Origin of the sequence: Nonomuraea antimicrobica, from assembly GCF_039536965.1 — a bacterium.
Lineage (GTDB): Bacteria > Actinomycetota > Actinomycetes > Streptosporangiales > Streptosporangiaceae > Nonomuraea > Nonomuraea antimicrobica.
Genome location: NZ_BAAAZP010000236.1, coordinates 1 through 56,080 on the forward strand (window position 1 = coordinate 1; position 56,080 = coordinate 56,080).

Genomic DNA, 56,080 nt, shown 5'->3' on the forward strand with positions numbered 1-56,080 from the left:
GGCCCTGGCCGGTGGCCGTGCCGGACGTGGACGCGCTCGGCGAGCTCGACCCCGGCTGGGCGGCGGCCTTCGAACGCGCCGCCCACTCGCTGCGCGGCGTGCACCTGCTCTCCATCGACCCCGATCCCTTCCTGCGGGCCGCGGAACTGCTCTACCAAGGCGCCTTCGTCGCCGAGCGGCACCGCGCGGTCGGCGAGTTCGTCACCAAGGGCGGTCCGGATCTGGACCCCACCGTCGCGGGCATCATCACGGCCGCCGGCGCGCTCCCCGCACACCGCCTGTTCGCCGACCAGGAAACCCTCGCGGACCTGCGCGCCCAGGCCATGGCGAACCTCGGGGACGCGGACGCCGTCCTGCTCCCCACGACCCCCGGCCACCCGACTCTCGCCGAGGTGGCCGCCGAGCCCCTGGCCGCCAACTCCAGGCTCGGGCGCTTCACCAACTCCACCAATCTGTTCGGCCTGTCCGCCCTGGCCGTACCGGCGGGCACGGTCGGCAGGCTTCCCTTCGGCGTGATGCTGCTGGGCCGTCCGTACGCCGACGACCACCTGGCGGCGATCGCCGAGACCCTCCGTCCGCCGCTGCGCCTGGCCGTCGCGGGCGCCCACCTCAGCGGCCAGCCGCTCAATCACCAGCTCACCGAACGCGGTGCCGACCTCGTCGTCACCACGACCACCGCCGCGGCCTACCGCCTGTACGCCCTGCCGACCGCCCCGCCCAAGCCGGGCCTGGTCCGCGTGGCGGAGGACGGTGCGCCGATCGAGGTCGAGGTGTGGGAGCTGCCACCCGACGGCCTGGGGAGCCTGCTCGCCGAGGTGCCCCGGCCGCTCGCGCTCGGCCAGGTCGAGCTGGCCGACGGCAGCATGGTGACCGGCTTCGTGTGCACGCCGGAGGGCCTGGCGGGCGCGGCCGACATCACGGCACACGGCGGCTGGCGAGCCTACCTGGCAGCGGACTGAGAGCACGCCTTCGGCGGCCTGCGGTTGACGCTCACCGGGTGACGTCCGTGAGCGGGACACCGTTCGCTCCGGCGAGGCGGGCGAGCACCGCGTCGTTGCCGGTGGCCTTCGCTTCGGCGAGTTCCTCTCGGGTGACGCCCACCGCGGTAATGAACTCGACCTCGCCGCCAGGGGCGTCGATCACGCCCAGATGCGGGTCGGTGACGAACAGCAGCGCGCCGAGCCTGCTCGTCTCCGGCCCGAGCTGACCGGCAACACCCATCCGGTGCCCGTCGGCGAACGGGTGGCCCTCGCCGAACACGTACGTGCCGAGGTTCTGCAGCGTCGCCAGCGCCCAGCCAGGCGGCAGCTCGTCGCCTTCGCCGCGCGGGACGCGCATCGTCAGCTCGAAACCGAGGCCGCCGGCACCCGGTTCTGGGCCGACGTCGCGCAGACCGTCCAGGTCGCTGAAACCCCACGTGACAAGCAGCCAGCAGCCGTCCGCGCGGTGCGCGCTCAGCTCTTGGACGCCCTCACCCATCGGGATGTTGGTCGCCCAGCGCAGCGGCTCGTCATCGGGGAGGTGCGCCTCCAGCGCGGTGGCGATCGCCGCTCGGCTGCCCTGGGGCGGCCGGGGGACGCCGCCGTGCAGGTAGGCGTCCATCAGCCCGCCCCAGAACGTGTCCGGCGCGAGAGCACGCTCATCGCATGTCCTCAGGTCGGCGATGACCTTCTCGAGGTACGGGCGCGCCTCTTCCTGGGACGCCCCGCCCATCTCCTGCGCGCACAGCTCGACTCGGTGCAGGAACTCCACGAACGCGCCGAGCGAGGCGTTGATGGTCTCGGGCTCGGGGGTGGGCACGCCGTCCTCCAGCGCGAGCAGGAAGACGTTGCCGCTCTCCAGCTCCATGGCGTAGCGGATCCGATCGTCGGTACAACCCTTGCCGAGGATCATGAAACGTGCGGGTCGCTCCGGCGTCTCGGCATCGAAAACCGTCAGGGCATCGAGGGGACCGTTCACGTGCATCGTGAAGAGAATGTCGGCGGTGACCGGCAGGCCGACCTCACACAGCAGCTCCACGTCCTCTGACCGGAAGCCGCGCTGCTCGGCCTGGTCGCGGTCGAGCGTGACGACGCCGTCCGTGCCGAAGACCCGGACGAGTTCGGAGTGCGTGACCACTGACAGCCTCTTTCACAGGGGGCGGGAGACCATCAAGATCGTAGTGCTGCCGTGCCCTCCCCGCCTTGATCTCCTGGAACCAACGATCGCATTCTCTCGATCGTCCTGATCACCGACGGCATGAGCAACAGAGGCCTCGCCACCGCCTTCAGCACCTACCGGGCCCAGCAATCGGGCCTCTCCCGGACCGGTCAGGAGGCGACGGACAGGCGGGTGGACAGACGCTTGCGGTACGCGTCCAGCACCACCGCCACGATGATGACCGCGCCGGTCACGATGGTGCGCTGGAAGTCCGAGACCCCCATCAGCAGCAGTCCGTTCGTCAGGACCCCGAGCAGGCAGGCCCCCAGCAGGGTGCCGATCACCGAGCCCCGGCCGCCGGAGAGGCTGGCGCCGCCGATCACCACCGCGGCGATCGCGTTCAGCTCGTATCCCTGGCCCAGGATCGGGCTCGCCACGCCCAGCCGCGCCATGTAGACGATCGCGGCGACGCCGACACAGGCCCCGCCGATCATGAAGCAGATCACCTTGATGACGCCGGTACGGTGACCGGACAGGCGCACCGCCTCCTCGTTGTTGCCGGTGGCGTAGACGAGCCGCCCGAAGACGGTACGCGACAGCACGAACCAGGCGACCGCCGCCATCAGCAGCGCGACCGCGAAGACCGCGGGCACGCCGGCCAGGGTCGCGGTGCCGAACGAGGTCAGCGACTCGGGGAGGCTGTAGATGGTCGCCGCGCCGGTGTACTGCTGGGCCGCGCCGCGCGCGACGTAGAGCATGCCGAGCGTGACGATGAACGACGGCACCCGCCAGCGTTCGGTCACGAACCCGTTGATGAAACCGGCCGCCGCGCCGATCAGCAGGCTGAGCAGGATCGCGCCCGGGATGGACCCCGCGCCTCCGCCCTCCATCGCGGTGCCGGCCACCACGGCGCACAGTGCGATGAGCGAGCCGACCGACAGGTCGATGCCACCCACGAGGATGATGAAGGTCATGCCGACGGCCAGGATCGTGTTGAGCGTGATCTGGGTCATGATGTCGCGGATGTTCTGCGCCGTACCGAAGTGCGGTGCGAACGCCAGGAAGAACACCCCCAGCGCCACGAGCGCGACACCGATGCCGGCCTCGCCGAGCACCTGGCTGACCACGCGGTTCGTACGCGGGTTGCCCCGCGCCACACTGATCGAGCTCATGCCGAAATTCCGTTCTTGAGGTAGCCGGAGTACGCGAGGTTGAGCACCCGTTCGGCGTCGAAGTCGGGGCGGGCGATCTCGCCGGCGATCCGGCCCTTGGAGAAGACGAGGATGCGGTCACAGATGCCGAGGAGTTCGGGCAGGTCGGAGGAGACCACGAGCACGCCCTTGCCTGAGTCGGCGAGGCTGAGCAGCAACTGGTGGATCTCGTAGCGGGCGCCGACGTCGATGCCGCGGGTGGGCTCGTCGACGATCAGCAGATCGGTGTCGGCGGCCAGCCAGCGGGCGAGCACGACCTTCTGCTGGTTGCCGCCGGACAGCGCCCGTACCTTCTGGTGCGGGCCGGTCGCGCGGACGTGGAGCCGCTCCGACAGGTCGCGGGCGGCGGCGGTCTCGGCGCCGTGGCTCAGCAGGCCCAGCCTGCTGACCTGGTCGATGGCGGCCAGGCTCATGTTCGCCGCGATGGGCAGGTCCAGCACCAGCCCCTGGGCCTTGCGGTCCTCGGTGAGGAAGCTGATGCCGTGGCGGACCGCGTCTCGGGGATGCGTGATCCGCACCGGCCGGCCGCGTACCTCGACGGTGCCGGCGGCCGGTCGGTCCGCGCCGAAGATGGCCCGCATCGTCTCCGTACGTCCGGAGCCGACCAGCCCGGCGACCCCGACCACCTCGCCGGACCGCACCGACAGCGAGACGGGCGGCGCGTCCGGGGTCACCTTCAGGTCGGTGACGCGCAGCAGGTGGTCACCGACCGGCCGGTCGGCGACGGGCGGGTACTCGGCGTCGAGGTCGCGCCCGACCATCATCCGCACCAGTTCGGCGGGGGTGAGCTCAGCGACCGGTCCGGTGTGCACGCCCCTGCCGTTGCGCAGCACGGTCAGGCGGTCCCCGATCTCGAAGATCTCCTCCAGGTGGTGGGAGATGTAGATGACCGCGACCCCCTCGGCGGTGAGCCGGCGCAGTTGCGTGAACAGCGTGGCGGTCTCGCGTGGGGTGAGCGTGGCGGTGGGCTCGTCCATCACCAGCAGCCGGCAGTCGCCGGAGAGCGCCTTCGCGATCTCGACGAGCTGCATCTGGGCGATGCCGAGCCGTTCGACCGGGGTGTCCGGGGAGACCTCGAGCCCGACCTGTTCGAGCAGTTGCCTGGCGCGCCGCCGCATCGCCCCGCGGTCCACGAGGCCCAGGCGCCGGGGCAGCCGCTGCAGGAACAGGTTCTCCGCGACCGAGAGCGCCGGCAGCAGGGCCAGCTCCTGGTGCACGACCTGGATGCCGGCGCGCAGGGCGTCGGCGGCGGCGGCCGGCCGGTGCGGCTCCCCGCCGAACGTCATCGTCCCGCCGTCGGGGCGTTCGATGCCGGCCAGGCACTTGACGAGGGTGGATTTTCCGGCGCCGTTCTCGCCGATCAGGATGTGGATCTCACCGGCCTTGACGCTGAGGTCGACCTCGTCGAGGGCGGTGACGCCCGCGTACCGCTTGGTCAGGCCGGCGATGTCGAGAAGTGCGGTGTCAGTGGTGGTGGGCATGGCGACCTGACTCCTTCGGGGACCACGGTCTCATGGGGTGAGGACAGGGTGGGGAGGGTTGCTTCCGCGGCCCCACCCCGGCCTCGTGGCGGGTGTCAGCCGACGTTGTCCTTGGTGATGACCGTGATCGGCGTCTTCTGCCAGCCGGTCACCTGCTCACCGTTGATCATCTTCATGGCGTAGTCGATGCCGTCCGCCGCCTGCTTGGAGCCGAACTGGTCGAGCGTCGAGACCATCACGCCGCTCTGCAGGTACGGCTTGACCGCCGGGATGTTGTCGAACGACGCGACCTTGATGTCGGCCTTGCGCTCCTCGATGACCTTGATGACCCCCAGCGCCATCGCGTCGTTGGAGACCAGCACCCCCTTGATGTCGGGGTGGGCGGTGAGCATGTTGCCGAACACGGTGTGGGCCTCGTCGGTCTCCCAGTGCGCGGTCTTGGAGTCCAGCAGCTCCAGACCGCCCTCGGCCACCGCGTCGTCGAAGCCGTTCTTGCGCTGGAGCGCGTTGTCGGCGCCCGGGTTGCCTTCCAGGATCACCACCTTCGCGCCCTTGCCCAGAGCCTTGGCCAGCTCCATACCGGACTGCTTGGCGCCGTCCCGGTTGTCCGGGCCGACGAACGGCACGTCGGCCCCGGCCTGCTGCAGCGCGGCGTCGTCCAGCTTGACGTCGATGTTGACCACCTTGATGCCGGCCTTCGCCGCCTTGGCGGCGGACTGGACCAGCGCCTTGGAGTCGGCCGGGGCCAGCACGATCGCCTGGGCCTGCTTGGTGATGCACTTCTCGACCAGCGCGACCTGCCCGTCGACGTCGGTCTCGTTCTGGGTGCCGCTGGAGTCGAGGGTGACGTTGCCGAGCTTGGCGACGTGGTCGACCGCGCCCTGCTGCATCTGCTGGAAGTACTCGTTGGCGAGGGACTTCATGACCAGGCAGACCGTGGGCTTGCCGGTCGGCTCGGCGGCCACCGTGGTGCCGGTGCTCTCCTGGCCGCAGGCGGCCAGGGCCGAGACGGCGGCCAGGGTGACGATCGGGATCAGCGCGGCCCTTGTCTTCATGGGCCCTCCTTTTGTTTCTTTGTGGCGTGCGTTGCAGAGGTGTCGAAAGGCGGGGGAATCAGAACGCGACGCCCGCGTGCAGGACGACGTTGGCGTAGGGGGTGGCCTCGCCGGTCCGGATGACCGCGCGGGCGTTGCCGGTGAGCTCCTTGAGCCGCTCGTGCGGCACGGACGAGCGGCGGATCGGGCCGAGTGCCGCGGCCAGGCCCGAGACGGCCACCGGATCGGCGAGTTCGGCCGCGACGGTGGCGTGTTCGAAGACGCCTTCGGCGAGTACGGCGCGCAGCACGGGCAGGAAACCCGGCTCGCCCCGGGACCACAGCAGGTCGATGCGCTCCACGCCGGCCGGTACCGGAAGGCCGGCGTCGGCCACGACGATCAGATCGGTGTGACCGAGCCCGGTCAGCACCTCGATGAGGCGGGGATGCCAGATGCCCTCACGGCGCATGGCCGGTCCTTCCCGCGCCGCCGCCGGAAACCGGGGCCGGGCGCTCGGGGGCCGCGAGCAGCGCGTCCACCTCGAACCGGCTGGGCGCGCTCTGCGCACCAGGGCGGGTGGTGGCCAGGGCGCCGGCGGCGCAGGCGCGCCGGACCGCGGCGTCCAGCTCACGCACGCCGGTGGCACGTGCCACGGCCAGTTCCGCGCAGAACGTGTCACCCGCGCCGACCGCGTCGACCACCTCGATCGGGAACGTGGGGAGGTGCCGGCTGCGCCCGTCGCTCCCCGCCAGCACCGCTCCCCTGGCTCCCAAGGTGACCACCACCTCGGCCGGGCCCAGGTGGCGCAGCGCCGAGGCGTACTCGAGCGGATCCGACCCCTCCAGCCGCTCCGCCACGTCGCCGATCAGGCCGGCCGCCTCGGTCTCGTTCACGACCAGCAGGTCGGCCAGGCCGATCAGCTCGCGCAGCGAATCGTCCACCGTGGTCGGCAGCGGCGCGGCGTTGAGCACGACGGACACGCCGGCGGCGCGGGCCAGCCGTGCCGCCGCCGTACTGGTCTCGATCGGGACCTCGAGCTGGAGCAGGAGCACGCCGGCCGAGTCGAGCCGGCCGCTCAGCGCGCCCAGGTCTTCCGGCCGCAGCAGGCCGTTCGCGCCGGGCGAGGTGATGATCATGTTCTCGCCCGCCGGATCCACCAGGATCAGCGCCGTGCCGGTCGGCCCGCCGACGGTGGCCACCCCGGCGAGGTCGACGCCCGCTTCGGCCAGGGTCGCGCTCACCTGCGCGCCGAACTCGTCGTCGCCCATGACGCCGACCATGGCGGTCCGCGCGCCCAGCCGCCGGGCGGCGGCCGCCTGGTTGGCTCCCTTGCCGCCGGTGCCGCGGTCGAGACGGCCTCCCGGCACCGTCTCCCCTGGGCTCGGCAGGCGGGGGACCCGGATCCGCAGGTCCATGTTCAGGCCGCCCACCACGACGACCTCCGGCTCAGCCGTCATGGTGATCATCGCCGATCGCGGAGTCGCCGCCGGCGGGATCCGGACAGCCGCAGGATCCGCGGGCGACGAGCGCGGTGGGATGCACGATCCGGCGCGGCGCCAGCTCCCGATCGGCGATCTTGGCGACCAGCCACTCGACCGCGGAGCGGCCGAGCTCGTCGAAAGGCTGACGCATCGTGGTCAGCGCGGGCACGGTGTAGGCGCTGCCGTCGATGCCGTCGAACGCGCAGATGGCGACGTCGTCCGGGACCCGCAGGCCCAGTTCGGCGGCGGCCCGCAGCACGCCGATGGCCTGCTCGTCGCTGGTGACGAAGAGGGCGTCAGGATGCCGCGGGCCCGCGAGCAGCCGCCGACCGGCGCGGTAGCCGTCGGCCCGGCCGAACGCCACGTGCACCAAGGGCGTCTCGGCCGGATCCTGCCCGGCTTCGGTGAGGGCGCGGCGCCAGCCGGCGACCCGGTCGACCGTCGGGTGGATGCCGGCGAGTCCGGCGATGCAGCCGATCCGCCGCCTCCCGTGGCCGATGAGGTGGCTGGTGGCCTGGTAGCCGCCGCCTTCGTTGTCCACCAGGACGTGGGTCGCGCCCGGCAGCTCCAGCTCGCGGTCGAGCACCAGCCGGGGCACCGCGGTGTCGGACAGCTCGCTGATCCAGCTCCGCGGGCCGTGCGCCGGGACCATGATGAGCCCGTCGACCTGCCGGTCCAGCAGGGTCCGGATGTACGTCACCTCGCGGGCGTCGTCCCCCATCGCGTTGCCCAGCAGCATCGTGTACCCGTGGGCGAAGCCGACGTGCTCGATGGCGCGGGCCAGCTCGGCGAAGAAGGGGTTGGAGTTGTCGGGTACGACGAGCCCGAAGGTCATGGTCCGGGACGTCTTCAGCGAGCGGGCCACCGCGTTGGGCCGGTACCCGAGTTGCTCGATGGCCGCGAGAATCTTCTCGCGGGTGGCAGGCGCGACCCCGCGCGGACCACCGTTGAGCACGTAGCTGACCACGGCCTCCGAAGTGCCTGCCAGGCGCGCCACGTCACGTCGAGTTACCATCTCCGCCCTTCAACTCGTGTTGATTACTCGTGTTGACGGAAGTATGGGCCCGGCCTGACCGGCTTGCAAGAGTCAGCGGGTGTAACACTTCGGCAACACGGCGGTGAACCACCGTTATCCGCGAACACGCGGGCCCGCCGATGCGGACCGGACGAACGACGACCTGGGTCCGCCCGGCACCAGCGGACCGGGCGAACGACGACCTGGATTCGTCCGGCACCAGCAGGCCGGGCGAACGGCGACCTGGACCCGCCCGGCACCAGCGGGCCGGAGGCGGGCAGAGCCTTCCTGCGACCGGTCCCCGCCGAACCGGCGGGCCCGCTTCGCCTGGCTCACCGGCAGTCCGGCGAGTCGGCAACGCGTGTGGCAGGAGAGTGTGCGGCACTCCCAGGCGCACCGGCAACCCTTCGTGACGAACTCGTTAATCAACATGGCCGTGAGATTACGATCCGCTAACGAAGACCGCCCAAACCTTGATCCCCCGGCCACCGGCCCGCTTCCTTTTGTCCAGCAACTCGTGTTGTCAACACGTGTTGCGCTTCGATCCGAGAAGGACGGTCGAAATGCAAAGAGGAAGACTCTCCCGGGCGATCGCCGCTGTCGTGTCAGCGGCGGTAGGCGCAACCGTGGCGCTGGGCGCGCCCGCGGTCGCCACCCCCCAACCCGCCAAGGACAACTCCGCTGGAGGCAAGTACCGGTTGTCGCTCGACCGGGACACGTACGCCGACCGGCTGCAGGCCATGTGGCTGGCCGAATGCATCGCCAACTGGACTGGCCTGAACACCGAACTGCAGCGGCAGGCCCCGCCGTTCTACACGGACGCCGACTGGGGCACCAACCAGGGCCGGTCCGGAGCGAAGATCGATTTCGTCATCCAGGCGCCGTGGGGAGCCGACGACGACACCGACATCGAGTACACCTACACGCATCTGATGACCAACGTCGCGAAGAGCCCTTGGCTGACGGCGGAGCAGATCGCCGATGGGTGGAAAGAGCACATCAACCGGTTCATCTGGGTGTCCAACGCTCGCGCCCGAGAGCTGATGGGCCAGGGCATCCTGCCGCCGTCGACCGGCATGAACGTCGCCAACAAGGGCTCGCTCATGATCGACGCGCAGCTCACGACCGAGGTGTTCGGCGCGGTCGCCCCCGGCCGGCCCGACCTGGCCATGGAGATCGCCGACCTGCCGATCCAGACGACGGCCGACGGCTACGCCACCCACATCTCGCAGTACTACGCGGTGCTGTACTCCCTCGCCACCGTGGTCGACCCGAAGCTCTCGGGCCGTGACCAGGCGCTGTGGCTGACCCGGGAGGCGCGCAAGTACATCCCGGACACCTCCAAGGCCGCGGACATCGTCGACTTCGTACTCGCCGACTTCCTGGCCAACCCCGACGTGAACGACTGGGAGGCCACCCGCGACCGGATCTACCAGCGTTACCAGGCCGACGCCGCGAGCAACGGCTTCATCTTCCGCCCCTACCCCATCGGACCTGGCCGGGAACTGGCCGTCGAGGCCGCGATCAACTTCGCGACCGGCGTTCTGGCGCTGCTGTACGGGGAGGGCGACTACCGTCGCACGATCCAGGTCGGCACCCTGTCCGGGTGGGACTCCGACAACCCCACGGCCACCCTCGGCGGGCTCATCGGGCTGATGCGCGGCACGGACTACATCCGCGCCCAGTTCCCCGGGACCACGCTCTCCGACAACTACAACGCCTACCGCACCCGCGACAACCTGCCTGACTACCTGCCGGACGACCCCGCGGCGACCGACACCTTCACCCTGCTCGCCGAGCGCATGCTGCCGCTGGTGGACCAGGCGGTCAAGGCGGGCGGCGGCAAGGTTTCCACGCGGAGCTGGAACATCAAGACGGTCGCGGCTCCCGACCCAGCGAACCTGACGAGTCTCGCCGCCGCCAACCCGGTCATGGACCTGTACCAGCGCAGTGCCAACAACCAGGTGCGGCTGACCGGCGGCAGCGTCCAGGCGTCGACCTCGGCGACCGGATCCACCGACGGGGGCGGCCAGGCGTCCGCCGCCGCGTTCGCCGACGGCCGGGAGGCGAACTTCTCCGGGTACGAGCCCCCGCAGGACGCGCAGTTCTTCTCCGGCCGCGCCGACGGGCCGGTGAGCTTCTCGGTCACGTACAACCGTCAGGTGCGCGTCGACACCGTGCGCTTCATGACCGGCGACCACACGGAGACCGGAGGCTGGCTGGAGAGCGCCAAGGTCGAACTGCGCGGCCCGGACGGCCGCTGGCGGGCCGCGAAGGCGGTGCCCGACAGCGAGCTGAACAGCGGCCGGCCGTACCAGATCGTCGACTTCGACCTCGGCCGGTCGACGACGGTGACCGGCGTGCGCGTGGTCGGCGAACTCGGCGAGAGCGCGTACGCGACCGTCGCCGAACTGGACGCGCTGGCACCGTCGAAGAACTGACGCCCGGCGACCAAGTCGATCAGCCGACGCGCGAAGGGCGCCCGTACCCGCCGGGTACGGGCGCCGTTCCCCGGCTGTGATGATCTATCTGGCCTGTGGGATGCGAAAACCGGCCCCGCCCAAGCCTCCGGTCCTCCGCCGATCACCGCTCAGCGAGTAAAGGAACGTTTGGTTCTTTAGATACACTTGTGCATTATCTCGATTATGGATCTTCACGTGCCCGAGCCGGCGCGGGATCGCCGGGTGCGCCGCTCACGCGCCGCCCTGATGCGGGCCGCCGTCGCGCTGGTGACCGAACGCAGGACGTCAGGCGTGCCGCTTTCCGACATCGCCGAGGCCGCGGATGCGAGCCGGAAGGTGGTGTACCAGCACTTCGGCGATCGCGACACGCTGCTGCTGGAAGCCGGCCTCGATCTCGCCAGACGAGAGCTGCTCCCCCACCTCACCACCAGCCCGAAGGAGACGGACGGACGAGAGCGAGCGCTCGCGGTGTCCCGGCATTTCGCCGAGCATCGGGTGTTCTACCGTGCCCTGCTGACCGGATCCTGTGCGTTCGCACTGGGCCAGGAGTTGATCAGGTTGCTGCTGCCGGTCAACCGGAAGGGCATGCAGGAGCTCTACGGCGACCTGCTCGACCCGCAGGCCATCGACGACATGGCCACCTTCATGACCGGCGGCGCGGCCTCTCTCGTCACGACCTGGGTGATCGAGGGCGCCGACCCGCTCGATCCGGAGGCGTTCACCGACCGGCTGCTGAGCGTGACGTCCGCCCTGATGACGGCCGTACACCCGGCCACCGGCACATCAGACATGGAGGCCCCTCAATGAACCTGATCAGCCGGCTCATCCAGCGCCGTCTGGAGCTGCCGCCGCCACTGACCCGGGATGTGGTGGTCCAGCGGGACCTTCGAGTCCCCATGATCGACGGGGTCGAACTTCTGGCGGACCGGTGGGCCCCACGAGTCGGCGGCGAGGGCCTGCCGACCGCGTTGATCCGTACCCCGTACGGCCGACGCGGGCCCTTCGGCATGATCCTGGCCCGGCCGCTGGCAGAGCGTGGCTACCAGGTCCTGATCCAGAGCGTGCGCGGCGGTTTCGGCTCCGGTGGGACCTTCGATCCGATGCGGCAGGAACGCGCGGACGGCCTGGCAACCCTCGGCTGGCTGGTGAAGCAACCCTGGTTCGGCGACGCGATCGTGCTGTATGGCATGAGCTATCTGGGACATGTGCAGTGGGCGGTCGCCGACCAACTGCCACCACAGGTCAAGGCGATCATTCCGGTGGTGACCGAGTCGGCGCTGACCCTGGAGTTCCTGCGTGCCGACGGCATGTCGCTGGAGACACCGTTCGGCTGGGGCGTGCTCGTCGCCACCCAGGAACGCCGGCTCGCGATGCCGCGCCAGCCGGCCCAGGCGAGGAAGACGGCCCGCTCCCTGCGGACGCTTCCCCTCGACCGGGCCGACATCGCCGCGATCGGCGAGCACTCCGACTACATCCAGGACATCCTCGCCCACGACGGCGACCATCCCCGCTGGAGCGGCTTCGACCACCGGGACCGGGTCGCCGAGGTGACGGCGCCGGTCAGTTCGATCGGCGGCTGGTACGACATCTTCCTGCCCGGCCAGCTACGCGACTTCCAGATCCTGCAGGACGCGGGGCGCCCGGCACGGCTGACCGTAGGACCCTGGACCCACGCGGAGTTCTCCAACGTGCCGGTCAAGGAGGCCCTGGAATTCGGGCTCGCCCATGCCCGCGGCGAGCGACCGTCGCCACGCCCACCGGTCCGGCTCTACGTCATGGGGGAGGATGCCTGGCGCGACTTCGAGTCCTGGCCGCCCAGCGGCTACCCACCGCGCCCCTTCCACCTCCACCCCGACGGCGGGCTCGCGGTCGAGCCGCCGGCCGAGTCCGAGCCCGACCACTTCCGCTACGACCCCGCCGACCCCACTCCCGCGGTCGGCGGCGTACGCCTGGTCAAGGACTGCGGACGTGTCGACAACAGCACACTGGAAAACCGCCCGGATGTGCTCACCTACACCACGCCCGCCCTCGACCAGGACGTCGAGATGATCGGCGAGGTCAGCGCCGAGATCTGGTTCCGCTCCAGCCTGCCCCACGCCGACGTCTTCGTCCGCCTCTGCGACGTCGACCTCGCCGGACGCTCCTGGAACATCTGCGACGGCCTCATCAGCCTGACCGGCGCCGACGAACCACAGTGCGCCACCGTGCGACTCTGGCCCACCGCCCACCGCTTCAAGCGCGGACACCGCATCCGCGTCCAGGTCTCCAGCGGCGCCTTCCCCCGCTACGCCCGCAACCCCGGCACCGGGGAACCACGCGCCACCGCCACCACCCTCCTCACCGCCGACCAAACCGTCTACCACGACCCTGAGCGCCCGTCCGCGATCATCCTCCCCGCCCGGCCGAACTGACCGCTGACCACAGCGCGACTTTCCGCCCGGGAGGACTTCCAGCGGGAACCCAAGGGCGGGCAGCCTTTTCAAGAACACCGGCCGAAGCTGTTCCTCCTGGCAGAGCACCGCGTCGGCCGCCCGATCCATGGCCGCACCGACGACGACCATGGCGTAGGCGTCGGGACTGGTTCTGCCGGTGATGAGGGCCTCTGATCCCTCAGCCTTGGGCCAGGAGACCCAGGGTTTCGGGCGCTTCCCAGGGGATCAGCTACCGGTCGGGGCTGGTTTCCTGGTGCGCGTACTGGTTGATCAGGTCGGCGAGGGCTTGTCGGTCATGGTGGTCCCGCTGTGCTGCGCCGACCCTGGGATCAGGTCGGGCCCGTCGAAGAAGCCCGGTTGGCCCGCTGCCGAGCCGTTGGTGTCGGCGGCGATGACGTCGGCGACCGGCACGATGCCGGTGAGGCGTTCGGCCAGGGCTGCTTCGACAGCGCAACGGTTGTGGTTGAGGTAGCGGCGCAGAACGTACTGATCGCCGCCTCAGGCGGTGTCGAACCAGGGCTTGTGGGCGGCCCAGTGCTTGACCCACCCGGCAAATCCGGCTTCTCCTGTGGAGAAGCCGAATTCGGCGCCGAAGGGTGCGGCGCCTTCGCCGTTGATCTGCCAGACATGCCCCCGGTGCGGTCCGCTGACGATGAGGTGCCAGTACATGCCGCACCCGTCAGTGCCCAGAACGATCGATCCGTGATCGAAGACCTGCTCAAGAAGGGGATCGATCTCCTCATCAGGGCGGGGATCGTCTTCCCAGACCCACATCTCCGTCAGCGGGAAGGGATGGGCCAAGACCCTCTGCGGTCGACCATCTCCCCAGTCCTCGGGCAGAGCCGCCAACGGCACGAGTCCGAAGTCCGGCGGTCCCGAAGAGGAGCCGTCGCAGACCTCCGCGACGAACGTCCGATACGGCTCCGGCAGGACGACCCCATGCTCTGCCTCGAAGGCGTGGACAGCGTCCCAGCCCAGCGGCTGTTCACCTGCATCGACGTCGAACGCGGCACGAAGCGCGGCAAGGTCGGCAGGGTCGGCGTGATCAGTGTCCATGCGGCCAATAGGTATCACCACGCCCCGACAAATCGCGTCGGCGAAATTCCTGGTCCGGAGTGTCCGGTGCGCGTAGACCTTGCCACATCCGGCCGACAGCAGCTTGCCTCGACGATGCTCCGCTGGAACGGCGCCTCCTGGCGGACCGCCGTGCCGCCGACGGCTTCTACGGCAGCCCGCGATGACGTGTGGCTGGTGACGCAGGGCGCCTTCGAGCGGTCCTGGTCCTGCGGGGTGCCCGGCCGTGGCATGGTCGTGCGCTGGGACGGCACCGCGTGGAGGTGGCTGAACCTGCCGTTGGCCAAGACCTGGCTACCTGCCGTCCGCGCCGACCGGGGCGGCGGTGTGTGGACCGCCGCCAACCCCGCCCACGCGCAGTCGTACGTGCTCAACTTCCGCACCACCCGCTGTCGGTCGTAGCCACCATCGACGGGAAGGCGGACGAGCGGAGATTCGAACACGACGAGAACGGCGCATCGGCATGGCCCCGGCTGACCGAACGCGAGCGCCAGCGAGGTGGCAGACTGTGACCATGCGGCCACCCCGAGCGAGATACTTCAACACCACCGGCCCGTGCGACCCACAGCACCACTACATGCTGCCCCCCGCCCAACGGCTCCCCCAGGCACGCGAGCTCATCGAGATGGACCGCTACTTCGTCCTGCACGCGCCCCGGCAGAGCGGGAAGACGACAGCGCTGCGCACCCTGGCGTCCGAGCTCACCGCCGAGAGTGACATCGCCGCCCTGATGTTCTCCTGCGAGCGCGCCAAGTCGGCCGGTGACGACTACGCCGCCGCGGAGGAGATCCTGCTGAAGTCCCTCCGCCAGGCCACCGAGTGGGCAGGATGGCCAGACGAACTGCTGCCGCCGCATCCTTGGCTGCGGGCTCCGGCGGGCACCCGGTTCGGTTCGGCGCTGACCGAGTGGTGCCACCGCTGCCCGCGCCGGGTGGTGCTGTTCCTCGACGAGATCGACGCCCTACAGGGCAACAGCCTGGTCAGCATCCTCAGCCAGCTCCGCGACGGTCACAACGCGCGGCCGGGCGGCCAACCGTTCCCCACGTCCGTGGTGCTGTGCGGGTTGCGCGACCTGCGTGACTACAAGGTCGCCTCGGGCGGCGACCCCGGCCGGTCGAACCCGGCCGGCCCGTTTAACATCATCCGCAAATCGCTGCGGCTGGGCGATTTCACCGCCGATCAGATCGCCGAGTTGTACGGCCAGCACACGCAGGCGACCGGCCAGGAGTTCGCCAAGGATGCGGTGGATCGGGTCTTCGAGCTGACGCAGGGACAGCCGTGGCTGGTCAACGCCATCGCCGATGAGACCATCTCCGAGATGAGGTTGACCGGGACGATCGGCGCCGGGCAGGTGGAAGACGCCAAGGAGCGGCTCATCCGGCAGCGGGCCACCCACCTCGACACGCTGGCCGCCCGACTACGCGAACCCCGAGTGGAACGAGTGATCGAGCCGATCATGGCGGGAACGTGGCCAGACACGGACACTTCTTTCGACGATGACGTCTCCTACGCTCACGATCTGGGCCTCATCCGGGGAACCAGGGACCTGGAGATCGCCAACCCGATCTACCGAGAGGTCTTGCTACGAGTCCTGGGCCACCGCACGGAGCGGTTCGTGAAGACCGATCCGCACAGTTTCGTGCTCCCGGACGGCCGTTTCGACCTGCCGCGCCTGCTGCGGGAGTTCGTCGTGTTCTGGCGTGAGCACGGCGAAGTGCTCATCCGGCAGGAGGGCTACCACGAGGCCGCCTGCCAGATCATCCTCATGGCCTTCCTGCACCGCCTCGCCAACGGCGGAGGCTACCTCGACCGCGAGTACGCCGCCGGCACCAAGCGCCTGGACGTCCTGGTCCGCTGGCCCTACACCAGCCCGGAAGGCGAACGACTGATGCAGCGGGAGGCCATGGAGCTGAAGGTCTGGCGAGCCGGCGAGCACGACCCGACGCCCGACGGCCTCGCACAACTCGACCGGTACCTCGACCGCCTCACCCTTTCCACCGGCGTGCTGGTGATCTTCGACCGCCGCCCAGAAGCCCCGCCGTGGAAGGAACGCGGTGGGTTCGAGCAGGTGACCACGCCCTCCGACCGAGATGTCACCGTACTGCGTGTCTGACATTGTCCCCGCCTGAGTTGCACCGGAAGCTGCGACACCACATGGGCCAGGGCGTCCGAGGGCCGCGCACGGCGGTGCCGGTTCAGGTGCCGGGGCACTCGGTCGCCGGCGAGGGTGCCGGGCGTTCCCCGGGGAGCACCCCAGGCCCAGTCGTGGGCCCAGTCGTGGGCTCGGTCGTGGGCTCGGTCGTGGGCGTGCGCGCGGGCGTCGTACCGCCTCCGGCCAGCCCGACGGCGAGGGCCAGCGCCGCGAGCACCGCGGCGCCCCACAGCAGCGTGGGGATCCCGGCGGCTTCGACGACGGTCCCGCCGAGGAAGGCGCCCAGGGCGATGGCCGCGGTGAAGACGCCCACGTAGACACCGGTCACCTGCTCCACCCGGTGCGGCGCGGCCTGGGTCATCCAGATCTGCCCGGCCACCGACAGCCCGCCGTAGGTCAGCCCCCACAGGGCGACGCTCACCCCGGTGAGACCCGCCGTGGTGCTGAAGAGGGCCAGCAGCGCCACCGACAGGGCGATGCCCGCCGTCAGGCCGAGGACGGTGACCCGGGCGCGCCAGGCGGCCAGGGAGCCGGCGGCGAAGTTGCCGACCAGCCCGAAGAGACCGTAGACAAGCAGGACCAGGGCGATGGGGCCCGGTTCCAGCTCGGTGCGTTCCTCCAGGACGGGCCGTACGTAGGTGTAGGCGGCGAAGTGCGCGGTGACGAGCAGGAGCACGAGGACCAGCCCGACGACAACCGGACGGCTGCGCAGCAGCGACTCCCGTCCCGTCGCGTCGTCGGCGTCCGCCGGGGTCTCGGGCCTGGGCAGCTTGGGCAGGGTCAGCAGCAGTCCGGCGGCGAGCAGCACGGAGCCGACGGCGAGGGCGGCGAACGCGGTGCGCCAGCCGAAGGTGTTGCTGATCAGGGTGCCGAGGGGGACGCCGACGACGGACGCCGCAGCGACCCCGCTGACGGTGGCGGAGACGGCGAGGGCGATGTTGCGGGGCGCGACGAGCCGGGTCGCGACGGCGGCGGCCAGCCCCCACACCACGCCCATGCCGACCCCAAGGACGATCCGGGAGGCGACGAGCAGGCCGAAGCCCTGCGCGACGGCGGTCAGGACGTTCCCGGCGGCCAGGACCGCCATCGCGGCCGCGAGCACCGCGCGCCGGTCCCACGCTCCCAGCAGCCGGGGGACGGCCGGGGCGGTGACGGCGGTGACCAGGCCCGTGACGGTCAGGCTGAACCCCGCGGTGCCCGGGGCGATCCGCAGGCCGTCGGCCATCGGGGTGAGCACCCCGACCGGCAGCATCTCCGAGGTGACGACCACGAACGTACTCAACGAGAGCACCAGGACCGACACCCACTGCCACGGGGTCGTGCGTGCCGAATCAGACCCGGTGTGCCGCACCGGCGAATGCGAAGCCATGACAACCAACCAAGCAGCGCGCCGGACCTGGAACAACGGCGATCTCCTCAAGGTTCGATCAGTGTGGGTAATCGATCGGGACGTCGAAGGGGCGCGATGAACCAGGTCCACGTACAGGAGATCGAGTGCTTGCTCGTGCTGGCCGAGGAGCTGCACTTCGGCCGGACGGCCGAACGGCTGGGTTGTTCGCAGAGCCGGGTGAGCCAGCTCGTCGCCGGTCTGGAACGGCGGGTCGGGGTGCGACTCGTCGACCGCACCAGCCGCAGCGTGGCCCTGAGCCGGTTCGGAGCCCAGTTCGTCGAGGACGTGCGTCCCGCCTACCAGGCGCTGAGCAGGGTCATCGTCCAGGCCAGGGAACGCGCGCGCAGCCGCACCCTGAGCCAGTTGCGGATCGGATTCCACGGCAGCCTCTACGAGGAGGTGACCGAGGCGTTCCGGCGGCTGCGCATCGACCACGACGTGGCGCTGGTGCTGAGCGAGATCCCGCTCGGTTCGCCCTTCACGGCCCTGCTGGACGGCCGAGTCGACGCCGCCGTGGTGGAACTCCCGGTGAACGAGCCCGCGTTGACCACCGGCTTCCGGTTCCCTCCGCAGGACCGGCTGCTGGCCGTGGCCGCCTGGCATCCGCTGGCGGGCTCCGGTCGGGTGCACGTCGAGGAGTTGGCGACGCTGGACGTCCTGCATCCGCGGGGGGACGCGCCGGACTACTGGAGGGCGGCCCGGGTGCCGCACACCACGCCGGGGGGCGCCCCGATCCGCTCCACCACCGGCATCACCACGGTCGAGGAGGGGCTGGCGCTGGTGGCGGCGGGCGACCACGGCATGCTCGTGTGCCGTCCGCTGACCGAGCGCGCCACCCGCGGCGACGTACGCTATCTGGGCATCGACGGCCTCGACGAGGCGTCGCAGATGGGCCTGGTCTGGCGCAAGGACCGTGAGTCCTGGCAACTCACCACCCTGGCCGGGCTGCTGGACGCGGAGTTCGTCCGGTCGGTCGACGCCACCAAGCGGATCGCCGTGTAACCACGAGCGGCGTGGCCCTGGGGCCGCGTGGCCCCGGGACGACTGTCGCGGCCCGGAGCGCCGGTCGCTGGATCAGCCTCCACCCGTCGAGCGTCATGCCGGTCTCCTGCTCGACTTCGGCCTCCTGGCCAGGGACAGCGCCACGGTGCTGACCAGCGCGGGCAGCGTGAGCGCTTCGCGGATCCGGATGTCCATGGGCAGGTTCCACCAATTCGGATTCTTGGTCTCAAGTGCCCAGCTACGGTGAGCCCGTGGGCGAAGATCTTCAGCGGATCTCGGCGGGGCGGTATCGAGTTCTCGGCTCTCTCGGCAAGGGCGGCATGGGTGCCGTGTGGCGGGCGCTGGATGTGGAGTTGGGCCGTGTCCGGTCGCGGTCAAGGAGTTGCGGCTTCCCGAGCACATCTCCGAACAGGACCGGCGCAACCTGTACGCACGGATGGAGCGCGAGGCCAGGGCCGCCGCCAGACTGAAACACCCTGGGATCGTGACGGTGTACAACCCTCGTGGGTGACGATGGACGCCCATGGATCGTCATGGAGCTGATCCAGGGAGGCTCGCTCGAAGACCTGCTCCAGCGCGAAGGACGGCTCCCTGTCGCCCGGGTCTCCGACCTCGGCGTGAAGATCCTGGACGCTTTGATCGCGGCGCGTGCCGCAGGTGTCGTGCATCGTGATCTCAAGCCCGCCAATATCCTCCTCGAGGGCGAGCGTGTCGTCGTCACCGATTTCGGCATCGCCGCGCTCGAGGGCGACACCAGGCTCACGATGTCCGGCGCCGTCCTCGGCACTCCGACCTTCATGTCGCCCGAGCAGGTGAGCGGACTTCCCGCGACGCCCGCGTCCGACCTGTGGTCCCTCGGCGCCACCCTCTACACCGCCGTGGAGGGTCGTCCGCCGTTCTCGGGCCGTATCCTCAGTTCCCTCTTCGTCGCCATCGCGACTCAGGATCCTGCTCCGCCACAGCACTCCGGGCCGCTCACCGCGGTCCTGGACGGGCTGCTGATCAAGAACCCAGCCGAGCGCCTGACCGCCGAAACCGCTCGTGACCGGCTCAGACGGCTGGCCGGCACGTCCGAACCACACAGCTCGGCACCCGTCTGGCCGGTGGATGCCCTCGAACCAGCCACTCGCCTCGACACCCACGAACCCGCGTCCTCCGGCACCCCACCAGCAGCGGGTCCGTCGGACGGGAAGACCCTTGCCCTGGGTGGCGACGACGGCATCGACTTCTGGGATCTCTGCGCCTGCCGATAATGCCATCCGCCCAGGTCATGGCCTTGTAGCTCTTCTCCTTGCTCACCTACGTCCGAATGCCACGGATGAACTCGATCATGGAAAGGCGGGTGCGGTCTTGACGCCGAGGTCTCGCGCGACATGCGAGACGGGCCAGCCGGTCACGGAGGGTGGCCCTCGGGGAACGTGCGGTGAATCGTCCGTGAATGTTAATGATCATTTGCAGGGGATCTCAGCGTCATCTGCTTGGATCGTCCCTGTCCGCAATGATCAGAAATTGCCTTGATGGGTGGGAGTGAAGCGCATGGCAGCCGCGGAACAGCCCGATCTCGTCGCGCAGTTCTCCGCACTGCGGGAGACGGCCGCGGCGGCGAACGGCCTGGTCGAGGTTGAGGTCGACGGCACCAGCGACCTGGTCGGCCTGAAGATCGACCCGCGGGCGATGCGCCTTTCCTCGGAAGAGCTCTCGGCCGCGATCAGGGACGCGTTCGGGCGGGCCCGCGACGCCGCGCAGGAGCGGGCCGCACAGGCCATCCCCGAGGCCCTGCGCATGGAGACGCCCGAGCTGACCACCCTGCTCCAGGACGTCAAGGCCGACGCCCACGCCCGTATGGACGAGATCCTCGTCGTCGCGAACGAACTCACCGCGAGGCTCGACCGGCTGATGCAGCCGAAGCCATGAGCGCGCGGCCGGACGGAGATCCCAGGCGCATGAGACCAGACGGAGCGGGAGTTCGACGATGAGCGACACCAACAGGGAGATCCAGACCGTCTACGGCACCCGGCTGGTCTCGGCCGGCCAGTTGTCGGAGGCGGCCGACGGTCTCGACCGCGTACTCCAGGGCACTCTCGACCGCGCCCACCAGGCGGGCACCGGCGACCTCGACGAGCTGAGTGCACAGTTCGACGCCGAGTTCGCCGAGTTGCCCGGCCTCACGCGGGAGGCGTTCGCCGCCACCGCCAGGCTCCTGCGCGAACGCGCGGACAAAGTCCGCCTTTCCGAGCGGAACCATGCGAACGCCGAGCAGGCCAACGTGCAGTCCGCCGGTAATGTGGGCGCCGGCGTGGAGGAAGCATGACCTGGGAGCTGCCCTCCTCGCTCCAGTGGGTACACAGCCTCGTCGCGGACGAGGCCCCCTGGCCCCGCGACGAGATGACCCGCCTCGACGGGGCCGGCGGGCTGATGGATCTCGCCGCCGCCAACCAGGGCACCCAATCGCAGGCGGGGGCGGCCGTCGGCCACGTGAGGGCGTCCGGCAACACTGGCGCCGACCTCGACGTCTTCGAAGAGTCCTACGGCTCCGAAGAGGCGCGGACGAACGATGGAGCCGTGGCCAGCCTCGTGGCCGGCGGCGCGACGACCCTTCTCGTGGTGCTCAGGACCATGTGGAAGTGGATCGTCGTCCTCGCGCTCATCGTGCTTCTGGCCAGGCTCCTCCGCGCGTTCATGGTGAACCCGGGGGTCGGCGCGCTGCTCGGCAGGCTGCAGGTCCTGGCGACACGTAAGGGGCTCAGCGCCGCGCGGGGACAGGTGGCGAAGAGCATCGCCAGCGGCGCCGTCCACCCCCTCCAGGGCGCGAAGGCGCTGCTGAAGGCATTGGTGGAATGGACCACGGCCCGCCCCAACAGAATGGTGGGTGTGGGCGTGACCGGGCTGCAGACGATCTTCCTGACGGCCAGCGCGCTCGCCCTCGATCCCTTCGACGACAACCCGCAAGCCCGCGAAGACGCCGAGCGGGTGCTGAAGCAGACCCCCGAGGGCCGGGCGGCGCTCGCCTTCGCCGAGGAACGCGGCATCACCACGCTGTACCAGGACGGCGGCTCCACGACGGGATCCTCCTACAACCCCCAGCTCAACGCCATCCGCATCCAGGGGGCCGGCTGGGCCGGCTCCGAGGGCCTCGCCGCAGAGTTCGTCCGCCAGGTGGAGATCGCCAGGAACCGGTGGGACACCTCGGACGCGGACGGTGACTACGAATCCTGGAACGCCGCACGCGAGAAGGAGGAGCAGGCGGCGAACCAGGCCGCGTACCGCATGGGCAGCCAGCTCGGCCACGAGGAGGCCGCCCGCCACACGTTCCTCGAGAACAGCGGCGACAGCGGCGCCTACTCCACCAGGGGCCGCTACTCCGGGTTCGAGTACGAGAACAGCAGCGGGCCCGGAGCGACCCTCACCGAATATCCCTACCGAGTCGTCGAAGGGATCTTCCAGGACGGTCCTCTCGACCTGAAGCCCTGACCGCCTGCGCTTCCGGCCGGGTCCGCCTCCACGGGCCCGGCCGCCGCTGCGGCCGGACCCTGCGGCAGCGGCTACACCAGGGTCGGCGTCTACCCCGTCTCCAAGAACGGCACCCGCACGGGCACTCTGGAGGTGCATTACAGCTCCAGCACCGGCAAGAACTGCGCCCTGACCTACGGCTACGGCTCCACCGCCGACACCGAGACCTGGAAGCGGGTCACGATCTCCAGACCTGGCCGCGACGGTCCCGGCCTGGACGATCCTCGAACTGGACAACGTGCACTGCGGCTGAGGTGAGGGTGCCGAATCTCACGCCGGCCAGCTACGGGAGGAAAAGGCTCACTGAAGTGGGGAGGAGCTCGGCGCGGGGTCCGGGGGATGGCACAGCTCCGGGTTCTGCAGTTCGCCGCACGGGCGGTGGCTGTGTGAGCGCACGATGTCCTTGCCGACCTCGTTCGTCAGGTACCGCAGGAAGCTGGCGGCCAGCGAGTCGGCCTTGGGCTCCCCATAGGTATAGGCGTACTCCGTCTCCCAGAACGGGTAGGCCCCGTAGTCGGCCGCCTCCGGCGTTGCCCGGTGGCCGTTGATCCGTACGGTCAGCAGGTCGGAACGGGCGAAGGCGGCCCCGACCTCGCTGTAGCCGATGGCGCCGGGGGTGTTGGCGACGGCGTCCAGCACGTCATCGGTGGAGCCTCGTACGCAGCGTACGATTCCGGGCGGGGCGTCGGGCCTGCGCTTCAGGCAGTCGTCGGAGGTGTCGCCGGGTTCCCCCTCGCCGAGGATCTTCTGCTCGAAGGCCTTCCGGGTCCCGGAGTCGGAGTGCCGGTCGACGAACCGGACCGGCTGGTCGTTTCCGCCCAGCTCCTTCCACGTGGTGACCCGCTCGTCGTAGATCTGCTTGATCTGGTCCAGGGACAGATCCTGCACTCCTGCCTCCTTGCTGATCACGAGGGTGAACAGGGACAGTGCGATGGGGCGCGGCAGCAGCTTGGGGAACCCCTCTGCTTTGGGGCCGTCGGAGAACGCCAGCCGGTCGTTGTTCACGGAGGCGTTCTTGCGCCCCGCCTCGTCGAGCGCGCGTATGCCCACGCCGCTACCTTGCAACTCGAAGGCGAAGCCGGCGCCGGGGCAGGTGCGTCTGTACGAGGCGGCGGCCTCCCGCAGGACGGGGTCGAAGGCGGTGGAGCCTGTGAGGGTGAGCGTGCCTGTCGCGCAGTCCAGGGGAATCGAGTCCCGGCGCAGGTAGGTGCCGAGCTGCAGGGCGATGATCACTACGAGGAAGCCGATCAGCGCGGTCGCCCGCCAGGAGGTTCCGGTGCGGCTCTTGGTCTCGCGTATCCCCCCGCTCCCGACTCCGCCTTTGATGCCTCCGACGATCCTCGGGTCCTCGAACTTGAGAGAGCCGCTGGTGTTGTCGGGGGCCCGTTCGAGGGCGGCAAGGACCTTGTAGTGCTGGGAGTGGTTCAACGGCACCTTGGGGAGCTCGATGATCCCGTCGCGCATGGTCAGCCCCGAGTCCTCGCCGAAAGAGTGGCGCAGGAAGTCGTCGCTGAGCTCGGTCACCACCATTCCGGCCAGCCGACGTCCCGGGAACGTGATGCGGATGCCGACCTTGTCGTCGTCGAGGACCGCGTAGTCGTGGGTGTCGATGTTCTTCGTGCCGGTGTTCTCGATGCGCAGCAGCACGAACGACGGGTCGACCAGTTTCCTGCCGTCCTCCGGCTGTAGCTGTTTCAGCACTCCGGCGCTCTGCGAGCTGACGTCGGCGGCGGCGACGGTGTCCATCTGCACGCGATAGCCCAGCCGCTTGCGCCCGACAAAGATAAACTCCCACAGAAAGGCTACAAGTGGAACAAGGATACCAAAAGCCGCGAAAACGACTTCCCATGGAAAGTTGTCCACGTCGCGCCTCCGCCACACAGGAGCAAATTTTGATGGGATAGACAAAATACGTGCGTGGATGGCGGCCGACGTGGGGTGGCGGCGAGGTTCCGCGAGAGTTAACCGGCTGTTTAGGTGTGGTGCTCGCATATTCAGCCGACTAGGTGAATGATATCTCGGCCGGCGTTCAGGAGAGGCAGATGGACAAAGTCGTATGCCAGGATGCCGAGGGCTTGAAAGATGAGGAACTGGCGCCAGGTCGGTGAAGCCCGACGCGGCGCGGGCCCCAACCCCGCCGCCGCCAGGACCCGGCGGACCGTCCCCTCCCTCACTCCCGCGGATGCTCCCCGCGCCGGCCGGACGATCAGAACGCGGATCTCCTCAGAGACCGGCGGCCGGAGCTGAACAAAGCTACCGACCGGGTTGGCCGGACGCGCATGATCGTATTGGCTGGGAAGATCCCCGACGTGAGGATCAGAGGATGTTCCGTTCAAGAACCGTCCTGTCCGTGCTCGCCGTCGCCGCGGCCGCGCTGCTGATCAGCGGGCCCGCCGAGGCGCTGGCCGATCAGCCGTTACCCTCGGCGATCTTCCGCGCCACGCACAACAGCTACTCGGGAAACATCTCCGGCGCCAGGAACTCGATCACCTACCAACTCGACCACGGCATCCGCTTCATCGAACTCGACATCCACGACAACGACTACGCCACCTCGCGCGACTACTCCATCGGCCACGACTCCCCGGGCAACCAGGTCGACCACGCGGGCAACCCCGCGTCGAACCTCCTGCGCGACTGGCTCAACGTGATCAACACCTGGTCCGCGCAGCATCCCACCGCCGCACCGATCGTCGTCGCGCTCGACATCAAGGACGACCTCACCGACAACACCTCGTACGCCGCGGGCAACCTGGCGGCGCTCAACCAGGAGTTCGTCTCCGTCTTCGGCGCGCGGCTGTTCCGGGCCGAGGACTACCCGGCGAGCCCGCCGACCGTGGACGCGCTGCGCGGCCGGGTGATCCCCCTGATCTCCGGCAACGGCAAGACCCGCACCGAGTACAAGCGAGACATCGGCTACAACCCGGCCATCGCGATCAACGGCCGCGGCCAGGTCGTGGAGGTGCACGACTCGGGTTCGGGCGCGCTCTGGTACTGGTCCGGCACGTACGGCGCCGACGGCCGGGTGACCTGGCTACGCCACGGAAAGTACGACAACGGCGTCACACCGGCCGTCGCGCTGAACGACAACGGCGACCTGGTCGAGGTCCACCAGTCCCAGAACGGAACCACGCTGTGGTACCGCGTGGGCCGCCTCGGCGCCGACGGCGAGATCACCTGGTCAGCCAGCCGCAAGTACGATGACGGCGTCCTGCCCACGATCAGGTTCACCGACGCGACCGGCACCCGGTTGCGCGAGATCCACCGCAGCCAGAGCGGCAGCCAGAACTGGAGCTGGGACGGCGTGCTCGACGCCGGCGCGATGACGGCCTCGTGGAGCGGCAACGCCAAGACCTCCGACGCCCGCTACGACAAGACCACCTCGACCAGCGGCACCTCACGCGTGCGCGTGTGGACCGGCGCCGACGGCCCGACCCCGTCCCAGACCCTGCGCATCGACACCGACAAGCACGCCGGCGACCGCATCCGCTACCAGCAGGTCGCCTTCGACGAGTTCCAGCAGGGCGACAGCGCGGAGCTCCAACAGGGCGCGCTGTTCTACGCCGCGCCCGCCACCCAGTCGGCGTTCATCACCTCGGCCCGGCAGACGGGACGGCTCGCCCGCGGCTGGAACTTCGACTCGGCGGGCGACGCGACCAGCCCACTGGCCAACCATCCGGCGACCAACCGCCCGTACGACACCTGGTACCAGGACCTCCTCACCCGATCCGGCGCCGTCCAGTAACGAACCCACGAGGGGGCGGCGGCCGGAAAACCGTTCGCTCCCTCGTACCTCCGGACGGCAGTCCGGAGGTACGAGGTGTCGCGATGTCAGGGTGCCGAGCCGAAACGGCGACGCCGGCCAGGCCGTCGATGCCGCCGAGCAGTTCGATGCTACGGGCGGCCGCGTCGCGTACCGAGGTTCCGTCGAGAAGGTCGCGGTCTCGTCGGCGTACGTTCAGGTCGACGATTTTGGCTGGATCGGTGATCGGACCTGGGACGGCGCGCAGTGGCGCCGCCTGGACCAGAGCTTGACGGGCTCGGTGCTGGTTGCAGAACTGTTCGTACTCGCACAAGGCGTGCCGCAGGTGGCGTTCGTTCCAGAGCAGGCAGCGGTCCAGGAGCTCGCGGCGGCAGGACTGCACCCACCTGTCCACAACCGAGTTCATGCGGGGCATGCGGACGCCGGTGAGCACCGTGTTGATTCCGGCATCGGCGAGAATCCGACCCATGAGGGCAGCTCGGGTTCTCCTGCTTGTCGCCCCACCGCAGCAGCCTCCCGCATCAGGGGGTCAGGCGGTGACGCGCTCGCCGCCGGTGCGCAGCCGCAGCAGCACCACTCCGTACATCCGGTCCGCCGGGCACAGGCCCCACTGTTTGGAGTCCTCCGAGCGGGGATGGTCTCCGCGCAACACCAGCATGCCCGGCGGCACGCGGCCGGGCTGGTCCCCCGCCACCCAGGGCGGCATCGGGTCCCCGGCCACCGCGACGACCCGTTTGACGTACCACCCGCTGGAGGTGACGGGGCCGGTCCACCCCGTACGCGGGTCGGGCCGCTGGACGACCACGAGCCGGCCGGGCCGGGCCCGGCGTCGGTGGCGCAGCACCAGCAGCACATCACCGTGATGCAGGGTCGGGGTCATGCTGCCGCCCCGCACGGTGACGGTGGACAGCAGCAGGCGGGCCGCCGGTACGATCCCGATCACCAGCGCCGCCGCGCCGGCCCAGATCAGGGTCTGGCTCATCCGCCGGCCACCGAGGTCGGCACCGCGCCGCTTTCCCCGGGCAGCGGCCCGACGACGTTGCCCGCCGACGAGGCCGGATCCTCCTGATAGCCCTCCGCCTGCGTGCGGAAGAGCCTGGCGTAGACGCTGTCCGGGGACGCGGTGAGTGAGGCGTGGTCGCCACTCTCGAGGATCTGGCCGTCCTGCACGACGACGATCCGATCGGCCCGGCGGACGGCGCTGAGCCGGTGGGAGACCAGGACGCTGGTGGAGCCCGCGCGCAGCTCCCGCAGCCGGTCGTGGACCGCCGCCTCGGCCACCGCATCGAGGCCCGAGCTGGGCTCGTCCAAGATCATCAGGTCGCGGCCCTGGCGCATCAGCCCTCGGGCCAGCGCCAGGCGCTGCCACTGCCCGCCGGAGAGGTGGACGCCGCTCGTTCGCGCGCCCTCCTCGTCGTCCTCCTCCTCTCCTGCGTGGAACACCCTGCTCAGCAGCGTCTGGTAGCCGTTCGGCAGCCGCTCGACCGTCTCGTGGACCCCGGCGCGATCGGCCGCGGCCAGGATCCGATCCGGGTCGTCGATCGCCTCCAGGTCCCCGAGCCCGATGTTCTCGGCGGCGGTGAGGTCGTAGTCCATGTAGTCCTGGAACACGGCCCCGATCCGCTGACGCAACTGCGCCACGGGAACGTCGCGGATGTCCACCCCGTCCCACAGCACGGAGCCGCGCTGCGGGTCGTAGAACCGGCAGAGCAGCTTGACGAGGGTGCTCTTGCCTGCGCCGTTGAGCCCGACCACGGCCAGGCTGGTGCCGTACGGGATGGTCAGGTTCAGCCCGCGCAGCACCCACGGAGAGTCCTCGCCGTAGCGGAACCACACATCGCGCAGTTCGATGGAACCGGCCAACGGGGCGAGCTCCCGGGGCTGCGAGGGCGCGGCCAGGTCGTCCCGCACCCCGACCACCGTCAGATAGTGGTGGAAGACCAGAGCGGACTGATGTCCCATGGCGATGCCCTGCACCAGCACGCTGAGCCCGGACTGAAGCCCGGCCAGTGAGGCGATGAAGACCGACACGTCACCGACGCTGATCGTCCTGGTGGCTGCGGCGTGCACGGCCCACAGCAGCCCCGCAGCCGACAACAGCGCTCCGAGGACGGCCAGGAAGACCTGGACGCGCACCACGCCCCGCTCCAGTCGGTCCTCGGCGCTGTTGGCCGCGCGCAGCTCGGTGAGCATCCGGCCGTGCAGGAAGCTCCCCAGTCCGAACAGGCGGACCTCTTTGGCGGCCTGCAGGTCCGTCAGCAGCATCTGGTAGAAGATCTTGCGTCGCATGCCGGGGCTGGTACGCCACATGAGCCCCGCCCGCCGCCGGCCCAGCGTCAGATGGGCGATCATCGCGGGGGCGGCGGCGGCCAGCGCGACGCCGGTCATGACGGGGTTGATCGCCACCAACGTGCCCAGGAACCCGGCGATGCCGAGGGTCCCTTGCAGGGTGGACAGGCCCATCTGGACCAACTGGTCCGGGGCGTGTTCCGCGGACTGCTGGGCCAGCCGCAGCCGGTCATGGAAGCGCGGCTCCTCCAGGCGTGCCAGCCCGCTCATCCGGTTGACCGCGTCGAACAGCCGGTCCTGTGAGTGCAGGCCGATGGCGCGCCGGGCGCGCCCCTGCGCGTAGTTCGTGATGGCCGAGGCGGCAGCCATCGCGATGCCCAGGACACCGATGCCGGCCGCCATCCACACCAGTGCCCCGGCACGAGGGGCGGGGGCGGTGATCTCGTCGAGCGCGATCTTGGTCAGCCAGGCGGTGGCCACCGGCGCCATGCCCCCGATCACCGCCGTGACGAGCTGGAGGAGCAGCATGCCGGGGCAGGCCTGCCAGGCGAGCGCGTACGCCGCCTTCATTCCGCGGACGACGGAGACGCCGGGCTCCGTCACGTCATCTCGCGTCATCGTCGCCGCTCACGGCACCGAAGGCCGGGCGGTCTCGCCCAGCCCCTGCAGGCCGACACTGGTGGCGGTGGCGACTCCGTCGGGACCGTAGTGGGCGAATCCCGGGTAGAAACGGACCCCGAACGCAGCGCCGACCGGTGCGTCGAGGAGTTCGGGCACCACATAGTCCGCGACGCCCACGAGCCGGGCGGCCAGTTCACTTCCTGCCGCGTCGACGCCGACCACCGTGGCCAGTACCTGGCCGCCCGCGTCCCGTACCCGGCGCGCGTGCTCGCCGAACTCGGGCACGCTGTCGTCGCAGCTCGCGCAGTCCAGCGTGAGGAAGGCGATCAGCGCGCGCCGACCGGCCAGCTCGTCGTTGGTGACCGTGGCGCCGTCGGTGGTGATCGCGGAGAATCCGGGCATCCGGTCTCCGGGTGCGATGCCCAGTTGCGGTTCCCCGCCGAGGGAGGCGGAGTCGTGGCGGTGCGGGTGAGCGGCCGGCGAAGTGCTCACACGGGCGCGCCAGCGACGCACCACGGCCAGGGTCAGCACGAGGTTCAGCGCGGTGAGCGCCGCGACCAGAACGAGCCCTGCGACGAGGTATTCCACGGATGTCCTTTCCGGCTCCTGCGCCGTCTCACCGGCCGAGATCCCCGGCCGCGACCGGGGACTGGAAGAGCGCGGCGATATCGTCGACGAAGACGATCAAAGTGGTGAGCACGCCGGCGGCGACCACGGCCAGCGCGATCCCTGGAACGTCTGCGGGAACGCCATCGCCGAGAGCGAGCGCCACGAACGAGCCCAGTCCCGCCGCCGCCAGCAGCACCGCGTTGCGGGCGATGTGCCAACCGCTCATGGGCACCTCACTGGCGCCGAAGCAGGCGCACTTCACCTTCTTCCCGCGGGCCACGACGAGGATCGGAACGGCCGTCAGGCCGCAGCAGAACAGCGTGGCGGCCAGGAAACCCGCGGTGACGGTGGCCGGCAGGGCCAGCAGCAGCGCGATGAGCAACTCGGCGGCCGGAACCAGCACGACCAGCGGACGACGCAGTCGCGCGGGAACGAAGTCCAGACCTTCCAGCGAGGCGGCAAAGGTGCCCGGTGAGCGCAGCTTGGCCACCGCCGCGAGCGCCATGACCGCCACCACGACGAGGCGGCAGGCGAACGATACGTACAGCACGGAAGCTCCTCGAAGAGGTGGTGCGTGAGCGCGCGGCCGCCCTGGCGAAGGCGGGCACGCGCGTTCCTGGAGCGCCCGGACCTACGTGGCCGCCCTCGGCGAGAGCGGCCACGCGGCGCGTCAATCAGGAGTCATGCGGACCGACGGCAGGAGGGCGTCAGCAGTAGTTGTTGCTGTAGCTGTACCAGGGGCCGCAGTGCTTCACGCAGGCGCCGTTGATGGTGCAGGTACGGCCGAAGCACACGCCGCCCTGGGTCTTGTACTCCATCCACGAGTCCGGCGGGCAGCCGGCGTCGGCGGTGGCCTTGGGAAGCAGCGCCTCGACGGCGCGGGTGACACGCCGGGTCATGCTTTGGAACATGATCTCTCCTTGGGGGTGAGGTGATCGGTTTTCCACCACGGGCCGAGCGCCGCCACGAATGGGTCGAACGTGGCGGCCCCACAGCCCGCGGGCATGGGGGATGGTCTGCGGGATGTCAAGGGGCGATCAGCTCTGTTCGCAGGGCGGCGATGCCCGCGCCCGCCGTGGTCACCAGGCCGTTCGGGCCGTACCAGGCGTAGGTGGGGTAGTGCTTGGTTCCGTACAGCTTCGACAACTCGGCCTTCGAGTCCTCGGCGATCACGATGTCGACCACCTCATTGAGCGTCGCGGCCAGTTCGCTGCCGGCCGAGTCGTCTCCGTGGACGATCGCCAAGGAAGTTCCTCCGGCGGCCCGCAGCCGCTCGGCGTGCCCGGCGAAGAGGGGCACGGCCTCGACGCAGGCCTTGCAGGTGAGGGAGAAGAATCCGATCAGGGCCTCCCTCCCGAGCAGTGTGCGCTCGGTCACGGCGGTGCCGTCGAGGGCGCGGGCGGAGAAGTTCGGAATGCGATCGATCATCCGGACGGTGGAGGAGGCTTCGGCACCGGGGGAACCGTGACTGTGGCCGCCACCGCCCGTGGCCTCCAGCTCTCGCCACCGGCGGAGCACGACCAGCAGGATCGCCAGGTTCAGTAAGCCGACGATGCCGACCAGCACGAGCCCCACTACAGCGAACATCACGACAGGCGTCCTCTCCCAGAACCTACGAGCACCCGTACGCCGTGGCTACCCGTAGATGATCACCCAGAAGGGGACAAACCGCAATGCCCAATTTTTGAGGACCGGTTTGCTCGTGTCAGGGTCGTTGTCGAGAATCGCGGTTACGCTGTCCGCACGTTTCCGGGCCGCACGTACACCTCAATGGCCCTGCCCCCGATCACGCCGCCGAGGGCCGAGCCGACCGTCAGGAGCGCGGCAGCCATCCAGTCGGCGTTCGCGGAGAAGAGGAAGAACAGCGAGGCCACGGTGTTGACGAGGGCGCCGAGGATCATGCCGATGGTGTTGGAGACCGTGGTGGTGACGGGGGTATGCAAGTCCGCGCGACGGTCAGCAACCCTTCAACCTCGGGCAGGTGTCCTGCGCGGCGTGGCGCTACCCGAGTCCGGCATCGAGGCCGTCACCCGACACCCGGACGGCGCAACCGCCACAATGAGATCAGACACGACACCGCGGGGAGCGACCAGGACCGACAATCCCCCGCAAGCCCGCGCCGCCGACCTGCCTGGCTGACCCTGTCCGTCCCGGGTCGCCGACATCTCCGACCTTTGGTGGCCTGGTGTGAGGACGGGATCGCTCTCCACGTCCCGCAGGAGCACTGCTCCGCTTTCACCGGGATCGGTCCGCCCTCCCCCGGTTCCCTCCCGAACTGGCGAAGTGCCCCACTGGCTGCCCGTGGCGCATGTGCTGCAGGAGCCCCCGTCCGGCGCGCAACCGGGGTAGGACCCGCGCGGCCAACTGACCTCGCATCCCTGCCGGGCGGCGCGGTCCAGCACCCTTCTCCCCCGCCTGTACAAGATAAGGAGAACGCGCCCATGGCCACATCCCCTCAGCACGCCCTCCCTGTCCCCGCCACGATCCGGAATCGCGACAGCCGACCTGGCGCGTGGCCTGGGCGCGACCGTGACGAGCCGACCGCAAGGCGAACCCGCCGAACCACCGGCCACCGCGCCGCCGTACCACCCCGAGGACTTCGACGTCATCCGCTGGCAACGGCATCACCATGCTTGGCATCAAGATCGCCCCGTCCACGATCTGGGAGATCCTCAAGCAGGAAGGGCTTGATGGGTGCAGTCGTGCCGCCGAGAGCTATGCAAGGCGATCGCCGTCCTGCAGAACTACGAGCTCACCCACGGATGAAAAAGCCTATCGACGTGCAGCACTGGATCAGCACATCCGGCCGCCGTAATTGTGATACTCAGGGCTTATCGATAGCTGGATCCTATATTGCTTAAGATTGGCACCCTGATAGTCGCTTGCCCAGACCAACAAAAAGGCATGCATGCCACCACCTGCGAGCTTGTGAAAACAGCCCTCTCCAACCGGAAAATCCATCGGCCGTTCAACCGGCTTCCAGCCTTCACCATGGAGATTCTTTTCATAGGCCGGCACAAGGTCTGCGATCGCGCCCTCATACGCGTAGACCTTCATCGTAGAAGCGTACGAGTCTTCCTCGTCACAACCAGGGCGGTCGGAGCCCATCTCGACCGCCCCATCCAGGCGCACGTCCACGTCCAAGGCGCCCACGGCAGCCAGCGAGGCCTCATTGCATCCATCGCCATCAGAGTTGGCCCATGGGAGAAGGCTTCCCTTGGCGACTCCTGCTAGCAAGAGGGCGCCGATCATGCCTGCGGATACCACAAAAAGAAGTGTCGGCAGGTTCTTCAAAGCGCCCTCCTTGAGATTCGACATATGGGCTATCTTTAGCGTGGACGACTGAGGTCCACGTAAGTACAGTCCGCGTAAACCGACGCGTATGGTTTCGGTAGTTTGTATCGTTGACCGCATGTCAGCTAAGCACCCGCCAAGAACGTTTTGCACATGACTCCCTATTTACGATCGCAACCGTTGCTCGACTGCTTCTCCCTTTTGTGCTCTTAATCCCCGTATGGCTGGCATTCATCGCCTTCATCCCTGATCGTCATCGTATCGAGCCGGTGTTCCTTGCAGCAGTGGCGACGGCGGTCTTCGCTGGAGTGCGGTTGGTCAGGTGGCGGCAGATGACCGCTGCCACGGTTGCGCACCTCTCTCCTGAGGGCGTGGAGATGGAGGACTGGTACGGATCGCGTGTGCGCCTGGCATGGCGACATGTTGAGCGCATCGATGTCGTGGGAAGCCGGATTCCCAGTCCACGGACCATTACCAAGGCCGGCAGGATAGGTGTCCGAACCGGAGCCAGGCAATGCATCGGCCTGGTCGGCTGGGGCGAATACGAGATTCCTCACAACGCCCCTGACTGGTTGCTGGCCCATCGATCCGGCATCGGGGCTACAGAGAATCAGCATCCCCCTCGGCGTTGTCGATCCCCTGTGGGAACACGGCCCGATGGGCGACCAGGTCCGCCGGCGCATGCCTGATCTCTTCCAGTCGACCATCGTTCCCAGCACGCATCCGGCCCAAAGGACAGGGGAGCAGCCGGTCTCACCGTAGATCACTCGGCCGTGATGACTTCGTTGACCGGGGCACGGAAGGCCCGTTATGCGCCATTTGCCCCCTATCTCAGCACGGCTGCGTAGGGCCAGGATTTCGTGACGAGGCCCCAGCCCACAGCAAATCGAACGCGTACGAGCAGCCACCCAGCAGTCATCCGTCCGGCGATGCTCGTCTGCTCGCCAGGATGACTTGCAGTCGCTTCGCAAGCGATGCAGAGCCTGCTTGACATGCGTGGATGGAGTTTTCGGCAGGCGCACAGCCGTCCGGAGGCGCGGGACGGTGTAGTGCGGCGCGGACGACTCGGCAGGAGGTTTGGGCGGCTCGATGGGAATGTGTTCGTCGTTGTCCATGGTCGGCTTACGTCGGGAGAACAGCGGGTCGCAGGGGCAGGCGCAGTCCTTGCCGATCAGCGGTCGACGGTGAGGTGGCGCGGCGCGTGCTGCTTGTCCTTCTCGGCGGGCAAGCTGTAGATGCGCAGCGTGTCCAGGCGGGCGTGGCCAACCATCTCGGCGACGGTGACGAGGCCCACGCCGCCGTAGATGAGCTGGGTGACGAAGGTGGTGTGCTGGCCGACGTGAGCGGTGGTGGCATCCTCCAGCCCGGCGGCCTGGGCGATGGCGGTGAAGCTGACCGAGGCGCGGCGGGCCGACAGGCGGCCCGCCGCGGCGGTTGAGGAACAGGCCCGCTGCGTGGCGGCGCCAGAACAGGGGAATCCGGACGCCCGGTCAGGCCGGCCCGTCCGGTGCGCACCCCCGGAGGATGAACGCGATCACCTCGTCCAGTCCGTGTTCCACGGTCTCCGGAGCGAGCATGCCGGTCGCGGCCAAGTTGGCGAATCCGTGAACCGTCGCGAAGACCGGCACGCAGATGCGCTCATGGGACCCCTCGCGCACCTCGCCCTGACGCTGCCCCTCCGCCACCAGCCGCTCGATGAGCTCGGACCACCGCCCGGCGGCCTCCAGCAGGGCCTTGGACGCCTGCGGGTCGTGCTTGATCGAGCACATCAGGTTGAGCAGTTCGGCGTTGTCCAGGCAGAAGCCCACATACGCGCGGACCATCGCCTCCAGCCGCTTGCGGCACGACTCCCCCGCGTCGACCTGCGACGCCACCATGGCCTCGGTCATCCGTTCGTAGCCGACCAGCGCGAGCGCGTCCAGCAGCGCCTGCTTGTCCGCGAAGTGGCGGCTCGGCGCGGTATGGCTGACACCGAGGTCGCGGGCGAGTTCGCGCAGCGACAGGGCGGCGGACCCCTTCTCCCGGAGCGTCTCTTCCGCGCGGGCCAGCAGGGCGGCGGGCAGATCTCCGTGGTGATAGCGGCGTGGGCGAGTCTGCATGGGGGTCAGTGTACCAGTCATGTGGGTGTCGCCAACATTGTTGACGATGTCATCATTGTTGTCATTGACACCATTGTTGGCATCGCCCACAATTGGCGTCCATGACTACCGCACCCAGCACCGCACCCGGCAAGTGGACCATCACCGATATTCCTGACCAGAACGGTCGCACTGCCGTCGTTACCGGCGCCAACAGCGGTCTAGGCATCGCCACCGTCGAGGCGCTGGCCGCCGCGGGCGCCCATGTGGTGCTCGCGGTACGCGACCCCGAGCGCGGCGAGGCCGCCGCCGCGGGCGTGCCCGGCAGTGTGGAGGTACGCCGGCTCGACCTGGCCGACCTCGCCTCCGTGCGTGAGTTCGCCGCCGCCTGGCGGGGCGACCTGGACCTGCTCGTCAACAACGCCGGCGTCATGAACACCCCGGAGTCCAGCACCAAGGACGGCTTCGAGCTGCAGTTCGGGACCAACCACCTGGGCCACTTCGCCCTGACCAACCTGCTGCTGCCGCACATCACCGACCGGGTGGTGACCGTGTCGTCCGAGGCGCACAAGAAGCCGGGCACCCCGCACATCAACTTCGACAACCTCAACCTCACCGGCGAGTACACGCCACGGAAGGCATACAGCCAGTCCAAGCTGGCCAACCTGCTGTTCACGCTGGAACTCCAGCGCCGCCTCGCCGCAGCACACTCGCCCGTGCGCGCCCTGGCCGCGCACCCCGGCTGGGCCACCACGAACCTGCAGCGCCACGACGGCAGCGCGCTGAACCGCATCGTCATGCGGGCCGTGGCCCAGGACAACAAGGCCGGCGCACTGCCGACCCTGTACGCCGCCGTCCAGGACCTCCCCGGCGCCAGCTACGTCGGCCCGGACGGCTTCGGCGAGGTGCGCGGTGCCCCGACCCTGGTCGGCCGCTCCCCGGCGGCCAGCGACCCGGCCACGGCCCGGCGCCTGTGGACGGTCTCCGAGGAGCTGACCGGAGTCACCTTCCCGCAGCCGACCGGAGCGTGAGGCCAAGAGCCACAACCAGCAGGTGGCCGGCCTCGGCCGCTACGTCCGGCTCGGCGAGGAGACCTCCGCCGTCTTCAGCTACATGACCGACTCTCTAGGCGTCGCGGCGCAGCGTGAACCAGAAGGTCGGCACCGAGTTGGTGCCCGGTGTGACGTCGAGTAGTTCCCAGCCGGCGAACCTGGCGCGGAGTTCGTCGGCTGTGACACCCGCCGCCCACGACGTGACCTCCGGGATCGGATTGCCGACCGGCTCGGGGCCGTACCCGAACATCAGCAACCGTGCTCCGGGAGCAGCACGGTGGGTGAGCCCGGCGGCGTAGGCGTCGCGGCGGTGCAGCGGGATGCCGCAGTAGCAGCTCAGGTCGAAGAACAGGTCGAACGGACCGGGCACGTCCAGCTCGTCGAGACGGGTGGCGTCCCCGTGCAGCAGCCGTACCGCCGCTCCCGCCTCCGCGGCCTTCTCCCTGGCCTGGTCGACGGCGCGGTCGATCAGGTCGACGGCCGCCACCTCCCAGCCGTGCCGTGCGAGGTAGATGGCGTTGGTCCCCGTGCCGCAGCCGAGTTCGAGGGCGCGGCCGGGCGGTAGCGCGTCGTGCCCCTCAACCAGGGCGACCAACTCGGGCGGCGTCACGCCGGTGTCCCACGGCGGCTTGCCGGCGCGGTAGTAGCCCTGCAGTGCGCGGTGGACGGACTCCTCCTCCTGGTCTCGCTGCGTTGAGGTCAGGTCCGGGTCCGGCTTCTGGGTGGGGTTGAGCTGGGTCATCGTCTTCTCCAAGAATCTATAGTTGAACTCTAGTGACAAACTCTAGAGTTATACTCGCAACATGGACAAAGTCAAGCGGCCGGACAAGCGAGCCGAACGCTCACGTCGCACCCGTGAAAGGGTCGTCGAGGCGGCTCGCGAACTGTTCATCGCGCATGGTTACGGGGCGACGAGCCTGCAGGAGGTCGCGGACCGGGCAGGCGTGGCCGTCCAGACGGTCTACTTCGTCTTCCGCAACAAGCGCACGCTGTTCAAGGACGTCATCGACACGTCCATCGCCGGGGACACCGAGCCTGTCGCCACCATGGATCGTGAGTGGTTTCGCGCCGCGTGCGCCGAGCCCACCGCGGCAGGGCAACTGCGCGCGCACGTCCGCGGCACCCGCGAGATCCTGGGCCGGGTCGCCCCGATCATGCCACTGATCGCCGCTGCCGCGGCCACAGACCCCGAGATCGCCGCGCAGTGGCCGGACGGCCCCGATCCGCGTTACATCGTGCAGCACGCAGCGGCCGAAGCCCTGGCCGGCAAGCCCGACGCCCGTCCCGGCCTCTCCGTCGAGATGGCGGCGGACCTGCTGTTCGGCCTGCTCAGCCCGCAGCTCTACCTGATCTTCGTCCGCGACCGCGACTGGTCACCGGACACGTGGGAAGCATGGGCACGCAACGCCCTGACCTCCCAACTCTGCGCCGACCCCGGCTAGGCGAACGGACGTCACGATCGTCCTCCAGCCCGCAATGCTGGTGGCCAACCACCTGGCCGGCCTCCTGCGGACCGGGTCGGACCAACCTGGCCAAGGGCAGGATCGGCGTCGGCACGCTGATGACGATCGCCGCCGTCGGCGTGGTCATCCTCGGGGAGGTCGCCATGCTCGCCTTCCTGTACTCCATCAGCGAGGGCCTGGAGGAGTACGCGCTCCTTCGCACCCGGCGCGGGCTGCGCGCCCTGCTCGCGCTCGACCCGAGACTCCCACCATGCGGCGCGGCGGCACCCAGGTCACCGTGGACCCGGCCGAGCCGGCCATAGGCGATCTGCTGCTCGTGCGACCCGGTGAGCGCGTAGCCACCGACGGCCTGATCCGCACCGGCCGCACCACCCTGGACGTCTCGTCGAGGCCGAACAGTCCCGCAAGGGCGCAGCCCAGCGCCTGGCCGACCGCATCGCCAAACCGCTGGTGCCCGGCATCATGATCCTCGCCGCCGTGATCGCGCTCATCGGCTCGATCACAGGCGATCCGCTGACCTGGATCGAACGAGCCCTGGTCGTGCTCGTGGCCGCCTCCCCGTACGCGCCGGCCATCAGCGTGCCGGTCACCGTGGACACCGCCATCGGCGCCGCCGCGCTCGTCCTGGCCGGCCTGCGCCCCCAGCCGGCCGCAGTCAGCGGTCGCCGTCTCGACGTCCCCGTCCTGCGGTCCGTCGCGCAGTTCAGCGGCCAGGACCGCCGCTCGTGCCCGAGTGGCAGCGTCCTCCGCGCCGGCCGCGATCACTTCAACAGCCTCGGTCTGAACCCGCTTGTCGACCGGGACATAGTGGCGGTCGTGGGTGTCCTGACTGTTCTGGCCCGGCAGTGCGGGCGTCGCCAGTACGCGCTCAGGAATCCGTCGGTGCAGTCGGCGGCCACCGAGACCGGGGCGACGCTCACCCGTGCGCCGTCGTGCCGGAACCAGGTCTGGACCACGTCGAGAGAGGCGAGTCCGGCGTCGGCTCCGGCGATCTCCTGGAGGTATTCCTCGACCAGCCAGAGTCGTGCGGTGTCGGTGAAGTCCCAGGTGGGGACGATCTGCCGGCCGGACACTCGGCGCAACTCAGTGAGGCGGCCCTCCCCTACCCCGAACAGTTCACCTACCTGCTCCAGTTCACTCCGAACGTGCTGGCCGCGATCGACTTCCAGGGCAGGCCGGGCACGACCAACACCCCGTTGGCGACTGGGAACAGGTGGGAGGGCAGCGGGGCGCTGACGCCCCCGTGGACGCCGTTCGGCACTCCCGGGGGCGAGCCGCCGGTCACGGCGTGGTCAGGCGGCGGATCGCCTCCACGACCGTGGCCCGCTGGGTGGCCGCGTCCGCGTAGGAGGGCCGACCCAGCGCGCCGTAGGTGCTCGGCCATGCCTGCACGATCGACATGATGAACATCAGCAGCGCCACCGGGTCGAGCGCGCCGTCATGGGCCCGAGCCTCCGCCAGCGCCGCCAGTTTCCGGGCGGTGGAGCGCTGCTCTGCCTCGGTGGACGGCGAGCCCTCCAGGATGCGCCACAGGGCGAGCCGGTGCCGCTCGGGGTGGTCGACCAGGTAGTCGAAGAGGCGGCCGGCGTATCCGGGCAGGTCGTCGGTCGTGAGCGGGACCGCCTCGACGAGTCGGTCGAGAGAGTGCTCCAGCACGGTGGCGTGCAACTGCTCCTTGTTGCCGTAGTACGCGTAGATCATCCGCTTGTTGACCCCGGCACGCTCGGCGATGCGGTCGATCCGCGCCCCGGCCACGCCGTGGGCGGCGAACTCGGCGGTCGCCGCACTCAGGAGCTTTTCCTTGGTCTTGTCCGCGTCGCGCGCCATGGCGTCCAGGATAGTTAAATAACCAGTTATTGACAAATCGGAAAAGCGAGCGTAGACGTATAACCATCTAGTTACTTAGCGGAGGTCACGATGGCATCCAAGACCTGGCTCATCACGGGAGCCTCACGGGGGTTCGGCCGCGTGTGGACGACGGCGGCCCTGGAACGCGGCGACTCGGTGGCCGCGACCGCTCGCGACGTGCGTACGCTCGACCCGCTCGTAGAGACATGGGGCGACGCCGTCCTGCCGATCGAGCTCGACGTCACCGACCGCGCCGCGGCCTTCGCCGCCGTCGCCAGGGCGCACGACCGGTTCGGCTCACTCGACGTGGTCGTCAACAACGCCGGCTATGGGCTGTTCGGCATGGTCGAGGAGGTGACCGAGGAGCAGGCGCGGCAGCAGCTCGACACGAACCTGATCGGACCGCTCTGGGTGACGCAGGCGGCGCTGCCCGTGCTGCGCGAGCAGGGGCACGGGCACATCATCCAGGTGTCGTCGGTCGGCGGCGTGTTCGCGCTCCCCGGTCTCGGGCTGTACCACGCGTCGAAGTGGGGCCTGGAGGGCATGACGTCCAGCCTGGCGATGGAGGTCAGGTCGTTCGGGATCAAGGTGACTTTGGTCGAACCGGCCGGGTTCGCCACCGACTGGCAGGGCTCCTCGGCCGTACGGGCCGCGCCGCTGCCGGCGTACGAGGAGTTCCGCGCCAATCTGCCGATCAGCGCCTCGACCCGCCGCGGCGACCCCGAGGCGACCGGCGCGGCGATCCTGGAGATCGTCGACGCGGAGGAGCCGCCGCTGCGCGTCTTCTTCGGCGACCAGCCGCTGCCCCTGCTGCGCGCGGAGTACGCGCGGCGCGTCGCCGAGTGGGAGGCATGGGATGACCTCTCCCGTAGAGCCTTCGCCTGAGACCCGATCCCCGACCGGCTACTGGGTACCCGCGCCTGAGACCCGGCTCACGAGGCCGCGGGGGTCTCGGAGCGAACTGTGCCGGCCGAGTGGCCAGTACCAGGTCACTCCTTGATCAATGGCCAGATCGGATGTACCTGACACCCGCCTCGCGACAGAGCTCACGCACCTGGAGTTGGTCAACGGACGTTGTGAGCCCCTGCGCCAGGCGCACGAGTCCGAGCAGGCCCGCCGACCGGCTTCATGCTCTGTCGTTGCCGGCCTCGGCGATGAGCGCCGAGGCCAGCCCGGCTGTCTGGGTGGCGATCTCTCGCGCCGGGATCTGCCTGCCGGTGTCCAGCCACCAGATGATGGCCTGGAGGAACATGCCTCCCAGAAGTGTGGGGACCAGGTCGCCGGGTGCCTGGGGCAGGTGCTGGGCGGTCATGTCGGCGAGGGTGGCCTGCATCCTGCGGGTGAACCAGGTGCTGCCGTTGCTGCCCAGCAGCGCGCCGTAGAGGCGGTGGTAGTGGTCGATGTGCTCGAAGAAGCCGATCCATCGTTCCAGCGCCGGCGTGCCGGGGTGGTCGGTCATGGTGCCGAGCAGTTCGCCCATGGCCTCGTCGAAGATCTGCTCCACGAGCTGGTACTTGTCGCGGTAGTTGCGGTAGAAGGCGGCCCTGCTCACCATGGCCCGCTCGGTGATCTGCCCGACCGTGAGCCGCTCGAAGCCGTGCTCCTCGATGAGCTCGACCAGGGCCTGCCTGAGCAGCGTGCGGGTGCGCCGGACCCGGACGTTCTCCCGAGACACTTCGAGCCTCCTGTCCAGTTCGAGACGGAACACTGGTAATGAGACTGGTCGGTCTGCACCAGTACAGACAGTATGCCCGGTGAGAGACAGTCTGTCTGTCTGGAAGGATGCTCATGAAAGCTCTCGTCGTCCCCGGGTACGGCACGCCCGACTCGTTCGCCATCGGGGACCTCCCGATTCCCGAACCCGGTCCGGGGCAGTTGCAAGTCCGGGTGGCCGCTGTCTCGCTCAACCCCGCCGACCTGCTGATGACCGCAGGCACGGTACGCGAGATGGTCCCGCTGGACTTCCCGTTCGTCCCCGGTACCGACGTTGCCGGCACGGTGACCAGGCTCGGCCCCGGCACGCAGGGGTTCGAGGTGGGCGAGGAGGTGTTCGGCTTCGGCGCGCCGCCTTCGTTCGCCGCCGGCGTCGGCATCCCCGCCGTCACCTCCGGCGCGCTGGCCGAGTACGCGACCTTTCAGGCCGGGCCGTACCTGGCGAAACGGCCGCCGAAGCTGAGCGCGGTCACCGCGGCCGCGCTGCCCAGCACCGGCATGACCGGGCTCGCCGTGCTCGATCGCGGAGGGTTCCAGCCGCGCGAGACGGTCCTGGTGATCGGCGCGCCCGGCGGCATAGGCAGCGTCGTCGTGCCGTTGCTGGCCAGGCAGTGCACCGTCATCGCCAGCGGCACAGAGCCCGACCGGGACTACGTGCGGGGCCTGGGCGCCGCCGACATGATCGACTACCGCGAGAGCGACCTGATCGAGGAAGTACTGCGGCGCCACCCCGAAGGCGTGGACGCGGTGGTGAACCTCGCGCTGACGGGCGAGGCGGTGATCGCGGCAACCCGGATGCTGCGCCGCGGCGGACGGCTGCTCAGCACCACCCCGGGTACGCCCACCCACCCGGCGGTCACCACGGTGATGGGCACCACCGATCTCCGGCCCGACACCATGAACGCCCTGGCCGCCCACGTGCTCGACGGCACCCTGCCCGAGCCCGCGACCAGAACGTATGCCTTGAGTGACGCGGCGCGCGCCTACCAGGACCTGGCACAAGAGCACACCCGCGGCAAGCTCGTCGTCATCGTGGACCCGGAGGCCGCCCGATGAGCATGCGCGCGGTGGAATACGACAGGTACGGCGGGCCGGAGGAACTGAGCGTGCGGACCGTCGCCCGGCCGGAGCCGCGCGCCGGACAGGTGCTCATCCGTGTCCACGGCACCAGCGTCAACCCCGTCGACGTCACGATCCGCTCCGGAGAGATGAAGCTGATGGCGGGCCGCCGCTTCCCCAAGCGGACCGGCCTGGACTACGCCGGGGAGGTGACCGCTCTCGGGCCAGGGGTCACCGACGTGAAGATCGGGCAGCGCGTGTGGGGTTTCCTCGGCGACGTCTCCGGCCGTACCGGCGCCGCCGCCGAGTACGTCGCGGTCAAGACCTCTGCTCTCGGGCCCGCGCCGGCCCGGGTGGATCTCACGCTGGCCGCCGCGCTGCCCAGCGTCGGGGTGACCGCGTTGCGCGCGCTGCGTGACGTGCTCCGGCTCGCCTCCGGCGAGGAACTGCTGGTGGTCGGCGCGAGCGGCGGCGTAGGCAGCACGGCGATCCAGATCGGCCTCGCCATGGGCGCCAGAGTCACTGCCGTCGCCAGCGCGGCCAACCACGGCCTCTGCCGCGAGCTCGGGGCCGCCCACACGCTCGATTACCGCAATCCGAACGCGATCGCCGGATCCTTCGACGTCGTTCTCGACTGCCACGGCACCGACCTCGGCCGCTACCGGGCCCTGCTACGCCGGGGCGGCCGGATGATGACCACCGCCAGCAGCGGCATGGGATACGCCATACGCTCAATCGTCACGCCGGGGCCGCGCGTACGGGTGATGATGGCACGCTCGCGGCGGGCCGACCTCACCGCGCTGGCCGGATACGTCGACCGACAAGCCGTCCAGCCGATCGTCGAGGAGACCTATCCACTCGAAGACATCGGCCAGGCCCACAAGCTGACCGGGACCGGACACGCACGAGGCAAACGAGTGATTGCCGTGCTGACCAGTCCTTAACCACGGCTCTTGGGGCGCCGATGGTCCTGGCGGGGACGGCGAACCCGCCGAGGTCCGCGGACTCCCATCGGGTGAGCGACCAAGGGACGTCGTGGACACCGCTCACCGCGAGCGTCGGCGTGGTCAAGGAGGGCAGGGAGCCGCGGGTGTCGAACGGCCGTGGTTCCCCGCCGCGTTGCGGATCGCCCCATGCCCGCAGGCCCGCCCCTACCGCCGCGAGGCCCGGATCCCACGGGTCGGCGAAACAGAGGAGCAGGATCCGGCGCAGGCAGTCGGTGTAGTCGGCATCCGTACCGGCGGCGAGCGCGGCCGTTGACACCGCCGGGATCTCCGCGGCTTCCGTCCGGTCCGGGCGCCGCTCGGGGAAGCGGCGTACGTTGTCCACCGCCGCCTGCCAGAACTCCACGCACACCGGCCCACTGCCCGCGACGTGGTAACCACTGCGCCGCGCCCTCGACCTCGATCACATGGTCGCCCGGCGCGAGCCGGGCGACATCCGGGGTGTCGTGTTTCTCCTTCATGCCGGTCCAGATGCGCGGCGAGTAGAAAAGTTCGCCCGTCCGCACACCGAGCTCAGGCCGGGCCCGCCACGTAGACGTCGCCGTTCGCCACGGTGATTTCGGCCCTGGGGCCGCATCGGACGTGCCGGGGAGCGGTGCCCTGGAGCAGGTGGCTAGCGCTTGGCGGCGCAGAGGGCGGTTGCCGGGCTGCCGCACGGCGTACCCCTTGGGGTGGCGTCCGCGGATCGTCATGGCGGCGATGGTCGCCGGCCTGCTGATCACGCTCACCCTGCGGCGCTCCACCCGCCAGGCCGCCGTCCCCGCAGAACGCGAGAAGTCCCCCGCGGTGCCATGAGGAGGCGGGCTCGCAGTCATGGTCCTGCACCGTCTCACCGCCGTAGGCCCAGCGGGGCCGGCGCCGGTCAAGCCCGAGCGGCGGCGAGCCGCTTGAGGCGAAGCCAGTGGTCGTCGAGCGAACCAGATGCCGTGACCGGCCGCGCGGGCACAAGTCCATCACGTCGATGAGCAGGCAGAATGGTGAAAGGCTCGGACGAAGCCAATCAGGTGGCAGACACGAATTTCCATTACCCGTTGAGGGTGGGGCCATCCCCCAATGTGGCCGTGACCTCCTCGCCGGACTCATTGTCGAGGAAGCCAAGCGCGGCCGACCCGAGCCAACTGGGCTCCCCGGACGACGACTTCAACCACTGCCGGCTGGTCCAGTCCTCGCACGAACCGGTGTTGACCTGGAAGCGGGTGCCAAAGCTGCCGTCTATCTCGCTGGATGTCCGACGGAGGCACGCGCCGGTCCATCGGTTGGCCGGCATTCCGGTACCCCGCGTTCCAGGAACTGTTGATCCAGTGCCACTGCTGGGACTTCTCGGTGCTGTCACAAGGCCGGGCGCGGACGACGTCGGTCTTCTGAAAGCACTTCAACACCAGCACCAGCGCGAAGCACGACTCCGGGCTGCTGGTGCGCTTTCGGCCCGGTCCACCTCTTCCAGCGAGGGCGTGAAGAACACGCGCCGTACCCGTGCCGACGTCAGCCGCTTGAACTGCGGATAGGCGAGCTGAGTACGGATAAACATGCAGAGGGGCGTGCCCGATAATCGCCTGGTGAGCTGGGTGGCGAACGTCATGGTGTCGGTTGATGCGGTGGACCGGCCCAACGTTGAGGCGTTGAGCGAGTGGTTGCGGGCCGAGGCTCCGCGGCGGGACCGGCCAGGAAAGGGATGTGGGTTCCTGACCGAGACGACTGGCCAGGATTCGCTGTGGGGTGGTGGGAAGTTCCCCGAGTGCACCGTGTGGGCCGGGGTGCTCAACAACGCTGATCTGCCCGCGGTTCTTGATCGGGTTCAGGGCATCGCCTGGCGATGCCCAAACGCCGTCCAGGTGTTCTTGATGGATCAAGAGGAGTCGTTCTTTCGGGTGTGGATGCTGCGGGACGGTACGCTGCAGCAGTATGCGCCCACGCGCCCCGACGAGGAGGATGAGGACTTCTTCCCCGGCGACTACGGGTGATTTCGGCCGAGAAGCAGCCTGACCGCTCAGATTCCGCTGTCAGGGCACGTAAATCGAGCTCGCCTCGTTGTCGCCGATGGGGTCGTTTGACAGTTTGCCGTCGTCCCATTCAGAGCCCGGAAGGAACGCGTCAGGGGAACCGGACCATCCGGTGTTCTGGTAGAGGATGACGGTCTTACCGGTTCTGTTTCGGATCGAGCTGGTCTCGTCGTTCATGCCGTCGCCGCTGTCATTGCCCCCGTGGTCCCGCCAGTTGAAATCCTTGAAGTTGCTCTTGCTCTCCCGGAAGTTTCGCCAGTGGTCGCCGGAGACGCCCTTGTCTCTGTTGAAGTCCTCGTTCTCGTAGAGGCAGACCCAGCCGCCACTGCATTTGTAGCTATCTCGTTATGCTGGTCGCATTACGATGGCACCCGCTGCGCGAGGACGTTGTGACAAGGAATCCGGATGCTGGACGGCCTTTGCCTACGTCCAGCGGCGGATCGCGTCGATCGTGGTCTCCGGCGAGGTGTTGAAGCAGAACCGGATGCCAGGTTCCGCCGCCACCAGTACGTTGATCAGCCGCTCGAACAGCTCGGTGTGCTCCGGCAGCACGCGCACCCCGGCTCCGATCATGGCCAGGCCGAAGGGACCTTCGGCGGACAGTCGCTCACGTACGGCTTCCTCGGCCACGACCGGATCGGCGCCGATGAGGCACGCCACGGTGTCCAGCCCCGCCGCATGCAGCGTTGCCTCACCCTGTTCGATACGGGCAGCCAGTGTCGCCTCGTCCAGGCCGGGATGATCGGAGAAGTCGATCGCGCTCGGGTGCAGGCCGATCGTCAAGATCTTGGTCATGTGGGCTCCTACCAGGGGACGGGTCCGTTGCGGTCGAAGAAGCCGCCCGTCGGCCCTTCGCGGTCCAACGTGGCCAACCGGACCACCGACTCGGCGGCCTCCGTGACGGTGTGCAGGCCGGTGTGCTGGTTCATGTCGGTCGCGGGGTTGCCCGGATCGGCGGCGTTGACCTTGAAGCCAGGCAATGCACGGGCGTACTGGGAGACGATCATGTTGAGTGCGGTCTTGGACGAGGCGTAGTCCAGGCTCAGGAAGCCGGACTCGGGGCGTGCGGGATCGCAGGCGTAGGTCAGGGATGCGAGTGCGCTGGAGACCATGACGATACGGGGATGGTCCGACTTGCGCAGGAGCGGCAGGAACGCGTGCGTGACCTGTACCGGGCCGAACACGTTGGCTTCGTACAAGACCCGCAGCCGGTCCGCGCCCATGACGGCGGGATCCAGCCGTTGGCCGCCGATTCCGGCGTTGTTGACGAGTACGTCAAGACGGCCGGCCCTCCCGGCCACCGTCTCGGCCGCCGCGGCAACGGAGTCGTCCGAGGTCACGTCAAGCTGGACGAACTCGACGCCGAGCGCGTCCGCCGCCCGCGTGCCGCGTTCGCGATCGCGGGCGGTCAGGAAGACCCGCCAGCCCCGCTCCGACAGACGGCGTACTGTCTCCCTGCCCAGCCCTTTGTTCGCCCCGGTGACCAGCGCCACCGTCTTTGTATCCGCCTCCGCGAGCTGTTCCGCGCCCGGTGCCGGTGTATTCGCCGGCATCGGCTCATCGCCGTTGGTGTCCGTTGTCATGGATCGATGGTCCAAGAACGGGCCCAGCCCTCACCAGGACCGCTTCGGCCTGGGACCGGCCGTACCACCCGCTTCAGGCGATCAGCGCGGCAGAATCGAGGGGTGAATCGTGCCGAACTCGCCGCAGTACTCCGCCAGGCCCGCTCCCGCCTGCGACCGCAGGATGTCGGCCTGCCGTCGGGCACCCGCCGCCAGGTGCGCGGCCTGCGCCGCGAGGAGGTGGCCATGCTCGCGGGGCTGAGCGTCGATTACGTCGTCCGGTTGGAGCAGGGACGCGGCGCACGGCCGTCCTCCCAGGTCATCGCGGCGCTGGCGCAGGCCTTGCGGTTCGACGACGACGATCGTGACCTGGTGTTCCGCCTGGCCGGTCACGAGCCGCCGCAGCCCGGGCACGTTGCCATGGTCGTACGGCCGAGCGTGTTGCGACTGCTGGACCGGATGGCGGATCTGCCAGTGCTGGTGCTGTCGGCCAAGGGCGACGTACTGGCCTGGAACCCGCTGGCCGCGGCGTTGCAGGGCGACATGACCGCCTGGCCCCGCCACCGACGCAACCTCATCTGGCAGCGCTTCCTCGGCAGCAGCCGCTGCCAGATCGCCGCGGACCCGCGCGAGGACGAGGCCGCCACCCGCGCCGCCGTCGGCACCCTGCGCGCCGCCCAGGCCCGCTATCCGCGTGATGCCGACCTCGCCCGGATGATCAGCGAGCTGCGCCGCGGCAGTCCCCGGTTCGAGGAGCTCTGGCAGGAGGGACGTTCCGCGGCCTGGCGTGCGGCGATCAAATCGATCCGCCATCCCCAGCTCGGAACGATCACGCTCGACTGCGACACCCTCCTGCTCCCCGATGCCGATCAGACCGTACTCGTGTACTCCGCCGAACCGGGAAGCCCTGAGGCCACAGCGCTCGACCTGCTCAGAGTGACCGGACTGCAGCAGTAGTGAGGGCAGATTCGGAGGCCGTGCACCGCGTCCAGCGCGTTCTTGGCGGCGGTGAGGGTGTCAGCACAGGGCTCGGTTGCCGTGCCGGGGGAACGGGCGCGGCGTCGCGAAGCCCGTGACTCCCTCCATTCGAAGCCGGTGGATGGAAGCGGTTCACGGTTGTCAGAGGGCGCGGTTCCGGCCGGCCGGGGTGTGCTCCACGCCGCCGCACCAGATGCGACGGATGTTCCGGGTAGCGCGTATGTCGGCGAGCGGGTCGCCGTCGATCAGGATCAGGTCGGCACGCAGCCCTGGCTCGACAGCACCGCGATCGGTCAGACCGAACGCCTCGGCCGCGAGCCGGGTGGCCGCCCGTAGTGCCTCAGCGGGGCGCAGGCCGACGTCGACGAGCAGTTCGAGTTCGTGGTGCAAGCTGGCTCCCGCTTCGGGCTGGAAAGGCACACCGGCCGTGTCGTTCGTGTCGGTGCCGGCCACGACCCGCACCCCGGCCTGGTGAAGCAGACCCACGCTGCGGTGGGCGCCGGCGAACCCCTCCGGCCGCCCGATCGTTGCCGCGATGCCTTCCATCATGGTCATGGTGGGAACCACGGTGCAGCCGGCCTCCGCGATCCGGGCCACGACCGGCAGGTCCAGCGCTGGACCGAGTGGGACGTGGGTGATGATGTCCGCGCCGGCATCGAGGGCCATGATGACGGCTGCCTGGGACACGGCGTGCACCACGACCTGCTTGCCGTGGGCGTGTGCCGCGCGGGCCAGGGCTGTCACGGTTTCCTGGTCCGGGCCGCCTTCACCCGGATCGGCCACAATCTTGATGTAGTCACTGCCTTCGGCCAGCCGCGCGGCGACGAACGGCTCGGCCTGGTCCGGGCCGGTGACGATGGCGTCGGCCGGCATCGTCGGGATACGCGAGTGCAGGCCGCCTGGGCCGATGGCGGGGGTGCCCGCGCTTCGCACGTCGCTCCCGCCCTGTACGCCGCGCAGCGTGGTCAATCGCCGCGCCGGCCAGGTCGCCATGTCCAGCCCTGTGGTGACCCCGTACGAGCAGAGTTTCTCCCGTGTGTTCTCGCCGCTGAGGTGAATGTGCGCATCGATCAGGCCGGGCAGTATCACGCCGCCGTCAGCGTCGATGACCTCGGCGTCGTCGGCGTCGGTGCCGATCACGTCGCCGGCGATGACGACCGTACGCGGCTCGGACAGCCCATGTCCGTCGAAGACCCGCACACCGGTGATGGCAAGTCGATCAGTCACAACCTCTCCCGCTTTCTTCCTGGGCCTGAGCTGGTCAGCTTCGGGTATGTCTGTTACGGGCATCGTCGGCGCCGGCCGCGCCGCTGTCCGGCCGGATGCGCATCGACCACCACAGTGCGGGCAGCGCCAGAAGCCCGGTGATGAACGCGGCGTAGCCGATGCCGGTACGACCGCCCAGGCTGTAGCCGATGGCACCGACGAGTCCGCCCGCGCTGATGCCGAGATAGATGGCGCTCTGGTGCAGGCCGAGCACGATGGGCGCCACCTCTGGCGCCGCCGCCGCGACGCGTAGCTGCTGCGGGACGTTGACCATCCAATGCAGCATCGCCCAGGCACCGACGCCCAGCAGCACGAGCGGCATGGAGACCGCCACCGACGGGACCACCAGGACCGCGACAGTGAGGCAGGGGGCGACCACCGCGATCGTACGACCCGGACCGTACCGATCCGCCAGCCGTCCGGCGAGCAGGTTGCCTGCCATCGCCCCGGCCCCGAAGCAGAGCAACGTCAGAAACTGGCGGTCCGGGTCGCCTCCGGTGGCCGGCAGCAGCACCTCGTCGATGAAGTTGTACACCGTCCAGCTCGCGGTCAGGCAGAGCCAGGTCGCCAGCAGGGTGGCGAGCACCCGCCGATCTCGCAGCGGCGCCACCCGATTCCTGAGTGCGACCGCGGGCGACCCGTCGAGCGCTGGTAGCGACAGGGTTCCGGCCATGGGCAGCGTCACGAGGAGTGCGAGCAGGCCGAGCACCAGTCGCCAACTCGTCGCGCCACCCAGCCACGCCCCGATCGGAAGGCCGAGGACGATGGCCGTCGTCAGGCCGCCCACCACGACTGCCACAGCGCGTCCTTGCCGGTCTCCTGTGACCAGGCGACGGGTGACGGCGAGTGCGTTGGCGGTGTAGACGCCGGCGCCCACACCGGCGATCACACGCGCGGCGGCCGCACCGGGAAAGTCCATCGCGACCGCGGTCAGGGCGTTGCCCACGCCGAACACGGCCAGCGCGACGAGCAGCACCTGCCGTGGCGGCCGGTGCCCGACCAGAGTGGTGAGCAATGGGCCGCCCAGCGCGTAGGCGAGCGCGTACACCACGATGAGCTGTCCGACGACGGCTCGGTCGGCGAGCAAGTCCGCGCCCATGTGGCCGAGCATGGGCGCGATGACGAACGTTGAGACCCCGACCGCGAAGTTACCGGAAGCGAGCGCGAACAGCTTCGCGTTCATGGGGCTCTTCTCCGCGACATGTACGGCCTTCCGTCAGGTAGTTGAAGATCTCAACCATGCCGCACAGGCTACTCGCACTAGTTGAAATCATCAACCGCTATCCTTGGCTCATGGGTGATCCGCGATGGCTGGACGACGCCGAGCAGCGAGACTGGCGCTCCTATGTCGAAGGATCGGCGCTGCTGCTGGAAGTACGCGACCGCCGGCTTCGCCGCGACCACAACCTGTCGCTGGCCGACTTCGAGATCCTGGTGCGGCTGTCCGAGGCGTCCGAGGGCCGCCTGCGCATGGCCGAGCTCGCCGAGCTGTCGTTCTACTCCCGTAGCCGGTTGTCGCACACCGTCGCCCGGCTGGAGGCCCGCAAGCTCGTCCAGCGATGCAACGACGACGAGGACAAGCGCGGTGTGGTCGCCTCACTGACAGAGACCGGGCGGGCGGTGCTGGTCAAGGCGGCCATGGACAACGCGCAAACCGTACGCGAGCACTTCATCGACCTGCTCAGCACGTCCGAACTGCAAGCGATCGGCCGGGCCTTCCAGGCGGTGGCGGCCAAGGCCCGCCAGTCCGCCGAGTAACAGGAGGGAGCCATGCCAGGGCCTCACTGCGGTGAGGCGCTGGTTGCGTACGCCCCTGGCGAGACTGACGGTCATGTTCACCACCCCAGCCTTCACCAAACCACAGCCAAGCCAACGCAGACGGTCGCACGTCAGCGGCTATCAGAGGCTCGGACCAGCCCTATTCCGCCGCGCCTGAGTGCGGGCGGTGACTGACGTGCGCGACAGGTCATCGCGGGCCCACGTAGCGGAGGATCCAGAGCCCCTGGTTCTTGTCGGTGATGTAGATGTGGCCGCGCCGGTCCACGACGACGTCCTCAGTCTGCACGACCAGGTCGCCGGCCGGCAGCGGCCCGTACCGCTTGCGCGGCTCCGGCGGGATGAAGTAGCCGACCTCACGCGGCAGCCGCGGGTTCGACACGTCGTAGACCCGCAGCCCCGCGTTGAAGTGGGCCAGGTAGAACAGGTTCGCCTGCTTCTCCACGTCCGGGTGGTACTGATGGTGGTTGAAGTTGTGCGGCCCACACCAGCCTCCCCTGCCGGCGAAGTCCTGGTACGGCGCCTCTTTCGGCGGCACTGGCGCGGGCAGCAACGACAGCAGGAACGGGTTCGCCGGGTCCTTGATGTCCACGATCGAGGCGTGGTGCGCCGGGCCCTTGCCGTAGGAGATGTCCTCGGAGTTGGCGAAGCCGATGCCGCGCTCGGGGATCGGCAGGAAACCGTGCACGCCGAACTGCGCGTGGAACGGCGGGCTGAACGGCAGGTGGCCGACCTGTCTGGGACGGGCCACGTCGGAGATGTCCAGCACGATCAGGCCCGCCGCGCCGTACGGCAGGTAGACGTGGTTCCCGACCGGGTACGGCGGGCCGTGCAGCGAGACGTGCGCGCCGGACCCGCAGCAGAACCCGTGCAGGTGCGACGGCTCCGGCGTCTGGCCGCCCTTCTCCTGGCCGGGGACCCACCAGCGACCGGCCTCCACCGGGTGGGCGGGGTCGGCCATGTCCAGGATCACGTAGATGTTGCCGGTGAAGCCCTTCATGTTGGCGGCGAGATGGGCGTAGCGGCCGCCGTCGTACAGGTTGCGGTGGGTGCCCGTGCCGCCGTCGGTCCTCCAGTGGGTGATCCTGCGCGGGTCGGCGGGGTCGGAGACGTCCCAGATGAGCACACCGTCGTGGAACGGCCCGTTCGGGTCGGGCGCGGCCTCCACCGGGAAGACCTTCTCCACCGCGGTGACCAGGATGTCGCCGCCCAGCGTGACCTGGTTGCCGAGCGTGTTGGTACGCGGCTCGGGCGTGGGAAGGAACTTCAGCACGCGGGCCCTGGCCGGGTCCGTCACGTCGAGGACGCTCCAGCCGGGGTCCCAGAAGTGGCCCATGTAGAGGTACCAGCGACCCGCCTTCTGCCGGATCGCCATCTTGAAGCCGGGGCGTTCGTCGAGATCGCAGTAGCCGATCACCTCGACATTGCGCGCGTACGCGCCCTTGGGCGGGCTGACCGGCACGTCCCCGGACGTGTCGCCGCGTTCCGCGTGCGCGGGGCCGTTGCCCAGTGCGGCGGCCAGACCGGCCGCGCCCGCTGCCCTCACCGTGCCGCGCAATGCGGCGCGGCGGGAAATGTTCTGCTCGGACACAGGCTCTCCTCAATGACCTCGGCGGCCTCAGTGAGTGATGTGTCCAGGCTTGACGATCAGCGAAATGCCTGTCCAATATATGTTTTCGCCCCGAAAAATACTGATTGGATATTAGTGTGGCTGACCTGCGGCGTATGGAGTACTTCGTGGCAGTCGCCGAGGAGCTTCATTTCGGGCGGGCGGCCACCCGGCTGCACATCTCGCAGCCGCCGCTGAGCATGCAGATTCAGCGGCTGGAGGAGGAGGTCGGGGTCGAGTTGCTCCGCCGTACGAAACGGAGCGTCCAGCTCACGGCGGCGGGCAAGGTGTTCCTGGAGGAGGCGCGCGCCACGCTGCGCCAGGCGCGCCGGGCCACCGACCTGGCGCGCAGGGCCGCCAGGGGCGACCTCGGCCGGCTGTCCATCGGGGTGATCGACTCGGCCCTGTACGGGCTGGTGCCGCCGATGGTGCGCCGGTTCACCGAGCGCTATCCCGACGTGGAGATCACGGTCACCGAGCGGCGCATCCACGAGCAGCTCGACCTGGTGGCGCGCGGAGCCCTCGACCTCGGCTTCGTTCATCCGCCGGTCGAGCGCCCGGAACTGGAGGCGGAGGCGGTGCACCACGAGCCGTTCGTGCTCGCCGTACCCGAGGGGCATCCGCTGGCCGGAGCGCAGGACGTGTCGCTGGCGCAGGCGTGCGCGCAGCCGCTGATCCAGCCGCCCAGGGAGCTGAACCCGGTCGGTCACGACAGCCTGCTGGCGATCTGCCACCAGCACGGGGTGTACCCGAACATCGTCCGCGAGGCGTCGCCCAAGCAGACGATCATCGCTTTGGTGGCGGCGGGGCTGGGCGCGTCGGTGCTGCCCGAGGCCGTACGGCACTCGGGCTATCCCGGGGTGGTGTACCGGCCCATCGAGGACGGGCGTTTCGGCATCACCACCTCGGTCGTCTGGGCCCGCGACGCCCTCGGGCCCTCCGCCCGCCTCTTCCTCGACCTCGTCCTTCAGCCGCCGGCGGGACCACCTCGCCACGCCGCGTCCGTCCACCCACCATGCGGCGGTGCCGCACCGTGAGGCAGGGCACCGCAGCAGGGTGGTCAGGTCAGCCGAGCTTGACGGAGCCGCCGGCCACGAGGTGAGGCGTTCTCGCGCTCCTCGGTCATCGGCGCGTCCGGCCACCAGGCCGCGAAGTAGCCACCGGCGACGGTCGCAGTGACGCTACCTTTCGCCTCCATCCCCGTCGTTGGCGTAGCCGGGCAGTCGCCTCGCGTTCTGTTTTGCCTTGGGCTCCCGTCACCAGCACTGTTCGGGTTATGCCTGCTCCTGGAGCCGGACGACGGCCTTGCCGATCGTGGGCGCTCCGCTGTGCAGCAGGCCCAGCAGAGCTTCGGGCACCCGCTCGATGCCGTCCAGCACCGTCTGCCGGTGGAAGATCTCGCCCGAGCGCACCCAGGAACCCACCTCGGCGCGGAAGGCGGGCATCTGGTCCTGGTGGTCGGTGACCAGGAAACCGCGCGCGGTCGCCCGCTTGGTGATCAGCTCGTACAGGTTCCGCACGCCGTGCGGCTCCCGGCCGTCGTACTGGCTGGCCATCCCGCACAGGGCCAGCCGGGCGCCGATCCGGAGATGGTCGATCGCGGCCTCCAGTTGGGCGCCGCCGACGTTGTCGAACACCACGTCGATGCCGTCCGGCGCGGCCTGTGCAAGGTGCTCACCGGCCGCACCGTCGTGATAGTCGAAGGCGGTGTCGAAACCGAGGTCGTCCACCAGATGCCGCACCTTGGCGGAGGACCCCGCGCTGCCGATCACCCGCTTGGCTCCCCGCAGCCTGGCGATCTGACCGGCGATGCTCCCGACCGCCCCGGCCGCCCCCGTGACGAACACCGTGTCGCCGGATCCCACCGATGCCACCTGGGTGATGCCCAGCCATGCGGTCAGGCCCGTCACACCGAGCACACCGAGATAGATTTCGGCGGGCAGATCGTCGGTGTCGATCGGGACGACCCCGGCCGCATCGATCACGGTGGCCTCACGCAACCCCAGGAAGTGCTCGACCACCTGGCCCGGCTTGACACCGTCCGCGCGGGACTCGACGACCACGCCGACCGCTCCCCCCTCCAGCGGCGCGTCCAGCGGGAACGGGGGGATGTAGGACGGGCGGTCGTCCATCCGGCCACGCATGTACGGGTCCACCGACAGGTGTGTGTTGCGCACCAGGACCTGTCCGGGCCGCAACTCGGGAATCCGGGCTTCGACCAGCGCGAAGTCGTCAGCTGACGCCTGCGCCGGCGGCCGTCGTGTCAGGTGCCACTCCCGGGCCCGCCCCTTGCTGGTTACTGCCATCGGAACACGCCTTCCCTAGATGCTTAATCCAATCAAGCATCTATCCTCACATACATACTTGAGTGCATCAAGTTCTTGGTAGAGTGGGCCTCATGGCCGTACCGTCGGGACCCGTCACCGCGTCGACCGATGCCGAACGGGCCATGTTCGACTTCGTTGACGCCTATGACCGCGCATACGAAACCGCCGCCCTGGAGCACGGGCTGAGCGTGGCGCAGGCCTGTGTGCTCGGGCGGCTCACCCGGCAGATCGGGATGCGAGAACTGGCCGACGAACTCGGCTGCGACGCGTCAAACATCACCCAGATCATCCGCAGGCTCGAGGTGCGCGATCTCGTCCGCCGTCTCCCCCACCCCGACGACCGCCGCTCCCGGCAGATCGTACGGACCCCCAACGGAACCACCCTCTACGCCGCCTTCGAGGAGTCCTTCGAGTTCGCCCGGTCCGCCACCGCCAACCTGAGCGCCGGCGAACAGGACCAACTGGTCGCCCTGCTCCGCAAGGCCCTCAACGGAACACGAAAACCGAACGGCTAGCCCACTTGGGACATGGTGAGTGGTGCGCTCCGGTAAGCACGATGGGGCAGTCCCACAAACGATGCCTCGGGCATCGACACCAGGCCGATCCGTCGCCCGGCAGAGCCCACGACCACCTTTCCACAAGAGGCGCGACGTCAGCCTCGTAGGTAGGTGACGACTGCGAGGACGCGGCGGTGGTCGTCTTCGTCGGGGGGTAGGTCGAGCTTGCTGAGGATGTTGCCGATGTGCTTGCCGACGGCGGCCTCGGATACGACGAGAGCCCGGGCGATTGCGGTGTTCGACCGCCCTTCGGCCATGAGGGCGAGCACCTCTCGTTCTCTCGGACTGAGGCGCTCGATCGGGTCGCGGCGGCGGCGCAGCAGTCGCCTGACCACCTCGGGGTCCACGATGGTGCCTCCCATCGCGACGGTGTGGAGCGCGTCGAGGAACTCCTCGACGTCGCCGATGCGGTCCTTGAGCAGGTAGCCGACCCCGGTTCCGTCACCGGAGTCGAGAAGCTCGGACGCGTAGGCCTGCTCGACGTACTGGCTGAGCACCAGGATGGCGAGGCGTGGGTTGGCTGTGCGCAGGGCGACGGCGGCACGCAAGCCTTCCTCAGAGAATCCGGGAGGCATCCGCACATCCGTCACGATGATGTCAGGCAGGTGCTCGGCGACGGCCGCGACCAGAGCATCGGCGTCCCCGACGGACGCGGCCACCGTGTGACCGAACCGGACCAGCAGTCCGGAAAGCCCTTCACGCAGCAGCACGCCGTCTTCGGCGATGACTATCTTGAGGGGGCGTTCGACGCGCAAGGGATCTCCGCACGTAGCAGGGTCGGGCCGCCGGTTGGGCTGGACAGCATCAGCCTGCCGTCGACCACCGCGAC

The 56,080-nt window shown here is 69.4% G+C and carries 57 protein-coding genes and 2 pseudogenes (1 of these 59 cut by a window edge); 24 read left to right on the top strand and 35 right to left on the bottom strand.

Going from position 1 to position 56,080, the window contains the following annotated elements; translation table 11 throughout:
- Positions 1–959 (top strand): allophanate hydrolase-related protein (locus tag ABD844_RS49195; protein WP_344895815.1); only part of this gene is annotated, 959 nt, incomplete at its 5' end.
- A gap of 31 nt (positions 960–990) precedes the next feature.
- Here ABD844_RS49195 and ABD844_RS49200 read toward each other — a convergent pair.
- From ABD844_RS49200 to ABD844_RS49230, 7 genes are all read right to left on the bottom strand, one after another.
- Complete coding sequence (locus ABD844_RS49200) at positions 991–2,118, bottom strand: suppressor of fused domain protein (protein WP_344895818.1); 1,128 nt, start codon at positions 2,116–2,118, stop codon at positions 991–993.
- A gap of 191 nt (positions 2,119–2,309) precedes the next feature.
- Complete coding sequence (locus ABD844_RS49205; protein WP_344895821.1) at positions 2,310–3,311, bottom strand: ABC transporter permease; 1,002 nt, start codon at positions 3,309–3,311, stop codon at positions 2,310–2,312.
- Positions 3,308–4,831: a sugar ABC transporter ATP-binding protein gene (locus ABD844_RS49210; protein WP_344895824.1), complete on the bottom strand. Its 1,524-nt coding sequence runs from the start codon at positions 4,829–4,831 to the stop codon at positions 3,308–3,310. Before ABD844_RS49210 ends, ABD844_RS49205 begins: the two co-directional genes overlap by 4 nt.
- Before the next feature lie 95 nt (positions 4,832–4,926).
- A complete protein-coding gene (locus ABD844_RS49215) occupies positions 4,927–5,886 on the bottom strand; it encodes a sugar ABC transporter substrate-binding protein (protein ID WP_344895827.1) in 960 nt (319 codons plus the stop codon).
- 58 nt (positions 5,887–5,944) lie between these two features.
- Positions 5,945–6,334, bottom strand: coding sequence for a D-ribose pyranase (rbsD, locus tag ABD844_RS49220; protein WP_344895830.1), 390 nt, complete (start codon positions 6,332–6,334; stop codon positions 5,945–5,947).
- The gene (locus ABD844_RS49225; RefSeq protein ID WP_344895833.1) at positions 6,324–7,322 is read right to left on the bottom strand and encodes a ribokinase; all 999 of its coding nucleotides are present in this window, start codon (positions 7,320–7,322) and stop codon (positions 6,324–6,326) included. The genes rbsD and ABD844_RS49225 overlap by 11 nt, the downstream gene beginning before the upstream one ends.
- Entirely contained in the window at positions 7,312–8,361 is a 1,050-nt protein-coding gene (locus tag ABD844_RS49230) for a LacI family DNA-binding transcriptional regulator (protein WP_344895836.1), read from the bottom strand. The genes ABD844_RS49225 and ABD844_RS49230 overlap by 11 nt, the downstream gene beginning before the upstream one ends.
- A 602-nt stretch (positions 8,362–8,963) precedes the next feature.
- On the opposite strand from ABD844_RS49230, the gene ABD844_RS49235 reads away from it, so the two are divergent.
- The 3 genes from ABD844_RS49235 (at position 8,964) to ABD844_RS49245 (ending at position 13,234) form a co-directional block, all read left to right on the top strand.
- Positions 8,964–10,802, top strand: a complete 1,839-nt coding sequence (locus ABD844_RS49235; RefSeq protein ID WP_344895839.1) for an ADP-ribosylglycohydrolase family protein — start codon at positions 8,964–8,966, stop codon at positions 10,800–10,802.
- 204 nt (positions 10,803–11,006) lie between these two features.
- On the top strand, positions 11,007–11,630 hold the full coding sequence (locus tag ABD844_RS49240) for a TetR/AcrR family transcriptional regulator (RefSeq protein ID WP_344895842.1): 624 nt from the start codon (positions 11,007–11,009) through the stop codon (positions 11,628–11,630).
- The gene (locus tag ABD844_RS49245; RefSeq protein ID WP_344895845.1) at positions 11,627–13,234 is read left to right on the top strand and encodes a CocE/NonD family hydrolase; all 1,608 of its coding nucleotides are present in this window, start codon (positions 11,627–11,629) and stop codon (positions 13,232–13,234) included. Before ABD844_RS49240 ends, ABD844_RS49245 begins: the two co-directional genes overlap by 4 nt.
- Positions 13,235–13,525: 291 nt before the next feature.
- Here ABD844_RS49245 and ABD844_RS49250 read toward each other — a convergent pair whose 3' ends face one another.
- Positions 13,526–13,666 (bottom strand): hypothetical protein, encoded by a 141-nt coding sequence (locus ABD844_RS49250; RefSeq protein ID WP_344895848.1) that lies wholly within the window; start codon positions 13,664–13,666, stop codon positions 13,526–13,528.
- An 87-nt stretch (positions 13,667–13,753) separates the two neighbouring features.
- Positions 13,754–14,311 (bottom strand): SMI1/KNR4 family protein, encoded by a 558-nt coding sequence (locus ABD844_RS49255; protein WP_344895851.1) that lies wholly within the window; start codon positions 14,309–14,311, stop codon positions 13,754–13,756.
- 66 nt (positions 14,312–14,377) lie between these two features.
- Here ABD844_RS49255 and ABD844_RS49260 point away from each other — a divergent pair, with 66 nt between their 5' ends.
- On the top strand, positions 14,378–14,731 hold the full coding sequence (locus ABD844_RS49260) for a hypothetical protein (RefSeq protein WP_344895854.1): 354 nt from the start codon (positions 14,378–14,380) through the stop codon (positions 14,729–14,731).
- Positions 14,732–14,843: 112 nt separating this feature from the next.
- Entirely contained in the window at positions 14,844–16,442 is a 1,599-nt protein-coding gene (locus tag ABD844_RS49265) for an AAA family ATPase (RefSeq protein WP_344895857.1), read from the top strand.
- An 82-nt stretch (positions 16,443–16,524) separates the two neighbouring features.
- Here the strand turns inward: ABD844_RS49265 and ABD844_RS49270 are convergent, their stop codons facing one another.
- Entirely contained in the window at positions 16,525–17,772 is a 1,248-nt protein-coding gene (locus ABD844_RS49270) for an MFS transporter (RefSeq protein WP_344896032.1), read from the bottom strand.
- 174 nt (positions 17,773–17,946) lie between these two features.
- On the opposite strand from ABD844_RS49270, the gene ABD844_RS49275 reads away from it, so the two are divergent.
- From ABD844_RS49275 to ABD844_RS49300, 6 genes are all read left to right on the top strand, one after another.
- Positions 17,947–18,873: a LysR family transcriptional regulator gene (locus ABD844_RS49275; RefSeq protein WP_344895860.1), complete on the top strand. Its 927-nt coding sequence runs from the start codon at positions 17,947–17,949 to the stop codon at positions 18,871–18,873.
- Between the two features lie 503 nt (positions 18,874–19,376).
- Positions 19,377–20,126: a serine/threonine-protein kinase gene (locus tag ABD844_RS49280; RefSeq protein ID WP_344895863.1), complete on the top strand. Its 750-nt coding sequence runs from the start codon at positions 19,377–19,379 to the stop codon at positions 20,124–20,126.
- A 283-nt stretch (positions 20,127–20,409) separates the two neighbouring features.
- Positions 20,410–20,787, top strand: coding sequence for a YbaB/EbfC family nucleoid-associated protein (locus ABD844_RS49285; protein WP_344895866.1), 378 nt, complete (start codon positions 20,410–20,412; stop codon positions 20,785–20,787).
- A gap of 58 nt (positions 20,788–20,845) precedes the next feature.
- Positions 20,846–21,184, top strand: coding sequence for a hypothetical protein (locus ABD844_RS49290; protein WP_344895869.1), 339 nt, complete (start codon positions 20,846–20,848; stop codon positions 21,182–21,184).
- Positions 21,181–22,344, top strand: a complete 1,164-nt coding sequence (locus ABD844_RS49295) for a hypothetical protein (protein WP_344895872.1) — start codon at positions 21,181–21,183, stop codon at positions 22,342–22,344. The genes ABD844_RS49290 and ABD844_RS49295 overlap by 4 nt, the downstream gene beginning before the upstream one ends.
- Positions 22,345–22,476: 132 nt before the next feature.
- Positions 22,477–22,641, top strand: coding sequence for a hypothetical protein (locus ABD844_RS49300; protein WP_344895875.1), 165 nt, complete (start codon positions 22,477–22,479; stop codon positions 22,639–22,641).
- 42 nt (positions 22,642–22,683) lie between these two features.
- Here the strand turns inward: ABD844_RS49300 and ABD844_RS49305 are convergent, their stop codons facing one another.
- Positions 22,684–24,129 (bottom strand): substrate-binding domain-containing protein, encoded by a 1,446-nt coding sequence (locus ABD844_RS49305; protein ID WP_344895878.1) that lies wholly within the window; start codon positions 24,127–24,129, stop codon positions 22,684–22,686.
- A gap of 577 nt (positions 24,130–24,706) precedes the next feature.
- Here ABD844_RS49305 and ABD844_RS49310 point away from each other — a divergent pair.
- Positions 24,707–26,128: a phosphatidylinositol-specific phospholipase C domain-containing protein gene (locus tag ABD844_RS49310; protein WP_344895881.1), complete on the top strand. Its 1,422-nt coding sequence runs from the start codon at positions 24,707–24,709 to the stop codon at positions 26,126–26,128.
- Here the strand turns inward: ABD844_RS49310 and ABD844_RS49315 are convergent.
- From ABD844_RS49315 to ABD844_RS49365, 11 genes are all read right to left on the bottom strand, one after another.
- Entirely contained in the window at positions 26,103–26,615 is a 513-nt protein-coding gene (locus tag ABD844_RS49315) for a hypothetical protein (protein ID WP_344895884.1), read from the bottom strand. The genes ABD844_RS49310 and ABD844_RS49315 overlap by 26 nt on opposite strands.
- 60 nt (positions 26,616–26,675) lie before the next feature.
- Complete coding sequence (locus ABD844_RS49320; protein WP_344895887.1) at positions 26,676–27,128, bottom strand: S26 family signal peptidase; 453 nt, start codon at positions 27,126–27,128, stop codon at positions 26,676–26,678.
- Positions 27,125–29,053: an ABC transporter ATP-binding protein gene (locus ABD844_RS49325; protein ID WP_344895890.1), complete on the bottom strand. Its 1,929-nt coding sequence runs from the start codon at positions 29,051–29,053 to the stop codon at positions 27,125–27,127. The genes ABD844_RS49320 and ABD844_RS49325 overlap by 4 nt, the downstream gene beginning before the upstream one ends.
- Positions 29,054–29,062: 9 nt before the next feature.
- Entirely contained in the window at positions 29,063–29,644 is a 582-nt protein-coding gene (locus ABD844_RS49330) for a peroxiredoxin family protein (protein WP_344895893.1), read from the bottom strand.
- 28 nt (positions 29,645–29,672) lie between these two features.
- Positions 29,673–30,215, bottom strand: a complete 543-nt coding sequence (locus ABD844_RS49335; protein ID WP_344895897.1) for a MauE/DoxX family redox-associated membrane protein — start codon at positions 30,213–30,215, stop codon at positions 29,673–29,675.
- 157 nt (positions 30,216–30,372) lie between these two features.
- Complete coding sequence (locus ABD844_RS49340; RefSeq protein WP_344895900.1) at positions 30,373–30,576, bottom strand: hypothetical protein; 204 nt, start codon at positions 30,574–30,576, stop codon at positions 30,373–30,375.
- 115 nt (positions 30,577–30,691) lie between these two features.
- Positions 30,692–31,252 (bottom strand): redoxin domain-containing protein, encoded by a 561-nt coding sequence (locus tag ABD844_RS49345; RefSeq protein WP_344896035.1) that lies wholly within the window; start codon positions 31,250–31,252, stop codon positions 30,692–30,694.
- Between the two features lie 143 nt (positions 31,253–31,395).
- Entirely contained in the window at positions 31,396–31,608 is a 213-nt protein-coding gene (locus tag ABD844_RS49350; protein ID WP_344895903.1) for a hypothetical protein, read from the bottom strand.
- A gap of 850 nt (positions 31,609–32,458) precedes the next feature.
- A complete protein-coding gene (locus ABD844_RS49355) occupies positions 32,459–32,959 on the bottom strand; it encodes a hypothetical protein (protein WP_344895906.1) in 501 nt (166 codons plus the stop codon).
- Between the two features lie 1,171 nt (positions 32,960–34,130).
- Positions 34,131–34,376 carry a tyrosine-type recombinase/integrase gene (locus tag ABD844_RS49360; RefSeq protein WP_344896037.1) on the bottom strand — a complete coding sequence of 82 codons (246 nt, stop codon included), beginning with the start codon at positions 34,374–34,376 and terminating at the stop codon, positions 34,131–34,133.
- Between the two features lie 73 nt (positions 34,377–34,449).
- On the bottom strand, positions 34,450–35,058 hold the full coding sequence (locus ABD844_RS49365; protein WP_344895909.1) for a TetR/AcrR family transcriptional regulator: 609 nt from the start codon (positions 35,056–35,058) through the stop codon (positions 34,450–34,452).
- A 101-nt stretch (positions 35,059–35,159) separates the two neighbouring features.
- Here ABD844_RS49365 and ABD844_RS49370 point away from each other — a divergent pair, with 101 nt between their 5' ends.
- Entirely contained in the window at positions 35,160–36,068 is a 909-nt protein-coding gene (locus tag ABD844_RS49370) for an oxidoreductase (protein ID WP_344895912.1), read from the top strand.
- Positions 36,069–36,162: 94 nt separating this feature from the next.
- Here ABD844_RS49370 and ABD844_RS49375 read toward each other — a convergent pair whose 3' ends face one another.
- The gene (locus ABD844_RS49375; protein WP_344895915.1) at positions 36,163–36,843 is read right to left on the bottom strand and encodes a class I SAM-dependent methyltransferase; all 681 of its coding nucleotides are present in this window, start codon (positions 36,841–36,843) and stop codon (positions 36,163–36,165) included.
- 49 nt (positions 36,844–36,892) lie between these two features.
- On the opposite strand from ABD844_RS49375, the gene ABD844_RS49380 reads away from it, so the two are divergent.
- Together ABD844_RS49380 and ABD844_RS49385 are read left to right on the top strand one after the other, a co-directional pair.
- Positions 36,893–37,531: a TetR/AcrR family transcriptional regulator gene (locus tag ABD844_RS49380; RefSeq protein WP_344895918.1), complete on the top strand. Its 639-nt coding sequence runs from the start codon at positions 36,893–36,895 to the stop codon at positions 37,529–37,531.
- Between the two features lie 86 nt (positions 37,532–37,617).
- Positions 37,618–38,170, top strand: a pseudogene (locus ABD844_RS49385) (P-type ATPase actuator domain-containing protein); the annotation flags it as partial.
- 143 nt (positions 38,171–38,313) lie between these two features.
- Here ABD844_RS49385 and ABD844_RS49390 read toward each other — a convergent pair.
- Both ABD844_RS49390 and ABD844_RS49395 read right to left on the bottom strand, forming a co-directional pair.
- Positions 38,314–38,625 carry a hypothetical protein gene (locus tag ABD844_RS49390; RefSeq protein ID WP_344896052.1) on the bottom strand — a complete coding sequence of 104 codons (312 nt, stop codon included), beginning with the start codon at positions 38,623–38,625 and terminating at the stop codon, positions 38,314–38,316.
- Positions 38,626–38,833: 208 nt separating this feature from the next.
- A complete protein-coding gene (locus tag ABD844_RS49395; protein WP_344895921.1) occupies positions 38,834–39,379 on the bottom strand; it encodes a TetR/AcrR family transcriptional regulator in 546 nt (181 codons plus the stop codon).
- Positions 39,380–39,469: 90 nt separating this feature from the next.
- Between ABD844_RS49395 and ABD844_RS49400 the strand changes: the two genes are divergently transcribed.
- A complete protein-coding gene (locus ABD844_RS49400) occupies positions 39,470–40,285 on the top strand; it encodes an SDR family NAD(P)-dependent oxidoreductase (protein WP_344895924.1) in 816 nt (271 codons plus the stop codon).
- Positions 40,286–40,526: 241 nt separating this feature from the next.
- On the opposite strand, the gene ABD844_RS49405 is transcribed toward ABD844_RS49400, so the two are convergent.
- Positions 40,527–41,075, bottom strand: coding sequence for a TetR/AcrR family transcriptional regulator (locus tag ABD844_RS49405; protein WP_344895927.1), 549 nt, complete (start codon positions 41,073–41,075; stop codon positions 40,527–40,529).
- Between the two features lie 113 nt (positions 41,076–41,188).
- On the opposite strand from ABD844_RS49405, the gene ABD844_RS49410 reads away from it, so the two are divergent.
- From ABD844_RS49410 to ABD844_RS49420, 3 genes are all read left to right on the top strand, one after another.
- Positions 41,189–42,169 carry an NADP-dependent oxidoreductase gene (locus ABD844_RS49410; RefSeq protein WP_344895930.1) on the top strand — a complete coding sequence of 327 codons (981 nt, stop codon included), beginning with the start codon at positions 41,189–41,191 and terminating at the stop codon, positions 42,167–42,169.
- On the top strand, positions 42,166–43,116 hold the full coding sequence (locus tag ABD844_RS49415; RefSeq protein WP_344895933.1) for an NADP-dependent oxidoreductase: 951 nt from the start codon (positions 42,166–42,168) through the stop codon (positions 43,114–43,116). The genes ABD844_RS49410 and ABD844_RS49415 overlap by 4 nt, the downstream gene beginning before the upstream one ends.
- A gap of 1,616 nt (positions 43,117–44,732) precedes the next feature.
- Complete coding sequence (locus ABD844_RS49420) at positions 44,733–45,137, top strand: hypothetical protein (protein ID WP_344895936.1); 405 nt, start codon at positions 44,733–44,735, stop codon at positions 45,135–45,137.
- A 39-nt stretch (positions 45,138–45,176) separates the two neighbouring features.
- On the opposite strand, the pseudogene ABD844_RS49425 reads toward ABD844_RS49420, so the two are convergent.
- From ABD844_RS49425 to ABD844_RS49435, 3 genes and pseudogenes are all read right to left on the bottom strand, one after another.
- A pseudogene (locus ABD844_RS49425) lies at positions 45,177–45,503 on the bottom strand (peptidase inhibitor family I36 protein); the annotation flags it as partial.
- A gap of 96 nt (positions 45,504–45,599) precedes the next feature.
- Positions 45,600–45,971, bottom strand: coding sequence for a hypothetical protein (locus ABD844_RS49430; protein ID WP_344895939.1), 372 nt, complete (start codon positions 45,969–45,971; stop codon positions 45,600–45,602).
- 8 nt (positions 45,972–45,979) lie between these two features.
- On the bottom strand, positions 45,980–46,729 hold the full coding sequence (locus tag ABD844_RS49435) for an SDR family oxidoreductase (RefSeq protein WP_425568794.1): 750 nt from the start codon (positions 46,727–46,729) through the stop codon (positions 45,980–45,982).
- A 132-nt stretch (positions 46,730–46,861) separates the two neighbouring features.
- On the opposite strand from ABD844_RS49435, the gene ABD844_RS49440 reads away from it, so the two are divergent.
- On the top strand, positions 46,862–47,695 hold the full coding sequence (locus ABD844_RS49440) for a helix-turn-helix domain-containing protein (protein ID WP_344895946.1): 834 nt from the start codon (positions 46,862–46,864) through the stop codon (positions 47,693–47,695).
- A 162-nt stretch (positions 47,696–47,857) separates the two neighbouring features.
- Here the strand turns inward: ABD844_RS49440 and ABD844_RS49445 are convergent, their stop codons facing one another.
- Entirely contained in the window at positions 47,858–48,943 is a 1,086-nt protein-coding gene (locus tag ABD844_RS49445; protein WP_344895949.1) for an amidohydrolase family protein, read from the bottom strand.
- A 34-nt stretch (positions 48,944–48,977) separates the two neighbouring features.
- Positions 48,978–50,165: an MFS transporter gene (locus ABD844_RS49450; protein ID WP_344895952.1), complete on the bottom strand. Its 1,188-nt coding sequence runs from the start codon at positions 50,163–50,165 to the stop codon at positions 48,978–48,980.
- Positions 50,166–50,275: 110 nt separating this feature from the next.
- Between ABD844_RS49450 and ABD844_RS49455 the strand changes: the two genes are divergently transcribed.
- A complete protein-coding gene (locus ABD844_RS49455; protein WP_344895957.1) occupies positions 50,276–50,740 on the top strand; it encodes a MarR family winged helix-turn-helix transcriptional regulator in 465 nt (154 codons plus the stop codon).
- Between the two features lie 208 nt (positions 50,741–50,948).
- On the opposite strand, the gene ABD844_RS49460 is transcribed toward ABD844_RS49455, so the two are convergent.
- Positions 50,949–52,349 (bottom strand): LVIVD repeat-containing protein, encoded by a 1,401-nt coding sequence (locus ABD844_RS49460; RefSeq protein ID WP_344895960.1) that lies wholly within the window; start codon positions 52,347–52,349, stop codon positions 50,949–50,951.
- 134 nt (positions 52,350–52,483) lie between these two features.
- Between ABD844_RS49460 and ABD844_RS49465 the strand changes: the two genes are divergently transcribed.
- On the top strand, positions 52,484–53,404 hold the full coding sequence (locus ABD844_RS49465) for a LysR substrate-binding domain-containing protein (RefSeq protein ID WP_344896040.1): 921 nt from the start codon (positions 52,484–52,486) through the stop codon (positions 53,402–53,404).
- 237 nt (positions 53,405–53,641) lie between these two features.
- Here ABD844_RS49465 and ABD844_RS49470 read toward each other — a convergent pair whose 3' ends face one another.
- Complete coding sequence (locus ABD844_RS49470; protein WP_344895963.1) at positions 53,642–54,673, bottom strand: NADP-dependent oxidoreductase; 1,032 nt, start codon at positions 54,671–54,673, stop codon at positions 53,642–53,644.
- Between the two features lie 92 nt (positions 54,674–54,765).
- On the opposite strand from ABD844_RS49470, the gene ABD844_RS49475 reads away from it, so the two are divergent.
- Positions 54,766–55,209 (top strand): MarR family winged helix-turn-helix transcriptional regulator, encoded by a 444-nt coding sequence (locus tag ABD844_RS49475; RefSeq protein ID WP_344895966.1) that lies wholly within the window; start codon positions 54,766–54,768, stop codon positions 55,207–55,209.
- Positions 55,210–55,346: 137 nt separating this feature from the next.
- Here ABD844_RS49475 and ABD844_RS49480 read toward each other — a convergent pair whose 3' ends face one another.
- Both ABD844_RS49480 and ABD844_RS49485 read right to left on the bottom strand, forming a co-directional pair.
- The gene (locus tag ABD844_RS49480) at positions 55,347–56,006 is read right to left on the bottom strand and encodes a LuxR C-terminal-related transcriptional regulator (protein WP_344895969.1); all 660 of its coding nucleotides are present in this window, start codon (positions 56,004–56,006) and stop codon (positions 55,347–55,349) included.
- Positions 55,979–56,080, bottom strand: the final stretch of a protein-coding gene (locus ABD844_RS49485; protein ID WP_344895972.1) for a sensor histidine kinase. The gene runs 1,104 nt beyond the window's last position; the window shows 102 of its 1,206 coding nt (coding positions 1,105–1,206); its start codon lies off the right edge, out of view; it ends in the stop codon at positions 55,979–55,981. The genes ABD844_RS49480 and ABD844_RS49485 overlap by 28 nt, the downstream gene beginning before the upstream one ends.

Coding starts and splice junctions, on each gene's coding strand:
- ABD844_RS49205 (WP_344895821.1), bottom strand. CDS start 3,311: ATGAGCTCGATCAGTGTGGCGCGGGGCAACCCGCGTACGAACCGCGTG.
- ABD844_RS49210 (WP_344895824.1), bottom strand. CDS start 4,831: ATGCCCACCACCACTGACACCGCACTTCTCGACATCGCCGGCCTGACC.
- ABD844_RS49215 (WP_344895827.1), bottom strand. CDS start 5,886: ATGAAGACAAGGGCCGCGCTGATCCCGATCGTCACCCTGGCCGCCGTC.
- rbsD (WP_344895830.1), bottom strand. CDS start 6,334: ATGCGCCGTGAGGGCATCTGGCATCCCCGCCTCATCGAGGTGCTGACC.
- ABD844_RS49225 (WP_344895833.1), bottom strand. CDS start 7,322: ATGACGGCTGAGCCGGAGGTCGTCGTGGTGGGCGGCCTGAACATGGAC.
- ABD844_RS49230 (WP_344895836.1), bottom strand. CDS start 8,361: ATGGTAACTCGACGTGACGTGGCGCGCCTGGCAGGCACTTCGGAGGCC.
- ABD844_RS49240 (WP_344895842.1), top strand. CDS start 11,007: ATGGATCTTCACGTGCCCGAGCCGGCGCGGGATCGCCGGGTGCGCCGC.
- ABD844_RS49245 (WP_344895845.1), top strand. CDS start 11,627: ATGAACCTGATCAGCCGGCTCATCCAGCGCCGTCTGGAGCTGCCGCCG.
- ABD844_RS49255 (WP_344895851.1), bottom strand. CDS start 14,311: ATGGACACTGATCACGCCGACCCTGCCGACCTTGCCGCGCTTCGTGCC.
- ABD844_RS49265 (WP_344895857.1), top strand. CDS start 14,844: ATGCGGCCACCCCGAGCGAGATACTTCAACACCACCGGCCCGTGCGAC.
- ABD844_RS49275 (WP_344895860.1), top strand. CDS start 17,947: ATGAACCAGGTCCACGTACAGGAGATCGAGTGCTTGCTCGTGCTGGCC.
- ABD844_RS49285 (WP_344895866.1), top strand. CDS start 20,410: ATGGCAGCCGCGGAACAGCCCGATCTCGTCGCGCAGTTCTCCGCACTG.
- ABD844_RS49290 (WP_344895869.1), top strand. CDS start 20,846: ATGAGCGACACCAACAGGGAGATCCAGACCGTCTACGGCACCCGGCTG.
- ABD844_RS49295 (WP_344895872.1), top strand. CDS start 21,181: ATGACCTGGGAGCTGCCCTCCTCGCTCCAGTGGGTACACAGCCTCGTC.
- ABD844_RS49305 (WP_344895878.1), bottom strand. CDS start 24,129: ATGGACACCGTCGCCGCCGCCGACGTCAGCTCGCAGAGCGCCGGAGTG.
- ABD844_RS49310 (WP_344895881.1), top strand. CDS start 24,707: ATGTTCCGTTCAAGAACCGTCCTGTCCGTGCTCGCCGTCGCCGCGGCC.
- ABD844_RS49315 (WP_344895884.1), bottom strand. CDS start 26,615: ATGGGTCGGATTCTCGCCGATGCCGGAATCAACACGGTGCTCACCGGC.
- ABD844_RS49320 (WP_344895887.1), bottom strand. CDS start 27,128: ATGAGCCAGACCCTGATCTGGGCCGGCGCGGCGGCGCTGGTGATCGGG.
- ABD844_RS49325 (WP_344895890.1), bottom strand. CDS start 29,053: ATGACGCGAGATGACGTGACGGAGCCCGGCGTCTCCGTCGTCCGCGGA.
- ABD844_RS49340 (WP_344895900.1), bottom strand. CDS start 30,576: ATGTTCCAAAGCATGACCCGGCGTGTCACCCGCGCCGTCGAGGCGCTG.
- ABD844_RS49345 (WP_344896035.1), bottom strand. CDS start 31,252: ATGTTCGCTGTAGTGGGGCTCGTGCTGGTCGGCATCGTCGGCTTACTG.
- ABD844_RS49365 (WP_344895909.1), bottom strand. CDS start 35,058: ATGCAGACTCGCCCACGCCGCTATCACCACGGAGATCTGCCCGCCGCC.
- ABD844_RS49370 (WP_344895912.1), top strand. CDS start 35,160: ATGACTACCGCACCCAGCACCGCACCCGGCAAGTGGACCATCACCGAT.
- ABD844_RS49380 (WP_344895918.1), top strand. CDS start 36,893: ATGGACAAAGTCAAGCGGCCGGACAAGCGAGCCGAACGCTCACGTCGC.
- ABD844_RS49395 (WP_344895921.1), bottom strand. CDS start 39,379: ATGGCGCGCGACGCGGACAAGACCAAGGAAAAGCTCCTGAGTGCGGCG.
- ABD844_RS49400 (WP_344895924.1), top strand. CDS start 39,470: ATGGCATCCAAGACCTGGCTCATCACGGGAGCCTCACGGGGGTTCGGC.
- ABD844_RS49410 (WP_344895930.1), top strand. CDS start 41,189: ATGAAAGCTCTCGTCGTCCCCGGGTACGGCACGCCCGACTCGTTCGCC.
- ABD844_RS49415 (WP_344895933.1), top strand. CDS start 42,166: ATGAGCATGCGCGCGGTGGAATACGACAGGTACGGCGGGCCGGAGGAA.
- ABD844_RS49430 (WP_344895939.1), bottom strand. CDS start 45,971: ATGACCAAGATCTTGACGATCGGCCTGCACCCGAGCGCGATCGACTTC.
- ABD844_RS49435 (WP_425568794.1), bottom strand. CDS start 46,729: ATGCCGGCGAATACACCGGCACCGGGCGCGGAACAGCTCGCGGAGGCG.
- ABD844_RS49450 (WP_344895952.1), bottom strand. CDS start 50,165: ATGAACGCGAAGCTGTTCGCGCTCGCTTCCGGTAACTTCGCGGTCGGG.
- ABD844_RS49455 (WP_344895957.1), top strand. CDS start 50,276: ATGGGTGATCCGCGATGGCTGGACGACGCCGAGCAGCGAGACTGGCGC.
- ABD844_RS49465 (WP_344896040.1), top strand. CDS start 52,484: ATGGAGTACTTCGTGGCAGTCGCCGAGGAGCTTCATTTCGGGCGGGCG.
- ABD844_RS49470 (WP_344895963.1), bottom strand. CDS start 54,673: ATGGCAGTAACCAGCAAGGGGCGGGCCCGGGAGTGGCACCTGACACGA.
- ABD844_RS49475 (WP_344895966.1), top strand. CDS start 54,766: ATGGCCGTACCGTCGGGACCCGTCACCGCGTCGACCGATGCCGAACGG.